This is a genomic window from Butyricicoccus sp. Marseille-Q5471 (assembly GCF_951230135.1).
Lineage (GTDB): Bacteria > Bacillota > Clostridia > Oscillospirales > Butyricicoccaceae > Agathobaculum.
The window spans coordinates 1-55,759 of the sequence record NZ_CATNVC010000005.1 but is presented as its reverse complement, the minus strand read 5'-3'; the positions used below and the strand labels follow the sequence as shown (position 1 = coordinate 55,759).

Annotated in this window: 58 protein-coding genes and 1 other annotated feature (1 of these 59 cut by a window edge); of the genes, 38 read left to right on the top strand and 20 right to left on the bottom strand. The window is 56.8% G+C overall.

Translation table 11 applies throughout. From position 1 onward, the window contains the following. Positions 1-197: the 5' end (the start) of a zinc dependent phospholipase C family protein gene (locus QOX26_RS07670; protein ID WP_283674388.1), read on the bottom strand. It extends 706 nt beyond the left edge of the window; only the first 197 of its 903 coding nucleotides appear in the window; its start codon is at positions 195-197; the stop codon falls past the left edge of the window. Between the two features lie 137 nt (positions 198-334). Between QOX26_RS07670 and ychF the strand changes: the two genes are divergently transcribed. From ychF to QOX26_RS07655, 3 genes are all read left to right on the top strand, one after another. Beyond that, positions 335-1,438: a redox-regulated ATPase YchF gene (ychF, locus tag QOX26_RS07665; protein WP_283674387.1), complete on the top strand. Its 1,104-nt coding sequence runs from the start codon at positions 335-337 to the stop codon at positions 1,436-1,438. 236 nt (positions 1,439-1,674) lie between these two features. Next, the gene (locus QOX26_RS07660; protein WP_283674386.1) at positions 1,675-3,375 is read left to right on the top strand and encodes a VanW family protein; all 1,701 of its coding nucleotides are present in this window, start codon (positions 1,675-1,677) and stop codon (positions 3,373-3,375) included. Between the two features lie 35 nt (positions 3,376-3,410). Continuing rightward, positions 3,411-4,469, top strand: coding sequence for a DUF975 family protein (locus tag QOX26_RS07655; protein WP_283674385.1), 1,059 nt, complete (start codon positions 3,411-3,413; stop codon positions 4,467-4,469). Between the two features lie 76 nt (positions 4,470-4,545). Here the strand turns inward: QOX26_RS07655 and QOX26_RS07650 are convergent, their stop codons facing one another. The 5 genes from QOX26_RS07650 to QOX26_RS07630 all read right to left on the bottom strand — a co-directional run bounded on the left by QOX26_RS07650 (position 4,546) and on the right by QOX26_RS07630 (position 10,603). Then, entirely contained in the window at positions 4,546-5,589 is a 1,044-nt protein-coding gene (locus tag QOX26_RS07650; protein ID WP_283674384.1) for an aldose epimerase family protein, read from the bottom strand. A 1-nt stretch (position 5,590) separates the two neighbouring features. Next, positions 5,591-7,084 carry a UDP-glucose--hexose-1-phosphate uridylyltransferase gene (gene galT / locus QOX26_RS07645; RefSeq protein ID WP_283674383.1) on the bottom strand — a complete coding sequence of 498 codons (1,494 nt, stop codon included), beginning with the start codon at positions 7,082-7,084 and terminating at the stop codon, positions 5,591-5,593. A gap of 13 nt (positions 7,085-7,097) precedes the next feature. After that, on the bottom strand, positions 7,098-8,087 hold the full coding sequence (gene galE / locus QOX26_RS07640; RefSeq protein ID WP_283674382.1) for a UDP-glucose 4-epimerase GalE: 990 nt from the start codon (positions 8,085-8,087) through the stop codon (positions 7,098-7,100). A gap of 32 nt (positions 8,088-8,119) precedes the next feature. Beyond that, positions 8,120-9,406 carry a galactokinase gene (locus QOX26_RS07635; protein ID WP_442870218.1) on the bottom strand — a complete coding sequence of 429 codons (1,287 nt, stop codon included), beginning with the start codon at positions 9,404-9,406 and terminating at the stop codon, positions 8,120-8,122. A 150-nt stretch (positions 9,407-9,556) separates the two neighbouring features. Beyond that, positions 9,557-10,603 carry a LacI family DNA-binding transcriptional regulator gene (locus QOX26_RS07630; protein WP_283674380.1) on the bottom strand — a complete coding sequence of 349 codons (1,047 nt, stop codon included), beginning with the start codon at positions 10,601-10,603 and terminating at the stop codon, positions 9,557-9,559. Between the two features lie 150 nt (positions 10,604-10,753). Between QOX26_RS07630 and QOX26_RS07625 the strand changes: the two genes are divergently transcribed. Next, on the top strand, positions 10,754-11,422 hold the full coding sequence (locus QOX26_RS07625) for a Crp/Fnr family transcriptional regulator (protein WP_283674379.1): 669 nt from the start codon (positions 10,754-10,756) through the stop codon (positions 11,420-11,422). Positions 11,423-11,504: 82 nt separating this feature from the next. Beyond that, entirely contained in the window at positions 11,505-11,813 is a 309-nt protein-coding gene (gene trxA / locus QOX26_RS07620) for a thioredoxin (protein ID WP_283674378.1), read from the top strand. Between the two features lie 88 nt (positions 11,814-11,901). Here trxA and QOX26_RS07615 read toward each other — a convergent pair whose 3' ends face one another. The 5 genes from QOX26_RS07615 to QOX26_RS07595 all read right to left on the bottom strand — a co-directional run bounded on the left by QOX26_RS07615 (position 11,902) and on the right by QOX26_RS07595 (position 15,925). Continuing rightward, positions 11,902-12,426, bottom strand: a complete 525-nt coding sequence (locus QOX26_RS07615; RefSeq protein ID WP_283674377.1) for an HD domain-containing protein — start codon at positions 12,424-12,426, stop codon at positions 11,902-11,904. 82 nt (positions 12,427-12,508) lie between these two features. Next, positions 12,509-13,861, bottom strand: coding sequence for an MATE family efflux transporter (locus QOX26_RS07610; protein ID WP_283674376.1), 1,353 nt, complete (start codon positions 13,859-13,861; stop codon positions 12,509-12,511). 13 nt (positions 13,862-13,874) lie between these two features. Continuing rightward, a complete protein-coding gene (locus QOX26_RS07605) occupies positions 13,875-14,144 on the bottom strand; it encodes a DUF1905 domain-containing protein (RefSeq protein WP_283674375.1) in 270 nt (89 codons plus the stop codon). After that, positions 14,141-14,596, bottom strand: coding sequence for a GNAT family N-acetyltransferase (locus tag QOX26_RS07600; RefSeq protein WP_283674374.1), 456 nt, complete (start codon positions 14,594-14,596; stop codon positions 14,141-14,143). Before QOX26_RS07600 ends, QOX26_RS07605 begins: the two co-directional genes overlap by 4 nt. 60 nt (positions 14,597-14,656) lie before the next feature. Next, positions 14,657-15,925 (bottom strand): O-acetylhomoserine aminocarboxypropyltransferase/cysteine synthase family protein, encoded by a 1,269-nt coding sequence (locus QOX26_RS07595; protein WP_283674373.1) that lies wholly within the window; start codon positions 15,923-15,925, stop codon positions 14,657-14,659. Positions 15,926-16,062: 137 nt separating this feature from the next. On the opposite strand from QOX26_RS07595, the gene QOX26_RS07590 reads away from it, so the two are divergent. From QOX26_RS07590 to cysK, 14 genes are all read left to right on the top strand, one after another. After that, complete coding sequence (locus QOX26_RS07590) at positions 16,063-16,275, top strand: DUF896 domain-containing protein (RefSeq protein WP_283674372.1); 213 nt, start codon at positions 16,063-16,065, stop codon at positions 16,273-16,275. Continuing rightward, the gene (locus tag QOX26_RS07585; protein WP_283674371.1) at positions 16,275-17,603 is read left to right on the top strand and encodes a CCA tRNA nucleotidyltransferase; all 1,329 of its coding nucleotides are present in this window, start codon (positions 16,275-16,277) and stop codon (positions 17,601-17,603) included. The genes QOX26_RS07590 and QOX26_RS07585 overlap by 1 nt, the downstream gene beginning before the upstream one ends. After that, complete coding sequence (locus tag QOX26_RS07580) at positions 17,600-18,181, top strand: HD domain-containing protein (RefSeq protein ID WP_283674370.1); 582 nt, start codon at positions 17,600-17,602, stop codon at positions 18,179-18,181. The genes QOX26_RS07585 and QOX26_RS07580 overlap by 4 nt, the downstream gene beginning before the upstream one ends. Then, on the top strand, positions 18,178-18,588 hold the full coding sequence (locus QOX26_RS07575; protein WP_283674369.1) for a secondary thiamine-phosphate synthase enzyme YjbQ: 411 nt from the start codon (positions 18,178-18,180) through the stop codon (positions 18,586-18,588). Before QOX26_RS07580 ends, QOX26_RS07575 begins: the two co-directional genes overlap by 4 nt. A gap of 22 nt (positions 18,589-18,610) precedes the next feature. Continuing rightward, on the top strand, positions 18,611-19,153 hold the full coding sequence (locus tag QOX26_RS07570; RefSeq protein ID WP_283674368.1) for a nitroreductase family protein: 543 nt from the start codon (positions 18,611-18,613) through the stop codon (positions 19,151-19,153). Between the two features lie 220 nt (positions 19,154-19,373). Further along, on the top strand, positions 19,374-19,937 hold the full coding sequence (locus QOX26_RS07565) for a DUF3793 family protein (RefSeq protein WP_283674367.1): 564 nt from the start codon (positions 19,374-19,376) through the stop codon (positions 19,935-19,937). 34 nt (positions 19,938-19,971) lie between these two features. After that, entirely contained in the window at positions 19,972-20,403 is a 432-nt protein-coding gene (locus QOX26_RS07560; protein WP_283674366.1) for a flavodoxin, read from the top strand. Positions 20,404-20,685: 282 nt separating this feature from the next. Further along, positions 20,686-20,952 (top strand): FeoA family protein, encoded by a 267-nt coding sequence (locus QOX26_RS07555; RefSeq protein ID WP_442870216.1) that lies wholly within the window; start codon positions 20,686-20,688, stop codon positions 20,950-20,952. A 14-nt stretch (positions 20,953-20,966) separates the two neighbouring features. Then, positions 20,967-21,188 (top strand): FeoA family protein, encoded by a 222-nt coding sequence (locus QOX26_RS07550; RefSeq protein ID WP_283674365.1) that lies wholly within the window; start codon positions 20,967-20,969, stop codon positions 21,186-21,188. A gap of 50 nt (positions 21,189-21,238) precedes the next feature. Beyond that, entirely contained in the window at positions 21,239-23,398 is a 2,160-nt protein-coding gene (gene feoB / locus QOX26_RS07545) for a ferrous iron transport protein B (protein ID WP_283674364.1), read from the top strand. Positions 23,399-23,416: 18 nt separating this feature from the next. Beyond that, the gene (locus QOX26_RS07540; protein WP_283674363.1) at positions 23,417-23,557 is read left to right on the top strand and encodes a FeoB-associated Cys-rich membrane protein; all 141 of its coding nucleotides are present in this window, start codon (positions 23,417-23,419) and stop codon (positions 23,555-23,557) included. A 134-nt stretch (positions 23,558-23,691) separates the two neighbouring features. Continuing rightward, positions 23,692-24,972, top strand: a complete 1,281-nt coding sequence (locus tag QOX26_RS07535) for a glycoside hydrolase family 18 protein (protein WP_283674362.1) — start codon at positions 23,692-23,694, stop codon at positions 24,970-24,972. A 172-nt stretch (positions 24,973-25,144) separates the two neighbouring features. Beyond that, positions 25,145-25,873, top strand: a complete 729-nt coding sequence (locus QOX26_RS07530) for a CAP domain-containing protein (protein ID WP_283674361.1) — start codon at positions 25,145-25,147, stop codon at positions 25,871-25,873. Positions 25,874-26,075: 202 nt separating this feature from the next. Further along, positions 26,076-27,008, top strand: a complete 933-nt coding sequence (gene cysK / locus QOX26_RS07525) for a cysteine synthase A (RefSeq protein ID WP_283674360.1) — start codon at positions 26,076-26,078, stop codon at positions 27,006-27,008. Between the two features lie 52 nt (positions 27,009-27,060). Here the strand turns inward: cysK and QOX26_RS07520 are convergent, their stop codons facing one another. Further along, complete coding sequence (locus QOX26_RS07520) at positions 27,061-27,708, bottom strand: peptidylprolyl isomerase (RefSeq protein ID WP_283674359.1); 648 nt, start codon at positions 27,706-27,708, stop codon at positions 27,061-27,063. 84 nt (positions 27,709-27,792) lie between these two features. After that, on the bottom strand, positions 27,793-28,929 hold the full coding sequence (locus QOX26_RS07515) for a glycoside hydrolase family 3 N-terminal domain-containing protein (protein WP_283674358.1): 1,137 nt from the start codon (positions 28,927-28,929) through the stop codon (positions 27,793-27,795). 116 nt (positions 28,930-29,045) lie between these two features. Between QOX26_RS07515 and gluQRS the strand changes: the two genes are divergently transcribed. From gluQRS to QOX26_RS07470, 9 genes are all read left to right on the top strand, one after another. Further along, the gene (gluQRS, locus tag QOX26_RS07510) at positions 29,046-29,972 is read left to right on the top strand and encodes a tRNA glutamyl-Q(34) synthetase GluQRS (protein WP_283674357.1); all 927 of its coding nucleotides are present in this window, start codon (positions 29,046-29,048) and stop codon (positions 29,970-29,972) included. Between the two features lie 155 nt (positions 29,973-30,127). After that, positions 30,128-30,381 (top strand) — a binding site (T-box leader). Between the two features lie 57 nt (positions 30,382-30,438). Then, positions 30,439-31,896, top strand: coding sequence for an anthranilate synthase component I family protein (locus QOX26_RS07505; RefSeq protein WP_283674356.1), 1,458 nt, complete (start codon positions 30,439-30,441; stop codon positions 31,894-31,896). Further along, positions 31,896-32,462 carry an anthranilate synthase component II gene (locus QOX26_RS07500; protein ID WP_283674355.1) on the top strand — a complete coding sequence of 189 codons (567 nt, stop codon included), beginning with the start codon at positions 31,896-31,898 and terminating at the stop codon, positions 32,460-32,462. The genes QOX26_RS07505 and QOX26_RS07500 overlap by 1 nt, the downstream gene beginning before the upstream one ends. Before the next feature lie 13 nt (positions 32,463-32,475). Beyond that, positions 32,476-33,492: an anthranilate phosphoribosyltransferase gene (gene trpD, locus QOX26_RS07495; protein ID WP_283674354.1), complete on the top strand. Its 1,017-nt coding sequence runs from the start codon at positions 32,476-32,478 to the stop codon at positions 33,490-33,492. Continuing rightward, positions 33,489-34,271 (top strand): indole-3-glycerol phosphate synthase TrpC, encoded by a 783-nt coding sequence (gene trpC / locus QOX26_RS07490; protein ID WP_283674353.1) that lies wholly within the window; start codon positions 33,489-33,491, stop codon positions 34,269-34,271. Before trpD ends, trpC begins: the two co-directional genes overlap by 4 nt. After that, a complete protein-coding gene (locus QOX26_RS07485) occupies positions 34,268-34,879 on the top strand; it encodes a phosphoribosylanthranilate isomerase (protein ID WP_283674352.1) in 612 nt (203 codons plus the stop codon). The genes trpC and QOX26_RS07485 overlap by 4 nt, the downstream gene beginning before the upstream one ends. Then, positions 34,876-36,060: a tryptophan synthase subunit beta gene (gene trpB / locus QOX26_RS07480; protein ID WP_283674351.1), complete on the top strand. Its 1,185-nt coding sequence runs from the start codon at positions 34,876-34,878 to the stop codon at positions 36,058-36,060. The genes QOX26_RS07485 and trpB overlap by 4 nt, the downstream gene beginning before the upstream one ends. After that, on the top strand, positions 36,053-36,826 hold the full coding sequence (trpA, locus tag QOX26_RS07475; protein ID WP_283674350.1) for a tryptophan synthase subunit alpha: 774 nt from the start codon (positions 36,053-36,055) through the stop codon (positions 36,824-36,826). Before trpB ends, trpA begins: the two co-directional genes overlap by 8 nt. Positions 36,827-36,895: 69 nt before the next feature. Next, positions 36,896-37,396 carry a GerMN domain-containing protein gene (locus QOX26_RS07470; RefSeq protein WP_283674349.1) on the top strand — a complete coding sequence of 167 codons (501 nt, stop codon included), beginning with the start codon at positions 36,896-36,898 and terminating at the stop codon, positions 37,394-37,396. A 36-nt stretch (positions 37,397-37,432) separates the two neighbouring features. On the opposite strand, the gene QOX26_RS07465 is transcribed toward QOX26_RS07470, so the two are convergent. Both QOX26_RS07465 and QOX26_RS07460 read right to left on the bottom strand, forming a co-directional pair. Next, positions 37,433-37,870 carry a NifB/NifX family molybdenum-iron cluster-binding protein gene (locus tag QOX26_RS07465; protein WP_283674348.1) on the bottom strand — a complete coding sequence of 146 codons (438 nt, stop codon included), beginning with the start codon at positions 37,868-37,870 and terminating at the stop codon, positions 37,433-37,435. Then, on the bottom strand, positions 37,867-38,685 hold the full coding sequence (locus QOX26_RS07460; RefSeq protein WP_283674347.1) for an Mrp/NBP35 family ATP-binding protein: 819 nt from the start codon (positions 38,683-38,685) through the stop codon (positions 37,867-37,869). The genes QOX26_RS07465 and QOX26_RS07460 overlap by 4 nt, the downstream gene beginning before the upstream one ends. 100 nt (positions 38,686-38,785) lie before the next feature. On the opposite strand from QOX26_RS07460, the gene QOX26_RS07455 reads away from it, so the two are divergent. After that, positions 38,786-39,286, top strand: coding sequence for a superoxide dismutase family protein (locus QOX26_RS07455; RefSeq protein WP_283674346.1), 501 nt, complete (start codon positions 38,786-38,788; stop codon positions 39,284-39,286). Between the two features lie 6 nt (positions 39,287-39,292). Here QOX26_RS07455 and QOX26_RS07450 read toward each other — a convergent pair whose 3' ends face one another. The 3 genes from QOX26_RS07450 to QOX26_RS07440 form a co-directional block, all read right to left on the bottom strand. Next, the gene (locus tag QOX26_RS07450; RefSeq protein WP_283674345.1) at positions 39,293-40,216 is read right to left on the bottom strand and encodes a DUF7916 family protein; all 924 of its coding nucleotides are present in this window, start codon (positions 40,214-40,216) and stop codon (positions 39,293-39,295) included. A 1,163-nt stretch (positions 40,217-41,379) separates the two neighbouring features. Then, positions 41,380-42,372 (bottom strand): ATP-binding protein, encoded by a 993-nt coding sequence (locus QOX26_RS07445; protein WP_283674344.1) that lies wholly within the window; start codon positions 42,370-42,372, stop codon positions 41,380-41,382. Between the two features lie 3 nt (positions 42,373-42,375). After that, positions 42,376-43,308: a DnaD domain-containing protein gene (locus QOX26_RS07440; RefSeq protein ID WP_283674343.1), complete on the bottom strand. Its 933-nt coding sequence runs from the start codon at positions 43,306-43,308 to the stop codon at positions 42,376-42,378. Between the two features lie 204 nt (positions 43,309-43,512). On the opposite strand from QOX26_RS07440, the gene QOX26_RS07435 reads away from it, so the two are divergent. The 6 genes from QOX26_RS07435 (at position 43,513) to QOX26_RS07410 (ending at position 49,772) form a co-directional block, all read left to right on the top strand. Further along, on the top strand, positions 43,513-44,757 hold the full coding sequence (locus QOX26_RS07435) for a DapH/DapD/GlmU-related protein (protein ID WP_283674342.1): 1,245 nt from the start codon (positions 43,513-43,515) through the stop codon (positions 44,755-44,757). A gap of 117 nt (positions 44,758-44,874) precedes the next feature. Then, positions 44,875-45,834 carry a ribose-phosphate pyrophosphokinase gene (locus tag QOX26_RS07430; RefSeq protein WP_283674341.1) on the top strand — a complete coding sequence of 320 codons (960 nt, stop codon included), beginning with the start codon at positions 44,875-44,877 and terminating at the stop codon, positions 45,832-45,834. Between the two features lie 69 nt (positions 45,835-45,903). Next, positions 45,904-46,686, top strand: a complete 783-nt coding sequence (locus QOX26_RS07425) for a TIGR00282 family metallophosphoesterase (RefSeq protein WP_283674340.1) — start codon at positions 45,904-45,906, stop codon at positions 46,684-46,686. Positions 46,687-46,761: 75 nt separating this feature from the next. Beyond that, positions 46,762-47,943: a metallophosphoesterase gene (locus tag QOX26_RS07420; protein ID WP_283674339.1), complete on the top strand. Its 1,182-nt coding sequence runs from the start codon at positions 46,762-46,764 to the stop codon at positions 47,941-47,943. A 96-nt stretch (positions 47,944-48,039) separates the two neighbouring features. Beyond that, positions 48,040-48,897, top strand: coding sequence for a hypothetical protein (locus tag QOX26_RS07415; RefSeq protein WP_283674338.1), 858 nt, complete (start codon positions 48,040-48,042; stop codon positions 48,895-48,897). Between the two features lie 2 nt (positions 48,898-48,899). Continuing rightward, positions 48,900-49,772 carry a PstS family phosphate ABC transporter substrate-binding protein gene (locus QOX26_RS07410; protein WP_283674337.1) on the top strand — a complete coding sequence of 291 codons (873 nt, stop codon included), beginning with the start codon at positions 48,900-48,902 and terminating at the stop codon, positions 49,770-49,772. 45 nt (positions 49,773-49,817) lie between these two features. Here QOX26_RS07410 and QOX26_RS07405 read toward each other — a convergent pair whose 3' ends face one another. Together QOX26_RS07405 and QOX26_RS07400 are read right to left on the bottom strand one after the other, a co-directional pair. Continuing rightward, positions 49,818-51,071 carry a DUF4317 domain-containing protein gene (locus tag QOX26_RS07405; protein ID WP_283674488.1) on the bottom strand — a complete coding sequence of 418 codons (1,254 nt, stop codon included), beginning with the start codon at positions 51,069-51,071 and terminating at the stop codon, positions 49,818-49,820. A gap of 119 nt (positions 51,072-51,190) precedes the next feature. Further along, positions 51,191-52,243 carry a LacI family DNA-binding transcriptional regulator gene (locus QOX26_RS07400; protein ID WP_283674336.1) on the bottom strand — a complete coding sequence of 351 codons (1,053 nt, stop codon included), beginning with the start codon at positions 52,241-52,243 and terminating at the stop codon, positions 51,191-51,193. 311 nt (positions 52,244-52,554) lie between these two features. On the opposite strand from QOX26_RS07400, the gene QOX26_RS07395 reads away from it, so the two are divergent. The 3 genes from QOX26_RS07395 to QOX26_RS07385 all read left to right on the top strand — a co-directional run bounded on the left by QOX26_RS07395 (position 52,555) and on the right by QOX26_RS07385 (position 55,602). Beyond that, positions 52,555-53,424: a sugar phosphate isomerase/epimerase family protein gene (locus tag QOX26_RS07395; protein ID WP_283674335.1), complete on the top strand. Its 870-nt coding sequence runs from the start codon at positions 52,555-52,557 to the stop codon at positions 53,422-53,424. A gap of 27 nt (positions 53,425-53,451) precedes the next feature. Continuing rightward, positions 53,452-54,483 (top strand): inositol 2-dehydrogenase, encoded by a 1,032-nt coding sequence (iolG, locus tag QOX26_RS07390; protein ID WP_283674334.1) that lies wholly within the window; start codon positions 53,452-53,454, stop codon positions 54,481-54,483. Between the two features lie 96 nt (positions 54,484-54,579). Further along, positions 54,580-55,602, top strand: coding sequence for a substrate-binding domain-containing protein (locus QOX26_RS07385; protein WP_283674333.1), 1,023 nt, complete (start codon positions 54,580-54,582; stop codon positions 55,600-55,602). Positions 55,603-55,759 lie beyond the last annotated feature (157 nt).

The window sequence follows — 55,759 nt, the reverse complement described above, 5'->3', positions numbered from 1 at the left end:
GGCGGCTCGGCGTGCATGCGCTGCGCCAGCCGTGTAATCGCACTGGGGAAGGGCATGTGATAATAGAACAGCGGGTCGGGTCCCTGCGCACCCCAGCGGTAGGCGGCGGGGTACAGGGCGGCGATGTGGGCAATCGCATCCCGGGTCACACGCTGAACGGTTGTTGCGAAAATATGGTGGGTCACATAGTTGGGCATACTGCGGCCACCTCCTTTGTATTAAGTATAAGGCAAAAGATTGCAAAAAGCCACAAAAAGCGTTATACTATTTTTATCATAAAATGCGGGACTGCGGGTATCTGCCAGTCTCATCTTACGCTGGAGGAATGTAAACTATGAAACTCGGCATCGTCGGTCTGCCTAACGTGGGCAAGTCCACGCTTTTTAACGCCATTACACAGGCGGGCGCGGAGAGCGCAAACTATCCGTTCTGCACCATTGACCCCAATGTCGGTATGGTAGCCGTGCCGGATGAACGCCTGCAGCCGCTGACCGAGCTGTATCACGCCAAAAAGACCACACCGGCCGTCGTGGAGTTCGTCGACATCGCAGGTCTGGTGCGCGGTGCATCCAAGGGCGAGGGCCTGGGCAATAAGTTCCTGTCCCACATTCGTGAAGTGGACGCGATTGTGCACGTGGTGCGCTGCTTTGAAAATGAAAACATCGTGCACGTAGAAGGCTCGGTCGATCCGTCGCGCGATATCGAGACGATTAACCTTGAGCTGATTCTTGCCGATATCGAGCATCTGGAGCGCCGACTCGACCGTACCCGCAAGGCGGCCAAGGCAGATAAGAAGCTCGGCCGTGATGTGGAGATTCTCGAAAAGCTGAAAGCTCATCTGGAAGAGGGCAAAACCGCCCGCACCTTCGAGGGCTTTGCAGAGGATGAGGACGTCATCCGTGTCATCGGAGAGAGTGACCTGCTTTCCTCTAAAAAGGTGATTTACGCCGCCAACATGGACGAGGCTGGTTTTACGGGCGATCAGCAGGAAAATGCACGTCTGGAAGCGGTCAAGACCATTGCGGCAGGGGAAGGCGCGATGGTGCTGCCTATCTGCGCGAAACTGGAAGAAGATATCTCCGGCATGGACGATGAGGAGAAGGACATGTTCCTGTCCGAGCTCGGCCTGCATGAGTCGGGACTTGATCGTCTGATTAAGGTGTGCTACGACCTGCTCGGGCTGATGAGCTACCTGACCGCGGGCGAGCAGGAAGTGCGCGCCTGGACAATTGACAAGGGCACCAAGGCGCCGCAGGCTGCAGGCAAAATCCATACCGACTTTGAACGCGGCTTTATCCGCGCCGAGGTCATCAACTATAAGGATTTGATTGCGCTGGGCTCGCTTTCCGCCGCGCGGGAAAAGGGACTGGTTCGTTCGGAAGGCAAGGAGTATGTCATGCAGGACGGAGACGTCGTGCTGTTCCGCTTTAACGTGTGATTTTTCCGAGGCAGCCGCCAACGCGGCTGCTTCACTTTTTTACGGTGATTCTATGGGAATTTTGGGGGTTAGATATAGGTATTCGTGATTTAACCAAATTGTTGTTGCTTCTCATACCAATGCACTCTATAATGGAAAGATAGGATTTCGTCGAAAACAGGCGAACGTAATTTTCGTCGTTTTTGTATGCAATGAGAGTAGAACGCATATATCAAGTATCAAAAAGGGGAGCATTCATGTTGGGTCGCAAAGCGAAGAAAGGCGCGCATTTGGTGAATAAAAACGCTAAGAATCCCGCGCCCAAACCCGAAAAACAAATACGCAAGGGTCGTTTTCCGGTCGTCTGCGGTATTGCGGGCGGCCTGTTTGCCGTGCTTCTGGTCGGCTTAATCGGATTTACTTATCTGTATCCGAACATTTTTCCGGGCGTGACGGTGGGGTCGATTCCGGTCGGCGGCATGAACGATGAGCAGGCCGTATCAGCAGTGGAAACCCAGAGCGCGCCGCTGTATCAGGATGCCGATGTTTCGGTCACAATTTATGAAAAGACGTACGACATTCCGGTCAAATCGGTGCTGGAAAACGTGGATGCGAAGCAGTCGGTTGAAAACGCACGCGCAGTCGGCCGCACAGGCAATCCGCTGCAGCGCGTCGGGCAGGTTGTGCTGGCGCTCGTCGGCAAGGGCGAAGCGCAGATTGCGGCAACGGTAGACGATGCAGGCCTACGCAAGGCATTGGGCGACATCGCGGCTGAGGCGCTGACCAAGCCGGTTGAACCCACATGGGAAATCGGGGAGGATACGATGACCCTGCACGCAGGCAAGCCGGGTGTCACCTTTGACAGCTTGCTCGTCGAGCAGACCATGACCGAAAAAATTCGATTGATGAACTTTGAACCCTATGCGGTCGATACCACGCTGACCGAAACCCCTGCGATTAATATGGATCAGATTGCCTCTGCCGTCATCGGTGATCCGGTCAGTGCAACCGTGAGCAAGGAGGATGGCAAGACCATCGTGCCCGAAAAGGCAGGCGTGCAGTTCGATTTGGAGGAAGCAAAGAAAATCGTCGGCGACGGCTCGGCAGAGAGCTACATCATTCCGATTGTGAAAACACCCGCCAAGGTGACCGCGGCAGATCTCAAGGAAAAGCTGTTCCGCGATACGCTCGCACGCACGACCACCAGTCTCAACGAAGGCAATGTGCCGCGTACCAACAACGTGCGGCTGGCGTCCAAGGCGATTAACGGAACCATCCTAAACCCGGGAGATGAGTTTTCGTACAACGGTGTGGTGGGTGAACGTTCTGAGGCGCGCGGCTACAAGCCCGCCGGCGCGTATGCCAACGGCAAAATCATTGAGGAATTCGGCGGCGGCGTGTGTCAGCCGTCCTCAACGCTGTATATGGCTGTGCTTCGCGCGGATTTGGAGGTCACTGAGCGGCATAACCATTCCTTCACCGTTTCCTATACGCCGCTTGGCGAGGACGCCACGGTCGACTACGGCACGCTCGACTTCCGGTTTAAGAACAACACCGATTATCCGGTCAAGGTACTGGCCGAGCAGGTCGGCGGACAGATGGTTATGACGATTATCGGCACAAAAACCACCGATAAATCGGTTAAAACACGCACTGAGGTGTTAAAAACCTATACACCCGAGACGGTAGAGAAAAAGGATACCTCAATGAAGGTAGGGCAGACACGCGTTGACCAGACCGGCATCACCGGCTATTCGACCCGCACCTATAAGCAAATTACCGTGAACGGTCAAATGAGCGAGGTGCTGGCGAATTCATCGAGCTATGTCAAACGCGACAAGATTGTCTATGTTGGCACGATTGAGCCGGAAAAACCCAAGGAAGACACGACTGCCAAACCGAATACCGACGCCCAGACGCAGCCTGATGCGGGCGCTGATCCGGAAAAGGCTGACTGAGGATAGAGAAAACGACAAATGTGGGAGGACAAAAAATGGAGTATTCCAAAGAAATTCGCAAGGGGATTAAGAAGGAGTGCAAGGCGCACGTGAAAGAGCGCTTGGGCAGCTGCATCGGACTGATGTTTCTGTACGGACTGCCGTTCTTTTTGCTGACAATCATGATGTACGGCGCAATTTTTGGCCGTGCATTCGCCATGATGGCCACTTCATCCAGCTTCGTCAGCGCGGAGCAGATGGAGATGATGGTGGCGCAGAGTTTGCTCAGCAGCATGAATTCCATTGGGTTGGTGCTGGTGCTGATGGTTGTAATTGCGGGACCGCTGCAGTTTGGTATGATGAAGTATTATATCGCACTGCGCCGCGGCGAACAGCCGACTGTGGGGTTGCTGTTCCATCCGTTTACTTCGCTGCACTCGGTTTGGACCGGCATCAAAATGGAACTTTGCCTGATGCTGCGTTCACTGATTTGGATGATCGGACCGATGCTGATTTATTTCCTGATTGTGACCGGCCTTTCGGTTGGCATGGCCATGGGCGGCGCGTCCGCCGGCTCGATGGCAGGGACGATGCTGGCACTTGAAATTGTGTTCATTCTGGCGATGATTCCGATTTCCGTTAAGCTGATGACCTACAACGCGGGATGGATTATTCTGGACGAGGATGAAAGCTACGGCGCTTGGGCGGCTTCGAGAGATGCCAGCCATGCCTTCAGCGGCCATTACGGGAAGCTGTTTGTCTTCGTGCTGAGCTTTCTGCCGTGGTATCTGCTGGTATTCGGCGTTGTGTATGGCTGCATCCTGCTCGGCGTATTCGGCATGTCGATGATGGGCGTGGCCGGCAGCGGCGTTGCCGTACTGGTGCTGTGCTGCATTGCGGCGATTATTCTGGATATTGTCGTCAGTGCGTTCCTATCGGCCTATATGAATACGTCGTTCATCGGCCTGTACGAGTATTTCGATGAGGCACGCAAACCGGTTTATCAGCCGCCGGTAAATCCGGTGTACAGCGCACCCGTACAGCCTGCTGAACCGCAGCAGACGGAGGACGCGTCCGACGAGCCGCAGAGCAGCGACGATTCCGAAGAACAATAAGAAATAGAAACACCCTCCGTTTTCACGGAGGGTGTTTCTATTTGGGAGAGAAGAAGTTGGTGTATAGAAAAACCGTTTACCGAGAGAAGAAGCGATATACGGTTTTCTGGCGATAAGTATGTCCCGCGCGCAGAATGGGCTGCGGGAAGTTCGGATGATGCACCGCATCGGGGAAGCACTGGGTTTCCAGACAGAACCCGTGCCTGCGTCCGTAGCGCACACCGCCCTTGCCGAGCGGCATTTCGTCATCAAGAAAGTTGCCGGTGTAGAACTGTACGCCCGGCTGGGTGCTTTGCACCTCCATATGAATGCCGGTCTGTGTACAATAGGCTTCGGCGGTCGGGCGCAGCACGCCGGACTTGCCGTCAATGACCCAGTTATGGTCGTAGCCGCCCGCGAAGGCGAGCTGTTCGAAGGCATCATCCCAGTGAGCACCGATTGGCTGCTCTTCGCGCAAATCCATCGGCGTGCCGTCAACCAGAGTAATTTTGCCCGTTGGAACGGCGTTTGCATCGGCGGGTGTATATTGTGAGGCGTGCAGCCGGATGGTCTGATCGCCAACCGGACCGCTGCCGTGTCCTGCAAGGTTAAAATAGCTATGGTTGGTCAGGTTGCAGAGGGTGTCCGCGTCGGTTTCCGCGCGGTATTCGATAGAGAGCGCGCCGTTTTCAAGTGCATAGGTGACGGTCGCTTGCAGGCGGCCGGGATAGCCTTCCTCGCCGTCCGCGCTCGAGTAGCGCAGCACCAGACCGGTCGGAGTTTCGAGCGCAGTCCAATGTCTGCGGTCAAAGCCCGACAAGCCGCCGTGCAGATGATTGGGCCCGCTGTTGCGGGCAAGCAGATAAACCGTGCCGTTGAGCGCGAAGCCATCGTCGGAAATGCGATTGGCGCAGCGGCCGATGAGTGCGCCGATGTATTTATCCTGCGCCTGATAGGCTTCGATGCTGTCGTAGCCAAGCAAGACATCGGTCAGTCTGCCGTTTCGGTCGGGTACGCGAAGCGATTGCAGCGCGCCGCCGTAGGTAATCACATCGGCCGTCATGCGGCCGTCGGACAGGGTGTAGCGGTCGACCGGCATGCCGTCAGCCGCGGTTCCAAAGAGCGTGCGGTTGATTTCCATGTTATCTCACCTGCTCTGCGAAACGGCGGAACGCCGCCTGCCCCTGTTCGTTGCGTGCGTAGACGCCGGCATGCTCCAGCACGGTGGCAAAGACGAGACCGACCTCTTTGTGCAGAATCTCGGTAATGTTCTCCGCAGTCAGCGTGTTGTTTTTGGCGATTTCCTCTGCCCAATCGGCGTGAGACGCAGTGCGGGAATCACCGCGCAGGTCGTCGCCCGCAAGCAGCTTTTCGCTCAATACGGCAAGCTCTTCCTTGAGGCGGGCAGGCAGCACAGCCAGACCCATGACCTCAATCAGGCCGATGTTTTCCTTTTTGATATGGTGCAGCTCGGCGTGGGGATGGTAAAGGCCGAGCGGATGCTCTTCGGTGGTCAGGTTGTTGCGCAGTACGAGATCAAGCTCAAAATCGTCGCCGCGGCGGCGGGCAATCGGCGTAATCGTGTTGTGTGGCACGCCATCGGTTTCGGCAAAAATCATGGCCGCTTCATCCGAATAGCCGCGCCACGACTGGAGAATTCGGTCGGCAAGCTCGACCAGACGGTCAGCATCCTTGCAGCAAAGGCGGATGACCGACATCGGCCATTTCACAATGCCGGCGGCAACGTCATCAAAGCCTTCGAAGGAGAGCGCGGTCTCAATCGGTGCGCGTTCCATCGCAAAGGTGTAGTGCCCGCCCTGAAAATGGTCGTGCGCCAGAATTGAGCCGCCTACAATGGGCAAATCGGCGTTCGAGCCGACAAAGTAGTGCGGGAACTGGCCGACAAAGTCAAGCAGCTTGCCAAAGCAGGCGCGGTCAATCTTCATCGGAGTATGCTCCCGATTGAAGCAGATGCAGTGCTCGTTATAGTAAACATAGGGCGAATATTGCAGGAACCATGGGCTGCCGTTGATCTCAATCGGCACAATGCGATGGTTCTGGCGCGCCGGATGGTTGATGCGGCCGGCATAGCCCTCGTTTTCGCTGCACAGCAGACATTTGGGGTAGGCCGCAGCGGGCAGATTGCGCGCGGCGGCGATGGCCTTGGGATCCTTTTCGGGCTTGGAAAGGTTGATGGTGATATCAAACGCGCCGTAGGGTGTTTCGCTCTTCCATTGCACATCCTTGGCGATGCGATCGCGACGGATATAGTTGGTGTCCTGACTGAACTTATAATACCAGTCGGTGGCCTGCTGCGGACTCTGCTCATACAGCGCACGGAACTTCGCAATAATTTCGCGCGGCGGAGGGGTCAGACGGCCCATCAGCGCGGTGTCGAACAGGTCACGATAGACAATTGAGTCCTCGGGCAGCACGCCGCGGGCATGCGCATCGTCCATCAGCGTGGTGAGAATCTCGGACAGGTCGATAGATGCATCCTGCTGTGCGGACGCATCGTAGCTGTCAAGCTGAAGCAGCTCGAGCACAGCGTTGGTCGCCCAGACTTCGTCCTCCGGCGCGATGAGCCCGGTTCGCAGGGCATAAGCAATCAGTTGTGAAACTGCGGTGTCGATCATGGGGCGAACTCCTTTACTGCTCGAAGCCGTGCGGATGCGCCTGATGCCATTTCCACGCGGTGTCGATGATGGTGTGCAGATCGTCGTACTTGGGCTTCCAGCCGAGCACGTCTTTGGCCTTCTGGCTGGAGGCAATCAGCTGTGCGGGGTCGCCGGCGCGGCGCGGCTCAACCTTGGCGGGAATCGGGTGGCCGGTCACGCGGCGGGTCTCTTCAATGACCTCCTTGACCGAAAAGCCCACGCCGTTGCCGAGGTTAAAGACGTTGTTGTCATTTCCGGCAAGCAGATAGTCGAGCGCCAGAATATGCGCCTGTGCCAGATCGGAAACATGAATGTAGTCACGGATGCAGGTGCCGTCCGGCGTGGGATAGTCCTCGCCGAAGATGGCGATTTTCTCACGCTGACCGTTCGGAACCTGCAGAATCAGCGGAATGAGGTGAGTTTCGGGATTGTGTGCCTCGCCGATTGCCCCCGAAGCGTGCGCACCGCAGGCGTTGAAATAGCGCAGCGCGACAAAGCGCAGGCCGTGCGCAATCGAGGTCCACTTCATCATATGCTCCATGGCAAGCTTGGTCTCGCCGTAGCAGTTGGTCGGACAGGTGCGATCATCCTCCATAATCGGCACACGCTCAGGCTCGCCGTAGGTCGCGGCAGTGGAGGAGAAGACGATTTTGTCCACACCGTGCGCCACCATGCTTTCCAGCAGTGTTTTGGTGCCGCAAAGATTGTTGTCATAGTATTTCAGGGGCTTTACCATGCTCTCGCCAACCTGACTGTTGGCGGCGAAGTGAATGACGCCCTCGATTTGTTCGCTGTCAAATACGCGGTCAATAAATGCGCGGTCACGGATATCGCCCTCATAAAAGCGTGCCTTGGGATGCACCGCTGCGCGGAAACCGGTTTCCAGATTATCTGCCACGACCACGTCGCGGCCTGCGTCGATGAGCTCATAAACGGTGTGCGAGCCGATGTAGCCCGCGCCGCCCAGTACCAGAATAGCCATTGTATAATCCTCCTGTCAGTCGTGATGGTATGTTACGCGAGAATCACCGCGCCGCCGACCGGGCGGATGCGCAGCACATGGCAGCGTCCTTCGCCGAGGACGGCCTCCATGCCTGTTTTGAACGCGGTGAGTTTGGAAAGCGGTACGTAAGCCTGAATGGTGCCTGCAAATCCGCCGCCGTGCACGCGGACGGCACCTTCGCCGTCGAGCAGCTGCTCGGCCAGTGCGATGGCAAGCGGAACGGCCTGATGCATTGGCTGTGCAGCGCTGTACAGGTTTTGTAGGTGACGCGCCGAGGACAGCCCGGAGCGATGCACCAGAGAGAGGAATAGGGAAAAATCATCTCGTTCAAGTGCCTGTGCCTGCTTTTTGGCAAGCAGATTGTCGCTGAAAAAGTGGATGGCACGCAGAAGAGCGCGGTCATTCACCTGATTGCGCAAATCAGGGAGGGACGCCCAAAAGTCATCGTAATCCACTTCGCGCAGCACAGATTTTCCAAAATAGGCGGCAACTGCGCCCATTTCCTCCGTGATTGCGGCGTAATCATTGGTCAAATCGGCATGATCTGCGCCCGAATCAATGATGCACAGCGCGTGACCGGAAGCGGAAAGGTCATAATCGACTTTACTGACAACGGGTTCAGCTGGATTCCTGAAGTCAATCGATACAATGCCGCCGACCGCGCTGGCCAGCTGATCCATCAGACCGCAGGGCTTGCCGAAGAAAACGTTTTCCGCGTACTGACCGATTTGCGCAATCTGAATTAGGCTGACCTCATCACTGCAGAACAGGTGATTGACAATCACGCCGATCAGTACCTCATAAGCTGCCGAGGAGGATAATCCGGAGCCGCCCAGCACGGTCGATGCGATGCAGGCGTTAAAGCCCCCAAGCGCATACCCCATTTCAGTAAAACGGGCGCACACGCCGCGCACCAACGCGGCCGAAGTGCCATACTCGGTTTCATTGGGAGAAAGGTCGCTGAGCCGGATACGGATTTCCGGATAACCGGCGGATTGAATGCGAATTTCTTCTGTGCCATTCGCGCCTGCGCAGGCGATGGCATCCAGATTGACCGCGCCGGCGAGCACGCGGCCGTGCTGATGATCGGTGTGGTTACCGCCCATTTCGGTGCGCCCCGGGCCGGTAAACAGGCCGACTTCCTCCTCGTATCCAAAGGCTTCGCCATAACAGGCCAGAAGCGCCAGCAGACGTGCGCGAGCGCTCTCTAATTCATTTGCCTGTCCGCCGTAGACACGCATCAGTTTATCATCTGCGGCGCTGTTTTCCAGCAGGCCGCGTAGTTGGGACTGTGTCATCATCGTTACTCATCTCCCGGTACATCTTTGTTATTCCTATCATAGCATTGATTTACTAAATGCGCAACAATATTTAGTAAAAAACTATGAGCATATTATAAAAAAAAAGCCCGGCTTTTGTGGAAAAAGCCAGACTTCAATATTGCATGGTCAGCGGCAGGGCGCAGCAACGCTCTGTCGTTCAATTAGGGTGGGAGGAACAACGATTTTAAACGGCAGCATGGCCGGCCGATTGGGCGAGCGGCGCATATATTCGGCGCGGCGCGCAAGCATCTCGATAGCGGCGGCGCTCATATCCTCCGCATGTGTGCTGACACTGGTCAGCGGGGGATCGGTCAGCTCGCTGCGCGCGGTATCGTTGAAGCTGATGACGGAAATATCCTGCGGCACCTGAAGACCCGCGGCACGCAGTGCACCCACGGCGCCGATGGCGGTTTCCTCATTGGCGGCAAGCAGGGCGGTGGGCAGGGTGTGTCCAGCCTGGATTTCATGCAACAGTGTCGCGCGCGCAATGCCTGCGTCCATCGGTGTTTCAAACACAAATTCAGGGTGAAACAGATGATGCTCTTCCATGTACTTGATGAAGTGCTGTCGCCGCACCTCGGGCGCGGGGCGCTTCTTGTAGTCAAGCTTGCGGTCAGGGCCGATGAAACCAATCTCACTGTGGCCGAGTGCACGCAGATGGTCGAGCGCAAGCTCCACGCCGATGCGGAAGTTGAGCACGACCGAATCAAAGCGTGTTTCATCGGGGGCAGAGTCAAGAAAAACAAGATTGCGGCTGAAGTAAGACAGCCGTTCGACCTGCTCCTCGGAAAAAATGCCGATGGCGAGCACACCGTCAACCTGCAGCGGTGTGTCCAGGCGGTAGCCGTTGCCCTCGGCGCGGAGATGGCAGACCTCTGCGCCGCGATCAATACATTGCTGCTCGGCAAAATTTTTAAGAAACAGAAAATACGGATCACCCAGCTGCTCGGCCGGGGTCAGCATTTCGGCAACCGCAAAGCGGAGCGGGTTTTTATGTGCGCCGCGCGGCTTGCGTGTGCGGTTGGAGGTTTTATAATGTAACTCACCAGCTGCCTCGAAAATCGCGGCACGGGTCGTGTCGCTCACCGACATGGTGGGGTCGTTGTTCAACACGCGGGAGATGGTGGCCTGCGAAAAACCGGTTAGGGTGGCCAACTCCTTTAAGGTTGCCATACACGGGCCCTCCTCTTTACTAAATATAACTAAAATGATTATAACCGTTTCAGAGGGATTGTGCAAGAAAAATCGGCGAAATCTTACATAATATTGACCAAAAACCTTGCGTACCCTATAATATAGAAAGAGTGGAAAGGAGAGGGTGCAATGGAGCTGAGTGATTTTCTGCCGTTTTGGAGTCGGCTGACCGAGGAGCAGCGCATGATTTTGTGCGATGCGGCACAGGTGCGGCGGTTTGAAAAGGGTAGGGTCGTGCACCGCGGTTCAGAGGACTGCGTGGGTCTGCTGCTGATTCTGCACGGCCGCCTGCGTGCCTATGTGCTGTCCGATGAGGGCAAGGAATTGACGCTGTATCGCTTGCTTGAGCGCGATATCTGCCTGTTTTCGGCCTCCTGCATGATGCGGAGCATTGAATTTGAAGTGATGGTCGAGGCAGAGGCCGATACCGAAGTCATCCATCTGCCTGCCGAGGTGTTCCGTCGGGTGACCGAGCAGTCGGCGCCGGCGGCAAATTACGTAAACGAATTGATGGCGACGCGGTTTTCCGATGTCATGTGGCTGATGGACCAGGTGCTGAGCAAAAAGATGGACGGCCGTCTGGCAGCGCTGCTGCTGGAAGAGTGTGAGCTTGCCGGAAGCGACACGCTTTCCGTGACGCATGAGCAGCTGGCACGGCATCTGGGCAGTGCGCGCGAGGTGGTCACGCGCATGCTCAAGTATTTTCAAAATGAAGGATTGGTGCACCTGACACGCGGCAGTATTGCGCTGCTCGATCGGGAGCGGCTGTCCGCGCTCGCGGCTGACAGCCTGCGGTAAAGCCAGTGTAACTTCGTCACAGAAGCGGGGTTTGAGACGCGGTATACTTAGTACAGAAATTGAACGAAGGGAGACATTCACAATGTCTGTTATTACTGTTACCAAAGAAAACTTCAGCCGCGAGGTTTTATCGTCCGACCGTCCGGTGCTGCTGGATTTCTGGGCGCCGTGGTGCGGACCGTGCCGCATGCTGTCCCCTGTGATTGATCGTGTGGCCGAGGAGAATCCCGACGTACTCGTGGGCAAGGTCAACGTTGACGAGCAGCCGGAGCTTGCCGGTCAGTTCCAGGTCATGGGCATTCCGATGCTTGCCATGATTCGTGACGGCCGCGTGGTTTCCACCACCGCAGGTCTGCAGCCGAAGGAAGCCGTAGAGCAAATGATTCGATGAGTACACAGCCGCAAGGTGAACATAAAACAGCCGCTCAGCCTCGAAAGGGCTGAACGGCTGTTTGTGTTTCTGCGGGAGCACGCTTTCTTTATGCGAGTGCTCCAAAAATTTTCTGATAGAAGGAAGTCATATAACCGCCAAGCGCGAGCGTCATTTCCTTGGAGGCAACGACCTTGTCTGCCCAAGTGACAATCCATGCAATGCGCGTGCGCGGCATGGCAGCCAAAGGGAACATATGGCGGGCAATCGCTTCGCACTCCCGGTCGGTCAGACCGAAGGTGCGCCTTGCGCGTCCGGCCGCAATGTGGCCGTGCACAAAGGCGTGCATGCGTGCAAGCCGCTGTATGCCGGAAAAAGATCCGCGGTAGCGGCGAAAACGATCGCTGTGCCAGTCATAGCCAAAGAAATCATGAAGCAGGGCGGCGCGGACGACCGACTGCGTTTCGCCCTCCGACAGACGCATCTTGCGGGCGATTGCATAGGCCGATTCCGCTACGGCAACAGAATGATCATATACCGAATTGTCGGCGCCGTGGTGGATAAAACCGCGCAGCTGCTGAAATCGCGGGTGCTCCATGATGTCCCGCGCCATCCGGTGAAATTCGCTGTCCAATGGAATCGCCCTCCTTTCCTTTACGTGCTTTCATTATAGTCCCGTTGCGAAACAAAAACAATGAACGAAATGTGAATTTATTTTAAGTAATTTTTGCCATGATGTGCCCAGCCTCCACCCGGTACAGCACGATGGCGGCGGCAAAACCAACCGCCTCGGCAAGGGGAAACGCGAACCAGACCGCGTGCAGGTCAACGCGTGCAAGCAAAACGGCGGCAGGCAGGATAACAACCAGTTGACGTAGCAGCGCAACGATAAGAGAGGGCATACTGCGTCCCAGTCCCTGCAAACAGCTGCACAAGACGAGCGAAACGGCGGAAAAGCAGAAGGAGAGCGCGATGATACGCATCGCGGGCACGCCGATCGAGAGCATTGCGTCGGAGGCATCGAACAGGCGCAGCAGCGGTACGGGCAGAGCCTCAAACAGCAGCGTGCCGCAGACCATGATGCCCAAACCGAGCAGCAGCGCGTATCGGGTGATTTTTTGAATCCGATCTTTGCGTTTTGCACCGAAATTGTAGCCAATCATCGGGATGAGCGCATTGTTCATGCCGAAAATCGGCATATAGAGGAAATTCTGCAGCTTGTAGTATGCGCCGTAAAACCCCACCGCCGTCATTGAAAAGGACATCAGAATGCGGTTCATGCCGGTGGCGAGCACACTCATCAGCGACTGCGTAACCATAACGGGCAGGCCAATGCGCAAAATGCCGCCAAGGATGGCGGGGTTGGGACGAAAACCGCGCAGACGAAGGTTGACCTCGCGGTTGAAGCGCACGTTGATAAAAAAACCAAGCAGCATCGCGAGAATCTGCGCAATGACCGTTGCGAGCGCCGCGCCTGTCGTGCCGAGCTTGGGAAACGGGCCGATGCCGAAGATAAGCAGCGGGTCGAGCACAAGGTTGATGCCCGCGCCAATCAGCTGGGTGATCATGTGGAACACGGTGTTGCCGGTCGCCTGCATGATGCGCTCGGCAGCGAAGAGCAGAAACACACCGCACGATAGAGTGGTGCACACCGTGACATAGCTCGCACCCATCTCAACCACGGCGGGATCATCGGTAAAGCAGGCAATGAACGGTCGGCCGAAGAGCAGACCGAGTACGGCGAACACCACCCAGCACAGAACCGCGAGAAAGACGCCGTTCATGGCAACTGCGTCGGCCTCGTCCTGCTTTTTTTGACCGAGGCGGCGCGAAAGCAGGGCGTTGACACCCACACCCGCACCGGTGGCGACGGCAATCATCAGCAGCTGCACGGGAAAGGCAAGCGAAACGGCGACGAACGCACTCTCACTCACCCGCGCGACAAAGGCGCTGTCAATAATGTTGTACAGCGCCTGAATGAGCATGGAAACCATGATGGGCAGCGACATTGTAATCAGAAGCCGCCCCTCAGGCATCACGCCCATTTTGTTTTCTGTGGTTTCGTTCATCTGTTTCCCCCTCTCAGACACGTTCGCGGAGGGTGACATGCACGGTATCGCCCGGCTGCTTGCCGATGGCCGCGCGAATATCCTTGCGCAAGCCGAGAATGTGGCCGGGCGTTTTCATGCGCACCAGACTGCCGTCGTAAGGCACTCCGTCAAACGTTGCACGCACCTTGACGCGGCCGCGGCCGAATTCGGCGCGCACGTCATACGGGAATTCAATATATGCGCCGTCCAGCTCAGGCACCTTGCAAATCACCGCATCAAATTCATATACCCTGTCATTCATAGGCCGATCGGGGTATCGATAATCATCTGGTTGTACGGCAGCTCCTCAAAGCCGAGCATGCGGTACAGCGCGGCGGCGCGTGGGTTTTCCTCGGTCACTTCCAGACGGAAACGTGCGGCCGAGTTGTACTTTTCATGCACAGCGGCAATCATTTTGCTGCCGATCCCCTTGCCCCGCATACGCTCCTCGACCATCAGCTCTTCCATCCAGATGCACAGGCCGCCCGCTTCGTTCGACCATGTCAGCGAGAGCAGAAAATAGGCGCAGGGCGCACCGGTGTCGTCCTCGGCAATCAGGCAGTCGGCATAGGGACTGCCGTGCATGAGCAGCTCAAAGGTGCGCTCAGCGTTCTGGTCGGGAATTTCATGGCACACGGCAGGCGAGCGATAAAATTCGTGCACCATGTTGATAAAATAGTCGCGGTCACCCGCTTCGATCGGACGGATATTCATTTCATACAACTCCTTTAGCAAAACGGGGACGGCAAAACCGTCCCCGCTGTTTTCGATTGGTTAAACCTGCTCGAGTGCCTGCTTAACATCCGCAATGATGTCTTCAGCGTTCTCTAAGCCGCACGACAGGCGAATCAGACCCGGTGTGATGCCGGCGGCGGCAAGCTGCTCGTCGGAAAGCTGACGGTGGGTCGAGCTTGCCGGATGCAGTGCGCACGAATGAATGTCTGCCACGTGCACCTCGAGCGAAATCAGACGGAATGCGTCAATCACCTTTTCGGCAGCCGCGCGGCCGCCCTTCAGACTGAACGAGATAACGCCGGAGGCCGCGCCGTTTTCCAGATATTTTTCGGCGCGGGCATGGTGCTTGTCGGCTGCAAGGCCGGGATAGGTGACAAATTCAATTTTATCGCTGCCCGTCAGGAATTCGGCAACGGCAAGAGCGTTTGCGGAATGCTGGCGAATGCGAAGCGGCAGAGTCTGCAGGCCGAGGTCGAGCAGGAATGCGCCCATCGGGGTCTGGCATGCGCCCATATCGCGCATCAGCTGCACGCGCGCCTTGGTAATGTAGGCCGCGCTGCCGCAGGCTTCGGTATAGACAAGACCGTGGTAGCTGTCATCCGGCTCGGTCAGGCCGGGGAAGTTGCCGCTCGTCCAGTCGAACTTGCCGCCGTCGACAATCACGCCGCCCATCTGCACCGCATGACCTTCCATATATTTTGTCGTGGAATGCACCACGATATCCGCACCGTGCTCAAAGGGACGGCAGAGTACGGGTGTTGCAAAGGTGTTGTCGACAATCAGGGGAACGTTGTGCGCATGGGCGAGTGCCGAGAATTTCTCAAAATCCAGCACGGTCAGCGCGGGGTTTGCAATCGTCTCACCGAAAACCGCGCGGGTGTTCGGGCGAAATGCCTTTTCAATCTCTTCGGCAGGTGCGTCACCGTCAACGAAGGTTACCTCGATGCCAAGCTTCTTGAACGTGACCGCAAGCAGGTTCAGGCTGCCGCCGTAGATGGTCGAGGTGGCGACAAGGTGATCGCCCGCGCCTGCGATGTTGAGAATGGCAAGCATGGTCGCGGCCTGGCCGGACGAGGTGCACAGTGCGCCCACGCCGCCCTCAAGGGCTGCAATCTTGTCCTCAACCGCCGCAACGGTCGGGTTGGACAGACGGGTGTAGAAATGCCCTGCGGCGGTCAGGTCGAACAGGTCGCCGACATGGGCGGTGGAATCGAATTTGAAGGTGGTGGACTGGTAAATCGGCAAAGCGCGTGCGCCGCCGTTGCCGGGCTGATAGCCCTCATGCAGACACTGGGTTTCGATTTTCATACTATTTTCGCTCCTTCGGAGATTTTTAACAATAAAGCCATTGTATCATGCGGTCGAAGTGCGGTCAAGAATGGCTCTCGACTTTGCGGGCATGCTTTGATATAATATGTGTACCATTTTCCGAAGGAGGAATACAAATGGAACAGAAAAAAATCGCACGCATCAACGCGCTTTCCAAGAAGGCAAAGGCTGAGGGGCTGACCACAGAGGAGCAGGCCGAGCAGAAGGCGTTGCGCGACGAATATATTGCAGGTTTCCGCGCAAACCTCAAGTCGCAGCTGGAGAACACGGTCGTCATCAATCCGGACGGCACTTCCTATAAGCTGCGCCAGAAAAAGGACAGCGAGTGATGCAGCTGCCCGCAGGCGCCGCACGGGCGATTGCTTTGCTCGAAGCGGCGGGCTATGAAACGTGGGCAGTCGGTGGCTGTGTGCGCGACCGGCTACGCGGTGTCGAGCCGCATGATTATGATTTGTGCACCGCCGCCACACCTGCGGAGATGCAGACGGTGTTTGCCGGCGAGCGGGTGCTCGAAACCGGCTTGCAGCACGGCACGCTGACGCTGCTGACCGCGGACGGACCGCTGGAAATCACCACCTTCCGCGCGGATGGCGCGTACTCGGACGGACGGCATCCGGACGCGGTACGCTTTGTTCGCAGCATTCGGGACGATTTGGCGCGCCGCGACTTCACGGTCGGCGCGATGGCGTGGCATCCCGAACGCGGGCTGTTTGACCCCTTCGGCGGGCGGGATGACCTTGCAAAGGGTCTGCTGCGTGCGGTCGGCAATCCGGATACGCGCTTTGAGGAGGACGCGCTGCGCATTTTGCGTGCCGCGCGTTTTTCGGCGCAGTTCGGCTTTGCCATTGAGGAAAAAACCGCGGCGGCCATGCGGCGGCAGCGAAAGCGCTTGTCGCTCGTCGCGCGCGAGCGGGTGCAGGACGAACTGACGCGCCTGCTCTGCGGACCGTTTGCAGGGCGTGCGCTGCGCACCTGCCGCGATGTGCTTATGCAGCCGCTGCCCGAGCTTGCACCGATGTTCGATCTCGATCAGCAGAACGGCCATCACCGCTACGACGTGTGGGAGCATACGGTTCGCGCGGTCGAGCAGGTGCCGAACGATCCACTGCTGCGCTGGGCGATGCTGCTGCACGACTGCGGCAAGCCTGCCTGCAAAACGGTGGACGAAAACGGTGTCGGTCATTTTTATGGGCATCCCAAGGTCAGCGTGCGCATCGCGGCAGGAATTTCGTGCCGCCTGCGTTTTTCATCGGAGTTCGAGAAAAAGCTGCTGGTGCTCGTTGCGCAGCATGACCGGCCGCTCGGTGATGAGGAAAAAATCGTGCGCCGACGATTAGCGCAAATCGGGGAAGAACGGTTTCGGCAGCTGCTTGCAATCAAAAAGGGCGACATCGTCGGACAGGGCACACAGCCGCAGGACATGGAAAGGCTGTGTGCGCTCGAGCGTATGCTGAACGGTGTCATCGAGGCACAGCAGTGTATTTCGCTGCGTCAGCTGGCGGTCGACGGAAACGACATGCGCGCGCTTGGCCTGACGGGCGAGCGCATCGGTGATATGCTGCACCGTCTGCTTGAAATCGTGCTTGACGATCCCACACAAAACACCGCGGAGGTGCTGCGCCGCCGTGCGCGCGCCATTATGGAGGAAGACATATGAACGAACAGCTCAAAACGCAATTTTTAGATATTTATCAGAAAAACATTCACCGTCCGGGCGCGGATAAGCTGCTGGCGTGGATGGAAAGCACAGACTTTTTCACTGCGCCGGCTTCAACTCGTTTTCACGCGGCCTATGAGGGCGGCCTGCTTGAGCACTCACTCAATGTCTATCAGGTGCTGATTTCCAAGCACTACGACCCGTCGACAGACGATTTGGAGAGCTTCACCCTCGCGTCGCTGCTGCACGATTTGTGCAAGGCAGGCTTTTACGCAATCGAGATGCGCAACCGCAAAAACGACCGCGGCGAGTGGGAAAAGGTGCCGGTTTACACGGTGGACGATAAATTCCCCTACGGTCACGGGGAAAAATCGGTGTTTCTGATTGAGCGCTTCCTCCGTCTGAAAAACGAGGAGGCCGTCGCCATCCGCTGGCACATGGGCGGCTTTGACGATGCGGCCAAGGCCGGTTCATTCGCCATTGCCCATGCGTATGAACGCTATCCGCTCGCAGTCAAGCTGCATCTGGCCGACCTTGAGGCTACATATTTGTGCGAGCAGAGGAGGGAGGAGCCGTGAAAACACGGGAATTCACCCTGCATACGGCACGAGAAGGCATGTACGATGTGACACAGCACATGTGCTCGGTCATCGCGGAAAGCGGTGTAAAAAGCGGTATGGCCATCGTCTACTGCCCGCACACAACGGCAGGCATCACCATTAACGAAAACGCCGATCCCGATGTGCAGCACGATTTGCTGCTCGGTCTGGGAGAAGCCTTTCCCGATCGTCCGGCCTTTCGCCACTGCGAGGGGAATGCCGCTGCGCATCTGAAAAGCAGCTATGTCGGCGCAAGTCAGACGGTGCTGATTGAGGACGGCCGTCCGCTGCTCGGAACGTGGCAGGGCGTGTTTTTCTGCGAGTTTGACGGTCCGCGCACCCGGCGGTTTCAGGTCAAAGTAATCGAAGACATCATTGATAATTGACAAAAAAGAAGGAGCAATCCATATGGAAGCCTTGGACTGTATTAAAACGCGCCGCAGCGTGCGGAAATTCACCGATACACCGGTGACAAAGGAAGAAATCGAGCAAATCGTTGCTGCCGCGGCCTATGCGCCGAGCTGGAAAAACACGCAGATTGCGCGATATATCGTCGTAACTGATGAGAAAAAGAAGCGCAATCTTGCCGAAACGTGCATGCTGGACTTTGCCTACAATCAAAAAACCGCCCTGCACGCGCCTGCACTGGTTGTCGTGACCATGCTCACTGCCCGGTCAGGTTACGAGCGCGACGGCTCGTTTTCCACCTCGCAGGGCACGCACTGGCAGTCGTTTGACGCGGGCATCGCGTCGCAGACCTTCTGCCTTGCCGCACATGCACAGGGACTGGGTACGGTCATCATGGGCATCTTTGATGAAAACAAGGTCGCCGAGGTGCTGGACGTGCCTGCGGGGCAGCAGGTCGCGGCGATTCTGGCCATCGGGCACCCGGCCGAGGAGCCGGTTTGTCCCAAGCGCAAGGATGTGGATGCACTGGTCAGCTATCAATAAAACAGCGCAAAAGATACCCGCCGAAAAAGCGGGTATCTTTTTTTAGCAAAATGCTTGACAACGAAGTTAGCTTATGCTAACATATAAACAAGTTAGCAATGACTAACTAAGAAAAAACATTTGGCGGCACGGTCCGCGCGGAACCGGACCGTGCCGCAACCTCTCGATGCATACCTGATACAGGAATGCAAATGCTAAATAGGCAGGAGGTGCATCTTCTATGAAAGAACAACTAGACAGGCTGCTTGCAGCCTATTGCTCGCCGACACTTGCCGGCATCAAATCCGCCAGTCTCGTGGCGTGCGACCGTGCGCTGTATCCTGCGCTTTCGCAGCATATGCGGGAGTATCGGGCGGCATTTCAGCCGCGCGGCTACTGCTTTGAAGTTGTGTGCGCCTGTGAAAAGCGCTGTCTGCTGCTCGTCTATCACCGGCAGCGGCTTGAAACGCAGCTGACCGACGCACGGGCAGAGCGATTGCTTCGGCAGTTCGGTTATCCGGTCGGACAGAGCCTGCGCGAACTGCTTGCACATCTTCGTCGCCGCATAGCGGCGTGCGACAGCTTTCCGCATGAAATCGGCCTGTTTCTCGGCTATCCGGTCGAGGATGTGGAGGGTTTCATTGAGCACCGGGGCCGCGGCTGCAAGTTGACTGGCTACTGGAAAGTATATGGCGACGCGGAAGCCGCGTCCAAACGATTTGACCGCATTGCGCGGGTATGCCGTGCGGTGACGACGCGTGTAGAGCGGGGCGAGAGCCTGCTGCACGTATTCGCCGCGGCATAGTACGCTTTTTTATGACAACAGGAGGTAACAACCAATGAATAAAATTGCAATCATCTACTGGAGCCAAACGGGCAACACCGAGCAGATGGCGAATGCCATCGCGGAAGGCATCCGTTCGGCAGGCGAGGAATGCGACCTCAAGCATGTATCCGAAATTACCGCGGCGGACGCGGCACAGTATGTCAAGTTGGCGCTGGGCTGTCCTGCCATGGGCGCGGAGGTGCTGGAAGAGGCTGAATTCGAGCCGTTCTTCACCGAGCTGGAAGGGCGTCTGACCGGCCATAAGGCTGCGCTGTTCGGCTCCTACGGCTGGGGCGACGGCCAGTGGATGCGTGACTGGTATAAGCGTGCCGATGATTCCGGCGCGAACGTCTTTGGTGACGAGGGCTTCATGCTGCATGAAACGCCCGACGAAAGCGGGCTTGAGGCCTGCCGTGACTTCGGCAAGCGCTTCGCCGCTTACTAACCCCATTCAATCATTCCAGCTGCTATGGCGGCTGTTATGATACAACTATCCTTTCTTGTCCGGGGAGAAATCCCCAAAACGGTATACGTTCCCTCGTATGCCATCGTAACATGAGCCCGCGGCTGAATTGGAACAGCAGCCGCGGGCTTCCTCCTGCCCAAAAATATTCGGGCGGCAGAACAGACAGTTAGCAATAAGTAACAAATTTGAAAAACCCCGCTTGACAACAGAAGTTAGCCGTGGTAAACTACATACGGAATAAAGGTTAGTGAAGACTAACCCATGATTGCTGAGTCTGTTGTCATCCGTGCTGACGCATGGAACGAGAGGAGAATGAATATGCCGCTGACCATGCTGGATACCGGTGTTGAAACGACGATTAAAACCATTCGCGGAAAGGATCAAACCCGCCAGTTTTTGCAGAACCTTGGCTTTGTCGAGGGCGGAACGGTGCGCGTCGTGTCCTCGATGGCGGGCAACCTGATCGTATCGGTAAAGGACGTGCGCGTGGCCATTTCCAATTCAATGGCTTCCCGCATTATGGTATAAAGGAGTAAGACGATATGGAAAATCTGAGAGAGGTTCCGTGCGGCACCAGCGTGACCGTGCGCCGGATTGAGGGCGAGGGCGCAGTGCGCCGCCGCATCATGGATATGGGACTGACGCGCGGGGCAGAGGTGTTCGTGCGCAAGGTAGCGCCGCTGGGCGATCCGATTGAGGTCACTGTGCGGGGTTATGAGTTGAGCCTGCGCAAGGCGGACGCAGAAAAAATTCTGGTTGAGTAAAAAATTTGCATATGGGTTAGATAACGCTAACCACAGGAAAGGGGACAGCTATGTCAATTCGATTGGCGCTTGCCGGCAATCCGAACTGCGGCAAGACCACGATGTTCAATGATTTGACCGGTTCGACGCAGTATGTCGGCAACTGGCCGGGCGTGACCGTGGAGAAAAAGGAAGGCCGTTATAAAAGTGATAAGGAAATCACCATCACTGACCTTCCGGGTATTTATTCGCTTTCGCCGTACACACTGGAGGAGGTCGTTACGCGCGACTATCTGGTGGGCGAACGGCCGGACGCAATCATGAATCTGGTCGACGCGTCGAACATCGAGCGCAACCTCTACCTGACCACACAGCTGACCGAAATGGGCATTCCGGTCGTCCTTGCGCTGAACATGATGGACATCGTCAAAAAGCGCGGCGACATCATCGACACCGCCGCACTGTCCAAGGAATTGGGCGTGCCGGTGGTGGAAACCGCCGCAATCAAGGGACAGGGCACCGCAGAGCTGATTCAGGCCGCCAGACAGGCTGCGTCGAACAAGTCGATGCAGCACAGCCATGCATTTGCCCCAGTCATTGAGGACGCGCTCGCCCGCATCGGCGATCAGATTGCCGATGCGGTCGAGCCTGCGCTGCGACGTTGGTTCTCGGTCAAGCTGTTTGAACGTGACGAGAAGGTGCTCGCCCGCTTCCGGTTCGGTCAGGACAAGGCCGACAAGATTAACGCAATAATCTCAGCCGTTGAGGACGAACTGGACGATGACGCGGAATCCATCATCACCGATGCTCGTTATACTTACATTGCCGCAGTGGTCAAGAAATGCGTGAAAAAGAAGCGTGTGGGCGAAACTGCGTCCGACAAGATTGATCGGATTGTAACCAATCGCATTTTGGCGCTGCCCATCTTTGCAATCATCATGGGTTTGGTGTATTATGTATCTATCTCGACCGTTGGCACATTCGTAACCGACTGGACGAACGATGTGCTCTTCGGCGAAATCATTCCCCCGGCGGTCGAAGGCATTCTGATGTCGCTGGGCGTTGCGGGATGGCTGCAAAGCCTGATTTTGGACGGCATCATTGCCGGCGTGGGCGCGGTGCTTGGTTTTGTGCCGCAGATGCTCGTACTGTTCTTCTTTCTTGCGGTGCTGGAGGACTGCGGCTATATGGCGCGCGTGGCCTTCATCATGGATCGCATTTTCCGAAAATTCGGTCTGTCGGGCAAGTCGTTTATCCCGATGCTCATTGGCTCGGGCTGCGGTGTGCCGGCTGTTATGGCCTCGCGTACCATTGAGCAGGAGCGCGACCGCCGCATGACCATCATGACCACCTGCTTTGTACCCTGCGGCGCAAAAATGCCGATTATCGCCCTCTTTGCGGGCGCGATTTTCAACAATTCGGGATGGGTTGCACTGTCGGCCTACTTCGTCGGCATTGCCGCGATTATCGTCTCCGGCGTTATGCTCAAAAAGAGCAAGATGTTTGCCGGCGACCCCGCGCCCTTTGTCATGGAGCTGCCCGCCTACCATGTGCCCACCGGCGGCAATGTGCTGCGTTCGATGTGGGAGCGCGGCTGGTCGTTTATCAAGAAGGCCGGAACGGTCATTCTGCTCTCGACCATTGTGATTTGGTTTATGCAGACGTTCGGCATGGAGAACGGCGCGTTCGGCATGGTCGAGGATGTAAACAACTCGGTGCTTGCTGCCTTTGGCGGCATTCTCGCGCCGCTGTTTGCGCCGCTCGGCTGGGGCAACTGGCAGTCGTCCGTTGCCGCGGTCACAGGACTTGTGGCCAAGGAAAATGTCGTTGCGACCTTCGGCCAGCTGTTCCACTTCGCGGGCGAGCTGTCTGAGGACGGTGCCGAAATTTGGGGCACGTTGTCTGCGTCTTTCACGATGATTTCGGCCTACTCGTTCATGGTGTTCAACCTGCTGTGTGCTCCGTGCTTCGCAGCGATGGGCGCAATTAAGCGCGAGATGAACAGCGCCAAGTGGACGTGGTTCGCCATCGGCTACATGACCATCTTTGCTTACACCGTGTCGCTGATGATTTATCAGTTCGGCGGCCTGCTGACCGGAGCGCTTTCCTTCGGGGTGGGCACGGTTGCGGCAATCGTGGTGCTTATCGGTTATCTATATCTACTGTTTCGCCGCCCGGCAAAGCCGGACAGCACTGCGCATCTGAACCAGATGAGCGTGCAGGCAAACTAACTACAAGGAGGAATTGTAATGCTTGCAACCATTATTATTTGCGCGCTGCTGGCCGCTGCGGTGGTATTCGCTGCGCGGAAGGTACATCGTCAGGTCAAAAACGGAGAGTGTCCGGGCGGCTGCGCGGGATGCAGCTGCAATTGTTCACACAAGAAATAAGGAAAAGTGCCGTCGGTCCAAGACCGGCGGCACTTTTTGCATACCAATCAATCACCAATATTGGAATACCATTTCCGGCACGCCGCACCCCATCGGTCTTTGCGGCATAAACTGCAGAGAAAGGTGGTATTTCTATGGTCATTCACGTCGTACAGCCGGGTGAATCGCTATATCGCATCTCACAGCGATATAACGTACCCCTGCAGTACATCATCCAGCAGAATGAGCTGCAAAACCCCAATAAACTCACACCGGGGCAGACAATCGTCGTGCCGCAGCCCACCGAGACCTACACCGTCAAGCGTGGGGATACCCTGGGTAACATTGCCGCAGACAACGGAACGACCGTCATGAAGCTCTGGCAGGACAATCCACAGCTTGGCGGCACCGACCGCATCTTTCCCGGGCAGCAGCTTGTGCTTCAGTTTAAGCAGCCGAAGCTGGGCACGTTCGCGGTAAACGGCTATGCGTATCCGAATGTTGATTTGCGCGTGCTGCGTAAAACCCTGCCGTATCTGACCTACTTATCGATTTTCTCGTTCGGCTTTGATGCATCGGGCCGTATTATTCCGCAGAATGTCGATCTGCTGACGCGGATGGCGCGGCAGTATCAGGTCAAGCCGTTGCTCGTGTTGACAACACTGGGCGAGGATGGACAGTTCTCAAGCGAGCGGGCGCATGTCCTGCTGCTCAATCCTGCACTTCGTTCCACACTCATTGAAAGCCTGACCCAGTTTCTAAAGGGACACGGCTTTGCAGGCGTGGATGTAGATTTCGAGTACATTCCGCCGGAGGATGCGGAGGCCTATGCCACGCTGATCCGCGAGCTGCGCACACGCCTGAATGCCGAAGGCTTGACCGTCATGACCGCGCTTGCTCCCAAAACCTCGGCCGATCAGCCGGGACTGCTGTATGAGGCGCACGATTACAAAGCGCTCGGGGAAGCGTCAAATAACGTGCTGTTGATGACGTATGAGTGGGGCTATGCGCTGTCTGCGCCGATGGCGGTCGCGCCGGTCAACAAGGTAGCCAAGGTGCTCGACTTTGCGGTTTCCGTTGTGTCGCCCGACAACATCTTTATGGGCATTCCCAATTACGGCTATGATTGGACTCTGCCGTACATTCAGGGGCAGTCACGCGCGCGCAGTATTGGCAATGTGCAGGCGGTCGATCAGGCAATTCAGGTTGGTGCGCCGATTCAGTATGACGCGCTCGCACAGGCGCCGCACTACAATTATTGGCGGGAACGTGCCGAGCACGAGGTTTGGTTCGAGGATGCCCGCAGCATCCGCGCCAAGCTGGCGCTTGCCGGAGAATACCGGCTGCACGGCGTCAGCATTTGGAACATCATGCGGTATTTTCCGCAGCTATGGCTGGTACTGAACCAGCTGTACAACATCGAAAAGCTCGATTAATATTTTCCTGAGTCGACCGGAAAGTGGTAAAACCGGTCGACTTTTTCTTGTTTGTGGGCAAAGTGGGCGGGATTTACATTGCAAAACGGTTACAAAACGTGCTATGATTCGGTACGTAGTGCAAAACAATCCAGTTTTGCCGAAGACACAAATCCAAGGAGGTTTTTAAGTAATGAAGAAAATCGTTCCGATTGCACTGATGTTGACGGTAGCAACAACCGCAGGTGCTGGCGCAGCAAACCTACAGGGTGCTGTGATAAAAGTTGAAAGCAGCCTGACCTCGCAGGCGCAGTATGAGTATATGCAGCAGATCTGCGAAAAATTTGATTTTTCGCTGTGCGGCCGCCCGCAGAACTGCCCTGTTGTAAAGCCGGACACGACTCCGGATACGACCCCGGACACAACCCCGGACACAACCCCGGACACAACGCCGGATACGACTCCGGATACGACTCCGGATACGACTCCGGATACGACTCCGGACACCACCCCGGAAGAGAAGCCTGAAACGGATACGGATGCTTCCATCGGCAACTTTGCAAGTGAAGTTGTCCGCTTGGTTAATGTTGAGCGTGCCAAGAACGGTCTGTCCGCACTGAGTGTATCGACCGGCGTACAGCAGGCGGCACAGGTTCGTGCGGCAGAGCAGGTCAAGTCCTTCTCGCACACCCGCCCGAACGGTACGTCCTGCTTCACCGCGCTGACCGAGGCCGGCGTTTCCTACCGCGGCGCAGGTGAGAACATTGCGTACGGTCAGCAGACTCCGGCGGCAGTTATGAATTCGTGGATGAATTCCTCCGGCCACCGTGCCAACATTCTCAATGCGAACTTCACCACAATCGGCGTAGGCTACACGGTCATTAACGGTACCCCGTACTGGGCGCAGATGTTTACGTACTAAGAATAAGTTTGGCTGTCCCCCTGGCTGAATGGATGCTTTCGCACCCAATTGCACATAGAAAACCCGACGCACCGCTCAAAAACGGTGCGTCGGGTTTTTATTTTAGAATAATGCTTGACAAAGGAAGCGCATGGGTGTATTCTTAATTCATAGAAATCACCTATGTTTTATATGGTATTTAATTTGGAAGGCGGAACAAACCATGTCTGATATTAAAAGAAGCTTTGCCGAGCTGATCGGCAATACCCCCCTGTACGCAGCGGATAAGCTGGCCGCCAAGCGCGGTGCGAAGGCGCAGATTCTGGCAAAGCTGGAGTATTTCAATCCGGCGGGATCGGTGAAGGATCGCGTGGCCAACGCGATGATTGCCGACGCAGAAGCTAAGGGTGCGCTCAAGGCGGGCGCGACCATCATCGAGCCGACCAGCGGCAACACGGGCATCGGCCTCGCGGCTGTTGCGGCGAGCAAGGGATACCGCATTATCCTGACCATGCCGGAGACGATGAGTGTTGAGCGCCGCAATATGCTCAAGGCTTACGGCGCTGAGCTGGTGCTGACCGAGGGCTCGAAGGGCATGTCGGGCGCCATTGCAAGAGCGGATGAGCTGGCCAAGGAAATCCCCAACAGCTTTGTGCCCGGACAGTTTGTAAACAAAGCAAACCCGGCAGCGCATTATGCGACCACCGGTCCGGAGATTTGGAGCCAGACCGGCGGCAAGGTGGACATTTTCGTCTCCGGTATCGGCACGGGCGGCACAATTACAGGTGTCGGCTCGTACCTGAAGGAGCAGAATCCGGCGGTTAAGCTGGTCGCAGTTGAACCTGAGGATTCGCCGGTTCTGTCGGGCGGCAAGCCCGGCCCGCATAAGATTCAGGGCATTGGCGCGGGCTTCGTGCCCGAGGTGCTCGACACCAAGCTGTATGACGAGATTATTCGCGTTACGAACGACGATTCGTTTGCCACCGCGCGTGACTTTACCCACAGCGAAGGCCTGTTCGTCGGCATTTCGTCCGGCGCGGCACTGTGGGCGGCGATTGAGCTGTCCAAGCGCCCCGAAAACGAGGGCAAGAACATCGTGGTACTGCTGCCCGATACGGGCGACCGGTACCTGTCCACACCTCTGGTCAGCGATTAATGCAAAACAAAAACCGCCTGCACGCCGATTTGGCCGCGCAGGCGGTTTTTTGTCAGTCAATTACCTTAATTGATGTGATAACCGGCTGGTTTTCTGCAATGACAGTCCCGTTGTTGTCCTCGACAGGCGTATCCTTGCAGATTTTATCAACAATTTCCATTCCCTCGGTCACGTGACCAAAGGCGGCGTAATCGCCGTCGAGAAAAGTGCTGTCCTCATGGACGATGAAGAACTGCGAAGAGCCGCTGTCCGGATCGTTCGCACGCGCCATCGAGAGCGTGCCGCGGGTGTGTGTGAGCGGATTCTCCACGCCGTTGGAAGAAAATTCGCCCTTGACGGTCTCATCCGAGCCGCCCGTGCCATTGCCCTTGGGATCGCCGCCCTGTATCATAAAGCCGTCGATGATGCGGTGGAAGGTCAGGCCGTCGTAAAAGCCGTCGCCCGCAAGCTTTAGGAAGTTTGCGACCGTTTCGGGCGCTGCGCCCGCGTCAAGCTCGGCCTTGATGGTGCCGTAATCCTTGACCTCAATCTCAATGTGGTGCAGGTTGGCTTCGTCGGGGGTGTAGGCGGTGTCCGTCTGGGACGCATCGGGTTTACTGCTGTCGTCCGCAGAGGAAGCGGCCTGACCGCTGTTGCCGCAGCCGGAAAGCAGAAGTGCACCGGCCAGCAGGCCGGATAGAAGCAGATTGCGTGTTTTCATGAAAAATCTCCTTTGTTCAACAATATTGACTGTCTGCTATCATACCAAACAATTGTGAACAAAAAAAGAACAGAGGACAATTTTTTATTCAATCAGTCCGAGCGCCATTTTCCATCGCACGATGCGTACGGCGGATTCGGCAATGCGTTCGGCAGAAATTTCACCGGCGTCGACCGCCGCCTTGACCGCGGTGTACTGGGTGACAAAGTCGCTTGAAATCAGCAGATCGTTGCCCGCTTTGACGGCGAGTACGGCTGCGTCTGCGCCGTCGGTGTACTTCGTAATCGCGTCCATGATAAGATCGTCCGTCATCACAACGCCCGAGAAGTTCAGATCGTCCCGCAGCACCTCATGCACGGGATGCGAGAGCGATGCGGGCAGCTTGGGGTCAATTGCGGTGACGATGTTATGGCAGACGAGCACCGCGTCCGCGCCTGCGTCGATACCCGACTGGAACGGGATAAAATCCGCGCTATAAAAACGGTCGAGCGGACGTTCGTCGATTGCAATGCCGGTGTGCGTGTCAATATTGTTGCCGTAGCCGGGGAAGTGCTTGAGCACGCTGCCCATGCCGTCCGTCTGCATCTGCGTGACGACAGTTTTGACGTATTCTCCCGTCGCTGCCGCGTCCTGCCCGAACGAGCGGGCATTGATGAAATCCTTAGGGTCGGTGGACACATCGCACACGGGCGCAAGATTTACATTGATGCCGAGCGAGGCAAGCAGCGCGTCCTTTTCCTTGGTGTCGCTCGTGATGAGGTCTAAGCCGCCTTCCTTGTAAAGCGCCTGCGGCGACCAGAATTTCACGGCGCGAAAGCTCGGATTTGAACTGACGCGCACGACCGTTCCGCCCTCCTCGTCTACGCCAATCAGCATCGGGGTTTGGACGGCGGACTGGTAGGAGTCAATGGTCTGGCGTACGGATGTGGGCGTTTGCCCCTCAAAGTCACGGCCAAAGAGGATGTAGCCGCCAATATTGTACTGTCCGGCGAGTGCGGCCGCGTCCACATCGGGACAACGGGAAAAAAACATCTGCGCAATCTGCTGATTGAGCGTTAACGTCTTGACATATTCCTCGGCAGGATCAACTGCCGGCTGAACGGTTTGCGGCGGCGCATCAGGCGAAGGCTGATCCGCAGCAGGGACATCCGAGATGGGGGTCTTGCCGCAGGCCGTGATGCAAAGCGCGGTGAGCAGTAGGCAAAGCAGTCGTTTTTTCATCTCAGTTCCTCCATTTTCTGCTTTCATCATATCAGAGTGCGGTTGGGTTTGCAAGAAGGGGGGTGGGTATGGTACACTGTTGTCAACGATCAAAATAGTCGGAAGGGAAGAAGCTTATGGATTCTCCGGTCATCGGCCGGTTTGCGCCCAGCCCGAGCGGGCGTATGCATTTGGGCAATGTGCTGTGCGCACTGCTGGCATGGCTGTCCGCGCGGCAGCAGGGCGGGCAATACCTGCTGCGTATCGAGGATTTGGATACGATGCGCTGTCCGCGTGCCTTTGCAGAGCAGATTCTGGACGATTTGGACTGGCTGGGACTCAACTGGGACGGGGAAGTGCCGTATCAGTCGGAGCGAACCGAAATTTATGAGCATTATGAGAAGATTTTACGCGAAAAGCAGCTGCTTTATCCCTGCTTTTGCTCGCGTGCGGCGTTGCATGCGGCGAGTGCGCCCCATCTGTCGGACGGACGCGTGCTGTACGCGGGCACCTGCCGCGATTTGACTGCCGCACAGGCAGCCGAAATGCGCAGAACCCGTGCGCCCGCCACCCGTCTGCGCGTGCCGGATGAGGAAATTGCCTTTGTTGACGGCGTATTTGGTGCGTACCGCGAGAATTTGGCGAAGGAATGCGGCGATTTTATTATCCGTCGGTCGGACGGCGTGTTTGCGTATCAGCTTGCCGTCGTGGTGGATGACGCGCTCGGCGGTGTGACCGAGGTGGTCCGCGGCAGCGATCTCATTTCGTCCACCCCGCGTCAAATCTGGCTGCATCGGCTGTTCGGTTTTGCGCCGCCGAAATTCATCCACATTCCGCTTTTGTGCGACCATGACGGCAGACGGCTGTCCAAACGGGACGACGATCTCGACCTCGGTCTGCTGCGCACACGGTTCACGCCCGAGCAGGTAGTCGGCGCACTGGCCTGCGCCGCCGGACTGACCGACCGGGCAGAGCCGGTCGCGGCACGCGAACTGGTGCCGGATTTCTCATGGAGCAAAATATCAACCGAGGATTTATATCTGCCCGATGTGTTTCGGATGTAGAAAGATTTTGCTCTGCCGTAACCCGAAACCGGAGCAATTGAGTTTCATCAGGGTGAGAAAAAACTGCGAATTGCAGTATGTTTTTTCTCACCCTGAAAAATTTTACAGAAACAGGGGTTGACAAACCGCGCCCGTAGGGCATATACTTGCAACAGAACAAACCGCTGAGCAAGGGTAAGTAAGAACGATTACCGCATTTTCAGAGAGCCGCCCGCTGGTGCGAGGGCGACAGTGCAGGACGTTCCGAATGGACTTGTGAGGGCAGCTTGAACGCCGCAACGGCTAGTAGATGCTGACGGGACTCCCGCCGTTACCAAGGGAAGGCGCATGCTGGTGCGCTGATGAGAGGACGTTTTTTCATAACGTCAATATGGGTGGTACCGCAGAAGTTTTGGCTTTTGTCCCATGGTGAATGATTCACCGTGTGGATAAAGGCTTTTTTAATTGCCATTTTGGAGGGATTTACATGATAACGCCAAGCTGTGACGCGATTTTATCGCTGGCTAAGGAGTATACGACCATTCCGGTCAGCCGCGAGGTTTACGCGGATGTGACCACGCCCATCTCGCTGCTCCGGCGGCTGCACACACGGTCAAACCGCTTTTTCCTGCTCGAAAGCGTCGAAGGCGGCGAAAAATGGGCGCGGTATTCCTTCCTTGGCTACGATCCTGTGCTGCGCGCCCGCTGCAAAAACGGCGTGGTTCGGCTTGAGGGCAGCGAAACCCGCATAATTGAGACTGACAAACCGCTCGATGTGCTGCGCGAGGTGCTCGCCGAATACCGCTCACCGCGGCTGGAGGGCTTTCCGCCGTTCACGGGAGGCTTCGTCGGCTACTTCGCCTACGCGATGATTGGCTATGCCGAGCCGACTCTTCACATCAAGCGCAACGGCTGGGACGATTACGACCTGATGCTGTTTGACAAGGTGATTGCCTATGACCATCTCAAGCAGAAAATCGTGCTGATTGTCAACATGAAAACTGACAACGTGATGGAGAACTACGGCAGAGCCTGTGCCGAACTGGAAACGATGGCCGCGCTCGTTGCCGACCAGAGTCCGCTGCCGCAGAGCAGAGCGGACGGCAAGCCGCAGTTTACCTGCAACGTCAGCGAGGAGCAGTATGCCGAGATTGTGCAGAAAACGCGGGACTACATCTATGATGGTGACATTTTTCAGGCCGTGCAGTCCCGTCAGTTTCAAAGCCCCTACGCGGGCAGCCTGATGAACGCCTACCGCGTGCTGCGCACAACCAACCCCTCGCCGTACATGGTTTATCTTTCGGCGGACGGCGACGAAATCATGTGTTCCTCGCCCGAAACGCTCGTGCGGCTGCAAAACGGGCGGCTGACGACCTTTCCGGTCGCGGGTTCCCGTCCGCGCGGCGCGACGGCCGAGCAGGACAGGGCGCTCGAAGCCGAGCTGCTTGCCGACGAAAAGGAGCTGTCCGAGCACAATATGCTGGTCGACCTCGGCCGCAACGATCTGGGACGCATCTCCAAAATTGGCTCGGTCGATGTGACCGAATACATGATGATTCACCGCTATTCCAAGATTATGCACATTTGCTCCCAGGTTGAAAGCGACATTGCCGCAGGGTGCGACGCGTGCTCGGCCATCGAAGCCGTGCTGCCAGCTGGCACACTGTCGGGCGCACCTAAGATTCGCGCGTGCGAGATTATCGAGGAACTTGAGCCTGATGCACGCGGCGTATACGGCGGCGCGCTCGGCTATCTGGACTTTACCGGCAACATGGATACCTGTATCGCCATCCGCATGGCGGCCAAGAAGAACGGCACGGTGACCGTGCAGGCGGGCGGCGGCATTGTGGCCGATTCGGTGCCCGCAAATGAGTACATGGAAAGCGCAAACAAGGCGCGCGCTGTCATTGACGCGATTGAGCGCGCTTCGGAGGTGGATGACTGATGATACTGCTGATTGACAACTACGATTCCTTTTCCTATAACCTGTATCAGCAGGCGGCGGCGATTGCGCCCGACATCTGCGTTGTGCGGAACGATGCGCTGACCGTTCGCGAGATTGAGGAGCTGGCGCCCACTCACATTCTGCTTTCGCCCGGTCCGGGTTATCCGAAGGATGCGGGCGTGTGCGAGGAAGTCGTGCGCGTGCTCGGTGGGAAAATCCCGATTTTGGGCGTGTGCCTTGGCCATCAGGGCATTTGCGAGGTGTACGGCGCGACCATTGCGCATGCAAAGCAGCTGATGCACGGCAAAACGAGCGTCATCCGCGTCAACAACACCGACCCGCTCTTTGCCGGCCTGCCGCCGCAGATGCAGGCGGCGCGGTATCATTCACTCGTCGCGCAGCAGGGCACGCTGCCCGACTGTCTGCAAATCCTCGCTGAGGATGCAAACGGCGAAATCATGGCGGTGCGCCATCGGGAAAAGCCGGTGTTCGGCGTGCAGTTTCATCCGGAATCCATCCTGACGCCGCAGGGAGCTATCATCTTACAGAATTTTTTGAGCCTTTGAGGAGGAAAACGATATGATGCATCAAGCGATTCACGAGGCCATCAACGGCCGAAATCTGGACTATCACGTCGCCCGCGCGGCGATGGAGCAGATGATGGAGGGCACGGCGAGCGAGGTCGAAATGGCGACGCTGCTGACCGCCCTGCGCATGAAGGGCGAGACCATTACCGAAATCACGGCCTGCGCCGAGGTCATGCGCGAAAAGGGCGCGCACATCGAGCCGAAGGGCGCGGTGATGGACATTGTCGGCACGGGCGGGGACGAGGTTGGCTCGTTCAATATTTCGACCACGGCAGCCTTTGTCGCGGCGGCGGGCGGCGTGCCGATTGCAAAGCACGGCAATCGTTCGGTCTCTTCAAAATCGGGCGCAGCTGATGTGCTCGAGCAGCTGGGCGTGGTGCTCAACCTTTCACCCGCGCAGAACGAGCGTGTGCTTGCCGAGACAGGCATCTGCTTCCTCTTTGCGCAGGGGTATCACAAGTCGATGAAGAACGTGGCTCCCGTGCGCAAGGGCATGGGTGAGCGCACGCTGTTCAACGTGCTCGGGCCTCTGTCCAACCCTGCGCGGGCGACGATGCAGCTGCTGGGCGTTTACGACCCCAAACTTGTCGAGCCGATGGCGAAGGTGCTGTCCAACCTCGGCGTGACGCGTGGTATGGTCGTCTGCGGCAACGGCATGGACGAGGCGAGCCTGCTCGGTGAAAACAAGGCGTGCGAAATCCGCTTCGGGGAGCTCAAAGAGTATTCGTTTACGCCCGAGGATTTGGGCCTTGCACGCTGCACGGTGGATGAGCTGCGCGGCGGCAGTCCGGCGGACAACGCGCAGATTACGCGCGATGTACTTTCGGGCAGGGAACAGGGCGCAAAGCGGGACATTATCCTGCTCAACGCGGGTATTGCGCTGTATTTGGGAATTGATGGCCTGCAGCTGACCGACGGCATCGCCCGCGCGGCGGAGCTGATAGACAGTGGCGCGGCCTACCGAAAGCTTGAGCAGTTTATCGCGGCAACACAGGAGGCGGCACAATGATTTTAGAGCAGCTGGCCGATTATGCCCGCATTCGTGCAAAGCAGGCGAAATTCGTCATGCCGGAGGCGCGGCTTCGCGCGCGTGCCGAAAGCCTGCCGCGCGGCAATTTCCGCTTTGAAAAGGCGCTTGCCGGCAAGGAAATGGCGTTCATCTGCGAGGTCAAGAAAGCGTCACCCTCCAAGGGCATCATCGACCCGACGTTTGACTATCTGTCCATCGCCCTGCAATATGAGGAGGCGGGTGCAGACTGCCTTTCGGTGCTGACCGAGCCAAAGTGGTTTCTCGGCTCGGACGATATTTTTCGCGCCATTCGCACCGTGACCGATCTGCCGATGATCCGCAAGGATTTTACCGTAGATCCATATCAGATTTATGAGGCCAAGGTGATGGGCGCGGACGCAGTGCTGCTGATTTGCGCGCTGCTGGATACCGATACCCTGCGCGAGTACCTCACGCTCTGCGATGAACTGGGGCTGTCCGCACTGGTCGAAGCGCATGACGAAAGCGAACTCGCGTCCGCAGTCGAGGCGGGAGCGCGGCTGATTGGCGTGAACAACCGCAATTTGAAGGATTTCACGGTGGATTTGCAAAATGCGGCGCGGCTGCGGGAAAAAGCGCCTGAAAATATTGTATTTGTCGCGGAAAGCGGCATCGCATCGCCGCAGGATGCGAAAAAACTGCGTCAGGCGGGTGCAGACGCAGCGCTCGTGGGCGAATACCTGATGCGAGCATCGGACAAGGAACTGGCGCTCGCCGGACTGCGGGAGGCGACGAAATGAAGCTGAAATTCTGCGGCCTGACCCGCCCCGCCGATATTGATGCGGCAAATCAGGCGCATCCCGATTACATCGGCTTTGTATTCGCGCCGAGCCGCCGTCGCGTCAGCGATGTGCAGGCCGACCAGCTCCGCGCCCGTCTGCATCCGTCCATCCGCGCGGTTGGTGTGTTTGTTAACGACCGCATTGAGCATATTGCGTCGCTCGTGGAAAACGGGGTAATCGACGCGGTGCAGCTGCACGGCGGCGAGGATGCCGAATACATCCGCGAGCTGCGGCGGCAGACATCGGCGGCCGTCATCCGTGCGGTGCGCGTCAGCAGTCGGGAGGATGTTGAGCATGCTCAGCACCTGCCGGTACAGTATCTGCTGTTTGACACGTTCTCTGAGCAGGCTCAGGGCGGAACGGGGCAGGTGTTTGACTGGTCGATGCTAGAGGGTGCGGAAAAACCTTTTTTCCTCGCAGGAGGAATTGATGAGAGCAATATTCCCCGTGCACTGGAAACGGGCGCGTTTGCACTCGATCTTTCGAGCGGTATCGAAACAAACGGCGTGAAGGACGCCGAAAAAATGCGCCGAATCGCGCAGATGGTAAGGAGTTATGCGAAATGAGCAAGGGACGCTTTGGAATCCATGGCGGTCAGTACATGCCCGAAACGCTGATGAATGCGGTTATCGAGCTGGAACAGGCCTATGAGCATTATAAAAACGACCCGGAATTCAACCGAGAACTGGACGCACTGCTGAATGACTACGCAAACCGTCCGTCGCGCCTGTATTACGCCGCGCGTATGACGCGCGATTTGGGCGGCGCAAAAATCTACCTCAAGCGTGAGGATTTGAACCATACGGGCGCGCACAAAATCAATAACGTGCTCGGTCAGGTGCTGCTTGCCAAGAAAATGGGCAAAACGCGCGTCATCGCCGAAACCGGCGCGGGACAGCACGGCGTGGCGACCGCGACAGCGGCAGCGCTGATGGATTTGGAGTGCGAGGTGTTCATGGGGCGTGAGGACACCGAGCGGCAGGCGCTCAACGTCTACCGTATGCGCCTGCTGGGTGCGAAGGTGCACCCGGTCGACAGCGGCACGGCGACCCTCAAGGACGCGGTGAGCGAAACGATGCGCGAGTGGACCTCCCGCATCGAGGACACGCATTATGTGCTCGGCTCGTGCATGGGGCCGCACCCGTTTCCGACCATTGTGCGCGATTTTCAGGCGGTCATCTCGAAGGAAATCCGGCAGCAGTGTCTGGAAAAGGAAGGCAGGCTGCCCGATGTGGTCATGGCCTGCGTGGGTGGCGGCTCGAACGCCATTGGTGCATTTTATCACTTCATTGAGGACGAGGGCGTGCGTCTGATTGGCTGTGAGGCGGCAGGGCGCGGCGTGCATACCGCGGAAACCGCCGCGACCATTGCAACCGGCAGGCTCGGCATATTCCACGGTATGAAGAGCTATTTCTGCCAGGATGAATACGGGCAGATTGCGCCCGTTTACTCCATCTCAGCCGGACTGGACTACCCCGGCATCGGCCCTGAGCATGCTCATCTGCACGACATCGGCCGTGCCGAATACGTGCCTGTGACCGATGACGAGGCGGTCGAGGCGTTCGAATACCTCAGCCGGATGGAGGGCATCATTCCGGCAATTGAGTCGGCGCACGCGGTCGCGCACGCAATGAAAATCGCGCCGCAGATGGGCAAGGATCAAATCATCGTTATCAACATTTCGGGACGAGGCGACAAGGACTGCGCCGCCATCGCGCGTTACCGCGGGGAGGATCTCCATGAGTAAAATTGCAGCGGCCTTTGCCCACGGCAAGGCCTTCATTCCGTTTGTCACCTGTGGCGATCCGTCGCTCGATGTGACCGAGCAGCTTGTGTATGCCATGGCCGACGCGGGTGCGGATTTAATTGAGCTGGGCATTCCGTTTTCCGATCCGACCGCTGAGGGGCCGGTCATTCAGGCCGCCAATGTGCGCGCGCTTGCGGGCGGCGTGACGACTGACAAAATTTTCGACATGGTGCGCCGCATTCGCCAAAAGACGCAGATTCCGATGGTTTTCATGACCTATGCCAACGTTGTGTTCTCCTACGGCTCGGAAAAGTTCATTTCCACCGCGGCTGAAATCGGTATGGACGGCTTGATTCTGCCCGATTTGCCGTTTGAAGAGAAGGATGAATTTAATCCGCTGTGCAGGCAGTACAGCCTTGACCTGATTTCGCTCATCGCACCAACCTCGCACGAGCGGATTGCGATGATTGCAAAGGAGGCGGCGGGCTTTGTATACTGCGTGTCCTCGCTTGGTGTGACCGGCATGCGGTCGAACATTGCGACCGACATCGGCGGGATGGTTGACCTCGTGCGCCGCTCGACCGATGTGCCGTGCGCGGTCGGCTTTGGCATTTCGACCCCGGAGCAGGCGGCAAAGATGGCCGCCGTTTCGGACGGTGCAATCGTCGGCTCGGCGATTGTAAAGCTTTGTGAAGCCTATGGCGCGGATTGTGTGCCGCAGGTGAAAGAATATGTCCAAAGCATGAAGAATGCTGTAAATGGTTAAAATAACGGAACAACCGTTGTGTCATGTTCGTATATATGGTAAGATAAGGATAGAGAGGAGGCGTTTTTTATGAAGAAACGTACTTGGAGTATTGTGTTGATTGTCATTGTGGCCGTCGCAGCCTGTGTCGGTATTTACTTTACCAGCCGTCCCACCACACCTGTGGAGCCGACTCCGCCGGTGGTGGAACCCGGAACGAGTACCTCGGTTGTACTGTATGTACCGGATGAGACGGTGGAAACGCTGACCCCGGTCGGCGCGGAGGTCGCGGATGATTCCGATCAGGCGCTGGTTGACGCGCTTGTCGAGGCGAACGCTCTGCCTGCAGGCTGTGAAATACAGTCTTCGAAGGAAGCGGAAGGCGTGCTGACGCTTGACATGAATGTGGTGTACGGAAATGCTGTCCGTTCAAGCGGCACGGCGGGGGAAACCATGTTGGTTTACTCGCTGGTCAACACCTTTATCCAGGCGCGCGGCGTGGACAAGGTGATGATTACGATTGACGGCGGTCTGCTGGAAACCGGCCACGCGGTGTATGACACGCCGCTCGAAATGGATTACACGAGTTAACACAAAAAAGCCCTGCCGTAAGGCAGGGCTTTTTTATTATGCTTTTTCTTCGGGAATCTGCTTGAGGACTTCAATGGGTCCGCAGCCGGCGCATTTGCCGCAGTCGTGCATGCAGGCCATCGGATCATCGGGATCTTCCTCACGGGCAAGCTCGAGAATCGAGGGGTCGCCCTGACTCTCGCCGACGATGAACTTGGCAACGGCTTCCTCCGCCGAGCCTTCACAACCGGGCACGAGCAGCACGCCAATCATCTCAAGCGCGTTGCGTGCGGCGAAGCCGAGCGATCCGCAGATGAGCACATCGACCTTCTCCGCGCTCATCAGCTTGAGCACGGCGGCGTGTCCGTCTCCGGTGCAGGAAACAAGGCGCTTGCCTGTCGGCACACCTTCCTCGACCGTTACAATCAGAAAGGAAGTGCACTTGCCAAGATGGTCGCAGACGCTGCCATCCTGATAGGATACTGCAATGTTCATAATAAACCCTCCAGTACATGCATCACGTTTGAAAGCGCGTCAGGCAGCTTGGCGTCCTCCAGTTTGCCTGCGTCGACCGCGGCGGCAAGGCTGGGATCAAGCGGCAGCTGCGCGAGCACGTCAATCTCATACTGTGCGGCAACTTCATGGATTTTGCTGTGGCCGAAGACCTCGATCTTCTTGCCGCAGTCCGGGCAGGCGAGATAGCTGTAGTTTTCGACTACGCCGATGAGCGGAATGTCCATCATCTTAGCCATCTTAACCGCCTTGCCGACGATCATCGAGACCAAATCCTGCGGCGAGGTGACGACAAGAATGCCGTCCACCGGGAGTGACTGGAACACGGTCAGCGGCACGTCGCCCGTACCGGGAGGCATGTCCACAAACAGGAAGTCGACCTCGTCCCAGACGACGTCCGACCAGAACTGCTTGACGGTTTCGGCGATAATCGGCCCGCGGTAGATGACCGGGTCATCCTCGTTCGGCAGCACAAGGTTGATGGAAACCATCTGCACGCCGCCCTCCGAGCGAGAGGGCAGGATGCCGTCCTCGCAGGCGTCGAGGTGGCCGTGCACCCCGAAGGTTTTGGGAATCGAGGGGCCGGTGATGTCGGCATCGAGCACGCCGCAGGAATAGCCGCGCCGCGTCAGACCGACCGCAAGTGACGAGGTCAGCAGGCTTTTGCCGACGCCGCCCTTGCCGGAGACAATGCCGATGACTTTTTTCACGTTCGATTTTGGGTTTGCAGCGACTTTCAGGCTTTTCTCGCCGCCGCAGTTCGACGAACAGGATTCGCAGTTGTGCGAGCATCCCATGGAAAACAACTCCTTACTTTGGTAACACTATTTGTTAGTATACCGCATCTGTGGCGCATTATCAAGCGTTCGCATAAGCTGTTTTACGGAGGGAATTGCAATGAAACAGTTAGGTTCACAGTATTTTGCGAGCGTGATTCAGACCGGCCTGCCCGATGCGGCGGCGGTGATGACCGGCTCGCCCAAATATCCGCGCCTACAGGGCACGGTATCTTTTTATCAAACGCCGTTCGGGGTGCTGGTAACGGCAGCGGTGCGGCATTTGCCCATTTCGTTTGGCAAATGCGTACATCCCGTCTTCGCCCTGCACATTCATGAAGGCGCGAACTGCACGGGCACGCCGGCATTTCAGGACGCGGGCGGACACTTTAATCCCAACGGCTGCGAGCATCCGGCTCACGCGGGCGATTTGCCGCCGCTGTTTGCCGACCGCACCGGCTTTGCATGGATGGGCGTGCTGACCGACCGCTTCCGCGTGGAGGATGTGATGGGCCGCACGGTGATTATCCACAGCGGTGTGGATGATTTCACCAGCCAGCCTGCGGGCAACGCGGGTGAGCGCATCGCCTGCGGCATGATTACACCGACCAAGCGGATGTGACCGCTATCAGCGGTTAATCGACTGCGCCATACGGTGATAGGTGTGCCGCACGCCGCGAACGGCGACGGAGTAGGCGAAAATGTTTTCGGGCAGCGCCATGCCGCCGTACCCCGCGTCACCGAGGTGATGCACGTCCGCCCCTGCCATTTTGCATTGTAGGGCAATCTGCCGGATGGTCGCGGTGTCCGCGCCCTCCTGCGAGGTGCCGATGGCGGTCATGGCGAGCGCGTTTCTGGTGTGCGCCGCACGGATGAGCGTACGCGCGTATTCGGTTGTGATGCCGGGCACAGTGCCTGGTGCGGGCAGCAGAATGATGTCCGCACCCGCGTCGAGAAAGGCGTTTACGTCGGACACGGTGAGGATGTTCTCGCCGCCCTCGCTCGGCACACCTGCCGCGTGCATTTTACCTGCCGCAAGAATCACACGGTCGCCGACACAGGCTTTGAACACGCGCAGCGTGTCCAGAATCGCGTCGTTTGACACGCCGATGCCGGGATTTCCGGTCAGCAGGATGAAATCAACACCCATATCGGCGGCGCGCACAGCGTTTTCGGCGGTCGCCCGGCGTCCCTCGGTCAGCGCCCACATGGGGTCGGTGTCGACTTCGCTTGTGCGATTGACCGGTTCAAGGTTGATGCCGATTGGCCGTCCGGTCAGGCGCTTGAGCGTGCGCACCGTGTCCTCGGGCGCACAGGGCGGCAGTGCGTGAATAACGGGGTGCTGCACGTCGAACATATTAAGCAGCAGCAGGTCGGCGCCCTGCGAGGCCGCAAACTCGGCGTTGGTCACGTCGCCCAGCATGGGCTGTAGCGTGCCGATGGTTTCGCAGGCGATGACGCGGCCCTCGCTGTTGGCGATTGCGTGCAGCAGGTCATCCCGTCCGAGCGCAGTTATGTCACTTGCCGCGCAGGAGAGTAATCGTTTTGCCATTTGTGTCTTCTCCTTTTTTTCAGCTTTCGGTTATAGTATACACGCTTTTTCATAAAACAGAAAGGATTCCTGCACCGTTGGGGGAAACGGGCAGGAATCCTTTCAGGTTGTCGAGTAAAAAGGGGAAATACAAAAGAGAAATTTTCGGCTGTATCAACCGGGATGAGCGATTCCCTTGTTGATGGTCTTATTATACCGCGGCGGCGCGGGCAATGTGTGAACAGATTTTAAAGCGCTTGTGAAAGAATTGTATCATCAAAACAGAAGGCCATCAAACGAGAGCCGCCCGATCCGTTGGGGGAAACGGATCGGGCGGCTTTCAGTTCATTTCACAAAAAAGGGGGAAAAGAGAAATAGAAAAAGATCGGTAGGCTGTGTCAGTATTGGGTTTGCGGTTCCCTTGCTGACATACTCAGTATAACCGCATTTTACGCATAATGTGTGAACAGTTTTTGAAGGACTTGTGAAAGAATTGTATCGACTGTTTTCATGTGTCAAAACGGAATCATCCCCCGGCTCGTGGGGGAAACGAACCGGGGGATGATTCATGCATTCATTTCACAAAAAAGGGGGGGTAAAAGAGAAATAAAAGATCGATAGACTGTACCAGCTTGGGCTTGCGGCTTCCCTTGCTGATGTATTTAGTATACCGTGGTTTGCTGCATAATGTGTGAACAGTTTTTGAAGGACTTGTGAAAGAATTGTATCAACTGTTTTTATGCGCAAAAACGGAATAAGCCCCCGATTCGTGGGGGAAACGAACCGGGGACTTACTCATTCATTTCACAAAAAAGGGGGTAAAAGAGAAATAAAAGATCGGTAGGCTGCGCCAGTTCGGGTTTGCGGCTTCCCTTGCTGACATACTCAGTATACCGCCGTTTTCCGCACAATGTGTGAACGCATTTTGAACAACCTGTGAAGGTTTTGTATCAGATCAAATGCGTCAAAAATCGACAGGAAAAACCCCGGAAACCGTGGGGGAACGGCTCCGGGGGTTTTCTGTTTCACAAAATAAAAGGGGGGTAAAAAGAGAAATAAAAGATCGGTAGGCTGTGCCGATTCGGGCTTGCGGCTTCCCTTGTCGACATCCTCAGTATACTCCGGACAAGCCCCTGATGTGTGAATAAAATTTGAACAGCTTGTGAAGCTTTTGTATCGGGCGGTCAGAGGCGTTTTTTCATCAGCCGGATGTCCTCACCGAAGAAGCGCAGCGGCAGAAATTCACCGAGCAGGCGGGAGGCGACGGCGGGCGAATATTTTTCCGAAAAGCTCTCCGGCAGCAGGTTTGTGTTGACAATCATCGGCCGGCGCGCCATCAGGCGGTTGTTGATGAGGTTGTAAAGCGCTGACACTGTGAAGGCGGTGCCCATTTCGGTGCCCATATCGTCGATGATGAGCAGCTCGGCGCGTTCATATCGCGCGGCGCGTTCGGCGGCCGCGGCGCCATCACCGTTGCCGAATTTGAGTGTCTCATAGGTTGCGACGATATTGATTGCCGTGTCATAGGCGACCGAAAAACCGCGCGCCGAGACCGCCTCGGCCACGCAGGTGGACAAAAATGTTTTGCCAAGACCGGTGGAACCGTACAGCAGCAGGTTGGGCGCGTGCGCGGTGAAGCTTTTGGCATATGCCCTGCATTCATCCAAATTGTATTCCATATTCTCACGCGGAGACACGCCGAGCCGCCCATCCGGACGGGTGGAATAAAGGTCGAGCCGGAAAGAATCGAAATTCTGGTCATGAATGGGCAGCACGCTCGAAAGCTGTTCGGATAGCAGCCGCGCGTAACGCTCCTTGATGCAGGCGCACACCGCGCTGCCGACGTAGCCCGAATCACCGCAAAGCGGGCAGAAGGGTTTATCTGTTAAATAATCCGCGGGCAGTCCGGCGTCACGCAGTAGGGCGGCACGTTCCTTTTGCAGGCCGAGGTTTTCCTCACGCAGGCGCTCGATTGCGGCGGTCGGATCGTCGCCCGACTCCAGTGCGGCCTTGAGCACGCCTGCCGCCGTCATCGACAGCCGGCGGTCAATGGCACGTATGCGCGGCAGCTCGGCATAGACCGAACGGCGGCGCTCTTCCAGCGCTTCGGCGCGGGCGGTGCGCTCACGCTCCAGCTCACGCCGAGCGGCGGACAGAATTTTTTTATCGTATGCCATGCGTTACTCCTCTTTGCGTCGATGGCCTTTGACACGCGCGGCCCAATCCTGCTCCCACTGGGACAGGGTGGCCGGATCGGTCGGCGCGGACTGCGTCTGGCCGACGGCGGTGCGGGTCTCGGGTTCGAGTGCTGTGATTTCGCTGACCGTATGTACACCCTTTTCATCCCAGCGCCGCAGGATGCCAAGCGTATAATCCAAGCTGTGACGGCCTTGCTTTTTATCGGTTCGGCCGACCGCGAGTTCAACGGCCTCGGATGGGAAGCCGTGCGACAGGGCGAAGGCACACACGCGCTGTTCCTTGGGCGCGGGCGACTCGGGATCGGCGCCGAGCGCACGGTAAATTGCGGCAGAAAGCGGTTTTTCATTGGTTTTGCGGGCAAGATAGGCTTGCGCGTCCTTTGCGGAATAAATGCCCATATCCGCCCAGGCGTAAGTTTCGCGCCGAATGTCGCTGAGCCGCACCATGCCTTTTTCGTTTTTCAGCCACGCAAGCAGCTCGATGATGGCCTCAGCCGACAGTCCCAGATGATCATAGGCGGTCAGCAGACAGCGAAGCTGTCCCTCGGTCAGTGTGCGGCCGAGCGTTTCCTCCGCCATTTGGCAGACGGCGGAAAACTTGTGGTCATCGATGCGGGCGCGGCGCAGCTCGTCAGGCGTGTAGGCGGGCGCATCGGGCTTGTCCGCAGAAGGCTCGGCGGAGGCCGCGGGCGCGGTCAGGCTGTTTAGGGTGAAAACAGCACGCTCGTAGCGGTCGTGGGACAGGTGCAGCGTGCGCTGGACGGTTTTTTCGTCCGCACTGTCGCCGTGGCGCAGGATATAAAGATAAAGAAGGGCAGCGTCACCGTCGGAAACGGCAATGAGCTTGTCCAGCGTGTCGCAGCGCGCCACGCGCAGCTCGCCCTCGGGCAGCAGCACGGAGGTAAGAGACATCATATGTTCCTTTCTGGAAATTAATACACAATATAAAGCAAATCACATTCAGTTTGTATCTATGATTATACCTTGCGCTTTAAAAAGACGCAAGGGGTGGTAGAATTTTATCAAAAATGCTAATGCAATTTGGCGTATAATCCTGTATAATGATTTTATTACTGATAATGCGGGCGCATGCGCCCAAAGCGAACGGAAGGGAACCGAATGAAAAACGTGATTGCTGCCATTGTCGGCGGCCTGTTTGACGAGGGCGGCGTATCCGCCTTTGCCCGCCCCGTGCTGTTCGGCACGGCGGGCGATGTTGTGGTAAGCGCCTTGCCCGATGCGGTGGAGGCGTGCTATTTTGCCCATGACGACCGTGAGTCCGGTCTTGCCGGTGCCGAAAGCCTGAAGCTTTGCGAAGGCCGCTTTGCCGCGCTCGCCGCACTGCCCGCATGCGCGCAGGTGCTGGTACTGGCCGCGCCCTTTGCTCTTGCGGAGGAGGATGCGCTCAATCATCTGCTCGAAAGCCATGCCGCAGCCGGCTACGGTGTGAGCGTGCTGGTTGCAGAGCAGCAGGGCTACGACGCAGAAGGGCAGCCCATTCCGGCGGATAAGACCTGCCTTGCTGCAGTTTTCACCGGTGAAATGCTGCGTGCAGCAGTTGAGGCGAATGCAGATACGCTCGATGCACTGGTCGCCGCAGCCGTTGCGGCAGGTGCACAGAAGGGCGTTGCCGTCACCAACGAAATCGTGGAAATCTGCGACGGTGCTTCGGCTTACGTCGCACAGCTTGCCGTGCGCAGCCGTATTAACTTCGGTCTGATTGCACAGGGCGTGCAGATTTTTGATCCCGACCATACCTATATCGCGCCCGACGCGAAAATCGCGCCCGGTGCGACCATCCTGCCCGGCTGCCATATCCGTCCCGGCTGTGAGGTCGGTGCGGGCGCAGTCATCGGCCCGAACTCCATTTTGGAAAAGGCTGTAATCGGCGCGGGTACAACGGTCAACAACTCGCAGGTCTATGAATCGACCGTGGGCAAAAACGTTACGGTCGGTCCGTTTGCTTATATCCGTCCGCAGTGCGTTGTGGGCGACGGCTGCCGCATCGGCGATTTCGTCGAGCTGAAGAAGTCGACCATCGGCAACGGCACCAAGGTTTCGCACCTGACCTACATCGGCGACGCAACGGTTGGCGAGCGCGTCAATTTCGGCTGCGGCACGGTTGTGGTCAACTATGATGGGTATCATAAGTATCAGACCGTCATCGGCGACGACTGCTTCATCGGCTGCAACACCAATCTGGTGTCTCCGGTCAGCCTCGGCGACCGCGCCTTTACCGCCGCCGGCACGACGGTGACCAAGGACGTGCCCGACGGTGCGCTTGCAGTTGCCCGTGCTCGTCAGACCACGCTGGACGGCTGGAATGACAAGCGCCGCGCCGCACATGAGCAGGAAAAGAAGTAAATCACCTGCCGGTGCAGCTTATTTTGTAGCTCTGATTGGAACAGCGGTTTCAATCAAATTATGTAATAGATACAGACTATCGAACACATACTGAAACATACGGAGGGGAAAACCTAAATGATTTCTCACGGTAAAAACATCAAGATCTTTTCCGGCAACTCGCATCCGGCGCTTGCGATGCAAATCGCTTCTGCCCTCGGTCTGCCGATTGGCAAGTCAACCATCTCGACTTTTGCAGACGGTGAGATCTCGGTTTCAATCATGGAGTCGGTGCGCGGATCTGACGTGTTCCTCGTGCAGTCGACCAGTGAACCGGTCAACAACAACCTGATGGAGCTGCTGATTATGATCGACTCCTGCAAGCGTGCTTCGGCGGGCCGTATCACTGCGGTTATGCCGTATTTCGGCTACGCGCGTCAGGATCGCAAGAGCAAGGCGCGTGACCCGATTTCGGCAAAGCTCGTCGCGGATTTGATCACTGCCGCCGGCGCGGACCGCGTGCTGACCATGGATTTGCACGCCGCGCAGATTCAGGGCTTCTTCAACATCCCTGTGGATATGATGATGGGCTCTTCGGTGCTCATCCCCTACGTTGCCGGCAAGTTCGGCGTGGGTGCGGACGATTTGATCGTCGTTTCACCCGATTTGGGTTCGGTTGCCCGTGCGCGTAAATTCACAGAAAAGCTTGATCTTAAGCTTGCTATTGTGGACAAGCGTCGCCCCAAGGCCAACGTGTCCGAGGTTATGAACATCATCGGCGACGTGCGCGGCAAGAAGTGCATTCTGGTCGACGACCTGATTGACACCGCAGGCACGCTCTGCCACGCGGCTGAGGCGCTGATTGAAAAGGGCGGCGCGACCGAGGTGTACGCCTGCGCGACCCACGGCGTGCTCTCCGGCCCTGCAATCGAGCGCATCGAGAAGAGCCCGATTCGTGAATTGGCGCTGCTCGATACCATCCCGCTGCCGAGCGAGAAAAAGCTGGACAAGATTAAGGTTCTGTCTACCGCGCCTGTCTTTACCGAGGCAATCGCGCGCATTTACGAGGAAGTTTCGGTTTCCACGCTGTTCGATTAAAAGAGTCTGTTGCAAAGGGCTGCTGCAAAGGATGCAGCAGCCCTTTTTGTTTGTTAGAAAGAGGTTTATATGAAGATTTTAGCAGTTGGCGATATTGTGGGAGAGGCCGGACTGGACACCTTGCACGCGCTGCTTCGTCGTTTAAAGCGGACGCATGAGGTCGATTTCACGGTCGTCAACGGCGAGAACGCTGCGGGGCGCGGACTGACGCCGCAGCAGGCGGAGGAAATGTTCGATGCAGGTGCGGATGTGGTGACGCTCGGCAACCACACGTTCCAAAAACGGCAGATCGTTCCCTATTTGGAGGAAACGCCCTACATTCTCCGCCCGGCAAACCTTGCACCGCAGACGCCAGGGCACGGCTTCGGCATATTTGACGGGCCGCAGGGCGCGCGCATTCTGGTAATGAACCTCATTGGCCGCTGTGATATGCAGTATGGGCCGGATAATCCGTTTCTGTGCGCCGATCGGATTCTGAAGGAGGCACAGGGAAAGTACGATATTGCACTGTGCGATTTTCATGCCAATGCCACAAGCGAAAAGCTGGCCATGGGGTATTATCTGGACGGCCGCTTCGCCGCTGTCTGGGGCACGCACACCCATGTACAAACGGCGGACGAGCGCGTCAATCCCAAGGGAACCGGGTATATCACCGACATCGGCATGACAGGGCCGACCGTGTCAGTGCTGGGCGTGTGCCCGGAGCAGTCGATTGCCATGTTCCGGGGGGATTTGACCGAGTATTTTAAAACCGCGCCCGGCGAATGCGCACTGTCCGGTGCGGTGTTTGAGGTGGAGCGAAACGGCATTTGCCGGTCGGTCACACGGATTTTTGAACGGTTCGCGCGCTGATGAACGGCGAAGTGCCTGCCTGCGCCCGCAGTATGGGTGCAGGCAGCTTCGCAGACGGAAGGGACGATAAATTCTATGCTTGCCATTATTTTAGCGCCTCTGTACATATTGCTCAATGTTTATTTGGCGCGGTGGGTGCTGCGATGGACGGGCGCGTGCCATCACCTGTTCGGCACGCGGGTGTTCCGCATCCTCTTTGTCGCGGTGTATGCCTTCGCATCGACAACGCCGCTGACCTCATTCCTCGTCCGCTCTCCCGCATGGCTGCGCCGCCTGCTCGGGCAAATCAGCAATTACTGGTTTGGATGGATGCTCTATCTTATTTTGACGGTTTTGCTGACCGAGGGGATGCTGTACCTGATTCGCCGTGCACGGCATAAGGATTTTGTGCAAATGCAGCGTGTGCGGCAGGTGCAGGGCGGCATCGTGCTGGCGGTGATGTGCGCGGTCTGCCTGTATGGCATGGGGCATGCCAAAACGCTGTATCAGACCGAATACAATGTGGCGATTGACAAGCAGGGTGAGGACATGACCATTGCGCTGCTCGCGGATTTACATATGGGTTACAGCACCGATCCGGCGTACATGGAAAAGACCGTACAGGCGGTAAACGCGATGCAGCCGGATTTGATTGTCTTTGCGGGTGATATTTTTGACAACCAATATGAGGCGATTCCCGAGCCGGAACGACTGATTCAGGCTTTTTCTGCGATGAAAAGCACCTATGGCGCATATGCCTGCTGGGGCAACCACGATGTGTCCGAGCCGATTCTGGCAGGCTTTACATGGAATATCGAGAACGAAAATAAGGACGATGTGCGTATGCACGACTTTTTGACCCGGGCAGGCATCACTCTGCTGACAGACGAGCGGCTGACGCTTTCGAATGGGATGCAGATTGTCGGGCGCAAGGATCCGTCGTGGGCGCAGAAAACCGGCGGCGGCCGTATGTCGCCGGATGAAATTCTGGAAGGACTGGACGAGAACGCGCCGATTCTCGTGATAGACCATCAGCCGCGGCAGCTGCAGGAGTTGGCCGCGGCGGGCGCAGACCTTGATTTGTCCGGGCATACGCATGATGGGCAGATGTTCCCGGGCAATCTTGCGATTCGGCTCCTGTGGGAGAATGCCTGTGGGCATATTGAGGTCGGGAAGATGCATTCGGTCGTCACGTCAGGCGTAGGCATCTGGGGGCCTGACATGCGTGTGGGCACAAAAAGCGAGATCGTTCGAATCAATCTGCGCTGTACAGGATAATGGGGAGCACCCGCCGGGCATTCGGCGGGTGTTTTGCTTTGCTCGGTTGTATTTGCAGGAAAAATATGATATAAGAGAGGCAGAGGAGGGGATTACATGCGAAGGTTCGGAATAGGAATTTTGCTGACGGTGCTGCTGTTAGCGGGCTGCTCCGGCACGCTGCCGGCGCAGACACAGGAGCCGTCCGCGGCTGCGGACACAACGCGGTATGCGGTTTATTATCAGCCGGGCACCAACGCGTCAAGTGTCGTGTCTGCGGATGGATATATCGTTTTGCCGCTGGATACCAGAGAAAAGGATGTTGTGACCGATGAAAACGGGAATTTGCAGTACATTATGGCACAAAAGCTTGAAACGCAGGGAGCAGAACAGAACATTTCCTTCAGCTGCTATAACGGGCAGGGAGAACTGCTGAGCGAGGTCGGCCTGCCTGCCTGTCAGGGAACAACCGTCCGTGCAGGGCTGATTAACCGTGGCGCACCGATCGAGCAGCTGCGGTATTTCTGTGCGACGGACAGTGGATTTGCCGTTTATAACGGTCAGGCGGAATCTCTGCTCACCCTGCCAACCGGCGACTGCTGGACGCAGGCGGTAGGAGAAGGCTTGATGTTCCTTACCTATTCGGTAGAAGACGAGCAGACAAACGAATACACACAGTACGGAGAACTGTACACACTGGATGGAGTGCGGGTTGCAACCGAGCGAGCGTACACCTGGAGTTACAGCAGCGAGGAGAGCAAATCAGGCTGCTTTGCGCTGGCCTATTGGCAGGGCGATCAGCAGTGGTACGACCTGTTTTCACCCGACGGTAAGCTGCTTATTCGCGACCTGCGCAATGTTTCGGCGATTTACAGCGATCGAATTGTATGCGAGCGCGGGTTTTCGTATGGCGTAATGGATTTGAAGGGTAACTGGATTGTCAGCGAAAGCACCTTTGGAGGATGGGAGGACTAACGATGAAACGATTGCTTGCAGTACTGATGCTGCTTTGCCTGACGGCATGTGCACCAGCGGGCGGGGAAGCCGCAAAGCCGATTCTTACTGCGGACGAATACCCCCGCGTGGACGGCTCAACGGCAAATTTGCCCATGATGGCGGCCATTCGCGCGAAGACAACCGGGGTTTCACAGGAGGAGGCCGAGGCGGTCACGACCTGCCGCAAGACATCCGAGGCTTGGCTGGGGTTGGCCAACGGCGTGTCCGATTTACTGCTTGTTTACGAGGCAAGCGAAGGGACGAAGGAGGAGCTTGCGCAGATTGGTACAGAACTCGTCACAACTCCAATCGGGCGGGATGCGCTGGTGTTCATCGTCAATGCGGATAACCCGGTGCAGAGTCTGACGCAGGCACAGCTGACTGATATTTATACCGGAAAGCTGACAAACTGGAAGCAGGTAGGCGGCAGCGATTTGCCGATTATCGCTTTTCAGCGGCCGGAAGCAAGCGGCAGCCAGAGCCTGTTTATCAAGCTGCTGATGGGCGATACAAAGCCGATGGACGCGCCGACAGAGCTGCGGCCAACCGAAATGGGCGGTCTGATTGACGAGCTGGCATCCTATGATAATTCACAGAACGCACTGGGGTACTCGGTGTTCTATTACGCATCTTATATGTATGAGCAGCCCGGCCTGCGTTTTGTCGCGGTGGACGGTGTGCTGCCATCAGACGAAACCATCGCGGACGGCAGCTATCCGCTGCTGAACGAATACTATTTGGTCACCCGTGCGGACACGCCGGAGGACAGTCCGACGGCAAAGCTGCGCGACTGGATTTTGTCCGACGAGGGCAGGGAGACAATCCGACAGGCTGGCTATATTCCGCTGGACTAAGGCATAATACAAAAAATCCGCTCATTTGAGCGGATTTTCCTTTGCTTATAATTCGGCACTGACCCCATTGATGCTCGCGGATTCTCCGTTTGCAAGCGGGATTACCAAGCATTTCTGGCCGTCAATCATCTGCGTTTTGATCTGTTCTGCCTTTTCGTCCGGCACTTTGAGCACAATTGCGGCGTCGTCACCGGCAGTCTCGTCTGCCCACGGCGCATCGCCGTCCTGTTCGGCATCGACCTTCTCGGCAAGCTGCTGCTTGAGAGTCGAGACCTGCTGCTCAAGCTCAATCGTGCGCATGCGCTGCGCGCTCGCCGCAATCAGCTTGCTGTCCAGAAGATTCTGCGCGGTAGGGGGTACTTCACCGAACTCGCGTGTGTAGGAACGCTCGATTTCCTGCTTGATTTCGTCGGGCATCTCGACCTCTGCAATCACGCCGGATACCGCGGCGGCGGTCAGCTCAACGGGCGGCAGGTTCTCATCCTCCTCCGATTCGGCAACCATGTCGTTCAGGCTGCGCTGAATGCGGATGAACGCGGCGTCGGCCTGCTCGTCCTCTTCGCCGAACGCGTCCTTGACGATGGATTCAAACGCGGCCTTTTCCTCGGTCGCGGTGCGCTGCACCTCGCAGCCGAGCACACTGCGGATGAATTCGGGGTGAGATTCCTTCGCGTTTTTCACGTAGTACATCACGGCGTGCGTGTCGCTGCCGCGGTCGGAAAACGCGGGATAGACAAAGCCGAGGTCGGGCGCGCCGACAATCCAGTCGCGCTCGCGCACGCCGATGCGGTTTTCGTCTTCGCGATAGCCGAGTCCGGGCTTGGACAACTCAACCGGGCAGACCGCACAAATCATATATTCGTAGATTTCCTCGGATTCGTCCAGCTTGGAACGGTCGGTCGTGCGGGTCATGACATCGTAAACGTCATGGAAGGTCAAAATTAAGTAGTTGCCGGGGTAGATGTAGTTTTCGATAATCTGCTCATACAGACGGTCGAGCAGATCGGGATTTTGCAGCTTGCTGCCCTTGAGTGTCAGCAGAAACTGCTGGCGTTCCGCCGCATCGTCGGTGCGTTCAAATTCCAACTCAAGCAGGTTGTTGCCGAGCGTGCCGGAGAGCGCCTTTTTGGCAATTTCGAGGTACTTGTAAAACTCATCCTCCTCCAAATCGAGAAAGGGCTCGCCGAATTTGAGCACGACCTGCTTGCCGCTGTTAACATAGCAGCCGCACATCCGGCTGAAGGTGCATTCCGTTTTTTTGAGACGGCGTCTCAGCTCAAGGACGTCGCGCTTTGTGATGTTCATTTTCATTTTCCTTTCGCCATACGCAGTTGTGGTACAGAGATAAGTATAATATATTCGCCTTGCCCTGTGCAAGCGAAAATGTCGCACGAGGGCGAGAAAAAGTGTGCGTCCGTTTATTCGATGATGGTATCGAGATTGCAGCGGAACTTGATTTGGATTTCGGTAAAATAATCGCGCCGCTTGGGTGAGCGGTGCTTCACCAAATACTGATACAGCAGCCGCAGCGGCAGAGAACCCTGCGTTTTTACATCTTGACCGATTGCAAAATCCACCACGCCTGCGCGAATCATCTGCAAATTATCGTGCGTCAGGTCGTGCACTACGACGTGCACTTTTTGATGCAGGCAAGCCTTTTGCAGCGCACGGTATACGCCGCTGCGTCCGACGGTAGAAATGTAAATGCCGGAGATATCGGGCATGGATTCCAGCATACGCGCGGTGATGCGCTCGGCCAGCAGGTGATCGAGAAAGCAGTATTCGGGCGGCATGACCTCAATCTGCGGGAAATTTTGCTCCATTTCGCCGAGAAAGCCGGTAAAGCGCTGGCTGTCTGCATAGTGACCGTTGCGCTGACCGATGATGGGAAGAATGCGTCCGCTGCCGCCGAGTGCCATGCCCATCAGTGCGCCGGCTGCGCGTCCGCAGGCCAAATTGTTCGGCCCGACATAGGCAAGGCGTGCGCTGTCGGGGATGTCGGTGTTGAGTGTCACGACCGGAATGCCGCTGTGCATGGAAAGGCTGTTGATGCGGTCGCGCACCAAGTCGCTTGCCAGCGGCATCAGGGCCAGTCCGTCGATGCGTTCAAGCTGAACGAGCTCTTCAATCAGCGTCAACTGATGATGTACGTCCATGTCATCCATCGGCCGTATGAGGACTTCGACCCCGAGCGGGGCCATATCGGCGGCGGTGCGGTGGAGCAGTCCAATCAGCATTTGGACAAACTCGGTGGTTGCCGAGTGCAGCACCACGCCCAGACGCAGCGGGCGCGCGGGGGCATCGTCGGACTTGTCGGCGGCGTGGCGCGATACGTAGCCCATCAGCTGCGCGGTTTTCTGGATTTGTTCGGCAACATCGGGACGAATTCCTTTTTTGCCATGCAGCGCACGATCGACCGTGCCGCGGGATACGCCGCAGGCGTCTGCAATCTGCTGCAGCGTTACTGCCATGTCGTTCAGCTCCTTGCTTTGTAATGTTGTTCATTATAGCACACTGCACGCAAAAATAGTAGGCTTGCACGTGCAGAAACGAAAAAATGCACGTGCAAAATCAAAAATATAGTCAAAATAAACAAAAAAAGCGAGAGCAAATATGCACTGAATTACAATAGTGTGCACGTGAAAATGATTATTGAGCGATTTCCTTGCGCACGGATACTGCACGTGGTATGGTTGTTGCAGATAAAGAACGAACGCGTTCGAAGACACAGCACAGCAGGACGCGCAGCATATGGTTTGACAGTTTAAAAGGAGCGTTATGTATGAAAATCGGATTTAATGAAGCAAACGACCGATTCTGCAAGGGACATTCGGTCATGAAGGATTTGGAACTGTGCGAGGCCAACGGCTTTGACTGCATTGACATCCAGTCCGAGTGCCTTGACCGCGATTTGGAAGCCGGTCGGGTGACATTGGAGGAGCTGGGCGCATGGTTTTGCACACATCGCCTGAAAATGCTCAGCTACAATGCGCTGTGCTTCTTTAATATGAAGCAGACGCAGGCGGAGAAGGAGGAAGTCATGGCGAAGCTGGACGAAATCATCCGCCGCTGCAACATCCTTGACTGCAAAATGATTGTCGTTGTCCCCTCCAAGGACATGGCCGAGCGCGGCCTGCAGCCGACCCGTGCCGAGATTCGTGCAGACGCGGTTGCTGTGCTGCGTGAGATGCTCAAGAAGGTTGAGCCGTATGGCATTCGACTTTCGCTTGAGTTCTGCGGCGAGCCGGCAATGACCATCAATCGCTTTGAAGACGCTTACGCGATTGTGGAGGAAGTCAATTCTCCACTGGTTGGCGTGACGCTCGATCAGTACCACTTCTATGCAATGGGCAGCAGCTGGGAAGCGCTCGAAAAGGCGGACGGCAAGAAAATCTTCGTCTGGCACTTAAACGGCGCGGAAGACATGCCTTGCGGTGCACCGTATAACAACGACGAGAAGCGGCTGTGGCCGGGTGCGGAGGGCGACTGCCTGGAGCATAAGCGTTACGCCGAAACGCTGCGTAAGATTGGTTTCGACGGCGACTGCTGCACGATTGAAATTTTCCGTCCCGCGTATTATGAAATGACGCAGGAGGAAAACGTGAAAAAATCGGCTGAGGTCACCCGCGCGCATGTTGAAAAGTACTGCTGAACAAGGAATCGAAAAGGAGAATATATCATGGCAAACCTAAAAATCGGCGTTGTCGGCTGCGGCCGCATCGGCAAATTACATATTAACAATCTGATCAATGCCGTTCCGGGCGTTGAGGTTATCGCAGCGGCTGACCCGATGCTTGACAAGTCGGGCGCACGTGAGTGGCTGGCCGAGCGCGGCATTGAGAACGTTTCGACCGACTTCATGGACGTGGTAAACAACCCCGAGGTCGATGTGGTGTTCGTCTGCTCGTCGACCGATACGCACTCGATGGTGTCGCTCGCCGCAGCAAACGCGGGCAAGCATGTGTTCTGCGAAAAGCCGGTCGACTACGATGTCGCGAAGATTCAAGAGGTCATCGCCGCAGTCGAGAAGAACGGCGTGAAGTTTCAGGTCGGCTTCAACCGCCGGTTTGACCACAACCACAAGGCGGTGGCCGACGCGGTCAAGGATGGCACGGTTGGCGAGCCGCACATAGTGATTGTTTCTTCGCGCGACCCCGAGCCGCCCCCGGCATCCTATGTTGCGGTTTCCGGCGGTATTTTCTACGATATGATGATTCACGACTTTGACATGGTGCGCTATGTAACGGGCTCGGAAGCGGTGGAGATTTCCGCTGTGGGCTCGTGTCTGGTCAACCCGAACCTGCAGGCAGAGTCGGGCATTCCGGATGTGGACACCGCGGTTGTTACAATGAAGATGGCAAACGGCTGCATCGCGGTCATCAATAATTCGCGTCAAGCGGTTTACGGCTATGACCAGCGCGTTGAGGTGTTCGGCTCGAAGGGCATGGCGTCCGACGGCAACGATTTGCTCAACACCACGACGGTTATGACCCGAGACGGGGCAAAGGGCGAGAAACCGCTGTGGTTCTTCCTCGAGCGCTACAACACCGCGTTTGTCGAGCAGGTTAAAAGCTTTGTTGACGCAATCGTCAGCGACAAGCCGGTTGCTGTCGGCGCGATCGACGGGCTGCGTCCGGTGCTGATGGCTGCCGCCGCAACCGAGTCTTGCCGTAGCGGCGGCGCGTGGGTCGAAGTGCCTGCAAACCTTTAAAACAGTATCCCCGCACGGTCAGGCATTTGCAGCATTTCAAATACCTGACCGTTTTCATTCAGGAGAAGATGAGAAAGAAGAAGGAGAGGACCCAAAATGAAAAAGAGACTGTTTGCAATGTTACTGGCGGGAACGATGATGGCAGGTATGCTGACCGGCTGCGGCGGCGGTGCGACCAATGGAGGTTCTGCGGATGGCACGACCGACGGCGGTGCCGCATCGGGCGAGAGCAAGAAGGTTACCCTCATCATGTCGCAGCGCGACGAGTGGCTCAGCGAAATGGAGGCAGGTGCGAAAAACAACTGCCCGAGCAATGTGAAACTGGAAACACAGGATGCGCAATCTGACGCGGCCAAGCAGCTGCAGTACATTGAAGCTGCCCGCAACGCAGGTGCGGACGCAATCATCATTAACCTCGTTGATCCGGAAACCGCGGTCGAGATGAAAGAAGCAGCAGGCGACTGCAAGGTTGTATTTGTCAACCGTTACCCGGCAGACACTTCGGTGTTTGATGAAAACTGCGTCTATGTTGGTTCGGATGAGGCAACTGCAGGACAGTTCCAAGGCGAATGGCTGGCCAAGTATTTTGCGGACAAGGGTCAGACGGATGTCAAGTATGTCCTGCTCAACGGTATTATGGGTCAGGTATCCACAACCAATCGTACCGCAGGCGTGCTGAAGGCACTCAAGGACGCCGGAATCAATGCAACCGAAGCAACCGCGCCGCTGGCTTGTGATTTTGACCGCGCCAAGGCGATGGATAAGTTTACTCCCCTCATCGGTTCGACCGAGTATGACTGCATCATCTCCAACAACGATTCAATGGCACTGGGTGTTATCGAAGCACTCGAGCAGAAGGGAATCGACCCTGCGGAGAAGGCGATTGTCGGTATCGACGCATCTAAGGACGGACGCCAGAGCGTCAAGGACGGCAAGTTGTCCATGACGGTGTTCCAGAATGCAATCGGACAGGGCAAGGGCTCGCTGATGGCAGCGATTAATCTGATCGACGGCAAGGACATTTCCGAAGGCACTGGCTATGAGAAGGACGACACCGGTTTTGTGCTGTGGGTACCGTTTGAGCCTGTCACCGCCGAGAATGTTGCGGATTACGACTGATTTTTCACGAATACAGGAGAAGGGAGCCGCACATGAGCTGCGGCTCCCTCCTGATAAGGCGTTCAATGAAGAAGGGGTGAGGGACAATGAGTGAAGAATACATCCTGGAAATGCATGATATTGTCAAGGAATTTCCGGGCGTGCGCGCACTCAAGGG

What these genes read in the sequence shown, in the direction of transcription:
- QOX26_RS07500 (WP_283674355.1), top strand. Translation starts at nt 31,896, where the DNA reads ATGATACTGCTGATTGACAACTACGATTCCTTTTCCTATAACCTGTAT.
- QOX26_RS07655 (WP_283674385.1), top strand. Translation starts at nt 3,411, where the DNA reads ATGGAGTATTCCAAAGAAATTCGCAAGGGGATTAAGAAGGAGTGCAAG.
- QOX26_RS07585 (WP_283674371.1), top strand. Translation starts at nt 16,275, where the DNA reads ATGCAGCTGCCCGCAGGCGCCGCACGGGCGATTGCTTTGCTCGAAGCG.
- trxA (WP_283674378.1), top strand. Translation starts at nt 11,505, where the DNA reads ATGTCTGTTATTACTGTTACCAAAGAAAACTTCAGCCGCGAGGTTTTA.
- QOX26_RS07445 (WP_283674344.1), bottom strand. Translation starts at nt 42,372, where the DNA reads ATGGCATACGATAAAAAAATTCTGTCCGCCGCTCGGCGTGAGCTGGAG.
- feoB (WP_283674364.1), top strand. Translation starts at nt 21,239, where the DNA reads ATGTCAATTCGATTGGCGCTTGCCGGCAATCCGAACTGCGGCAAGACC.
- QOX26_RS07430 (WP_283674341.1), top strand. Translation starts at nt 44,875, where the DNA reads ATGATTTCTCACGGTAAAAACATCAAGATCTTTTCCGGCAACTCGCAT.
- QOX26_RS07605 (WP_283674375.1), bottom strand. Translation starts at nt 14,144, where the DNA reads ATGAATGACAGGGTATATGAATTTGATGCGGTGATTTGCAAGGTGCCT.
- QOX26_RS07515 (WP_283674358.1), bottom strand. Translation starts at nt 28,929, where the DNA reads ATGAAAAAACGACTGCTTTGCCTACTGCTCACCGCGCTTTGCATCACG.
- QOX26_RS07650 (WP_283674384.1), bottom strand. Translation starts at nt 5,589, where the DNA reads ATGGAAATCAACCGCACGCTCTTTGGAACCGCGGCTGACGGCATGCCG.
- QOX26_RS07580 (WP_283674370.1), top strand. Translation starts at nt 17,600, where the DNA reads ATGAACGAACAGCTCAAAACGCAATTTTTAGATATTTATCAGAAAAAC.
- QOX26_RS07535 (WP_283674362.1), top strand. Translation starts at nt 23,692, where the DNA reads ATGGTCATTCACGTCGTACAGCCGGGTGAATCGCTATATCGCATCTCA.
- QOX26_RS07590 (WP_283674372.1), top strand. Translation starts at nt 16,063, where the DNA reads ATGGAACAGAAAAAAATCGCACGCATCAACGCGCTTTCCAAGAAGGCA.
- cysK (WP_283674360.1), top strand. Translation starts at nt 26,076, where the DNA reads ATGTCTGATATTAAAAGAAGCTTTGCCGAGCTGATCGGCAATACCCCC.
- QOX26_RS07520 (WP_283674359.1), bottom strand. Translation starts at nt 27,708, where the DNA reads ATGAAAACACGCAATCTGCTTCTATCCGGCCTGCTGGCCGGTGCACTT.
- QOX26_RS07610 (WP_283674376.1), bottom strand. Translation starts at nt 13,861, where the DNA reads ATGAACGAAACCACAGAAAACAAAATGGGCGTGATGCCTGAGGGGCGG.
- trpB (WP_283674351.1), top strand. Translation starts at nt 34,876, where the DNA reads ATGAGCAAGGGACGCTTTGGAATCCATGGCGGTCAGTACATGCCCGAA.
- galT (WP_283674383.1), bottom strand. Translation starts at nt 7,084, where the DNA reads ATGATCGACACCGCAGTTTCACAACTGATTGCTTATGCCCTGCGAACC.
- QOX26_RS07565 (WP_283674367.1), top strand. Translation starts at nt 19,374, where the DNA reads ATGAAAGAACAACTAGACAGGCTGCTTGCAGCCTATTGCTCGCCGACA.
- ychF (WP_283674387.1), top strand. Translation starts at nt 335, where the DNA reads ATGAAACTCGGCATCGTCGGTCTGCCTAACGTGGGCAAGTCCACGCTT.
- QOX26_RS07400 (WP_283674336.1), bottom strand. Translation starts at nt 52,243, where the DNA reads ATGGCAGTAACGCTGCAGCAGATTGCAGACGCCTGCGGCGTATCCCGC.
- trpC (WP_283674353.1), top strand. Translation starts at nt 33,489, where the DNA reads ATGATTTTAGAGCAGCTGGCCGATTATGCCCGCATTCGTGCAAAGCAG.
- QOX26_RS07440 (WP_283674343.1), bottom strand. Translation starts at nt 43,308, where the DNA reads ATGATGTCTCTTACCTCCGTGCTGCTGCCCGAGGGCGAGCTGCGCGTG.
- QOX26_RS07415 (WP_283674338.1), top strand. Translation starts at nt 48,040, where the DNA reads ATGCGAAGGTTCGGAATAGGAATTTTGCTGACGGTGCTGCTGTTAGCG.
- QOX26_RS07420 (WP_283674339.1), top strand. Translation starts at nt 46,762, where the DNA reads ATGCTTGCCATTATTTTAGCGCCTCTGTACATATTGCTCAATGTTTAT.
- QOX26_RS07465 (WP_283674348.1), bottom strand. Translation starts at nt 37,870, where the DNA reads ATGAACATTGCAGTATCCTATCAGGATGGCAGCGTCTGCGACCATCTT.
- trpA (WP_283674350.1), top strand. Translation starts at nt 36,053, where the DNA reads ATGAGTAAAATTGCAGCGGCCTTTGCCCACGGCAAGGCCTTCATTCCG.
- QOX26_RS07450 (WP_283674345.1), bottom strand. Translation starts at nt 40,216, where the DNA reads ATGGCAAAACGATTACTCTCCTGCGCGGCAAGTGACATAACTGCGCTC.
- QOX26_RS07435 (WP_283674342.1), top strand. Translation starts at nt 43,513, where the DNA reads ATGAAAAACGTGATTGCTGCCATTGTCGGCGGCCTGTTTGACGAGGGC.
- QOX26_RS07635 (WP_442870218.1), bottom strand. Translation starts at nt 9,406, where the DNA reads ATGACACAGTCCCAACTACGCGGCCTGCTGGAAAACAGCGCCGCAGAT.
- QOX26_RS07485 (WP_283674352.1), top strand. Translation starts at nt 34,268, where the DNA reads ATGAAGCTGAAATTCTGCGGCCTGACCCGCCCCGCCGATATTGATGCG.
- QOX26_RS07385 (WP_283674333.1), top strand. Translation starts at nt 54,580, where the DNA reads ATGAAAAAGAGACTGTTTGCAATGTTACTGGCGGGAACGATGATGGCA.
- trpD (WP_283674354.1), top strand. Translation starts at nt 32,476, where the DNA reads ATGATGCATCAAGCGATTCACGAGGCCATCAACGGCCGAAATCTGGAC.
- iolG (WP_283674334.1), top strand. Translation starts at nt 53,452, where the DNA reads ATGGCAAACCTAAAAATCGGCGTTGTCGGCTGCGGCCGCATCGGCAAA.
- QOX26_RS07570 (WP_283674368.1), top strand. Translation starts at nt 18,611, where the DNA reads ATGGAAGCCTTGGACTGTATTAAAACGCGCCGCAGCGTGCGGAAATTC.
- QOX26_RS07600 (WP_283674374.1), bottom strand. Translation starts at nt 14,596, where the DNA reads ATGAATATCCGTCCGATCGAAGCGGGTGACCGCGACTATTTTATCAAC.
- QOX26_RS07550 (WP_283674365.1), top strand. Translation starts at nt 20,967, where the DNA reads ATGGAAAATCTGAGAGAGGTTCCGTGCGGCACCAGCGTGACCGTGCGC.
- QOX26_RS07625 (WP_283674379.1), top strand. Translation starts at nt 10,754, where the DNA reads ATGGAGCTGAGTGATTTTCTGCCGTTTTGGAGTCGGCTGACCGAGGAG.
- QOX26_RS07660 (WP_283674386.1), top strand. Translation starts at nt 1,675, where the DNA reads ATGTTGGGTCGCAAAGCGAAGAAAGGCGCGCATTTGGTGAATAAAAAC.
- galE (WP_283674382.1), bottom strand. Translation starts at nt 8,087, where the DNA reads ATGGCTATTCTGGTACTGGGCGGCGCGGGCTACATCGGCTCGCACACC.
- QOX26_RS07470 (WP_283674349.1), top strand. Translation starts at nt 36,896, where the DNA reads ATGAAGAAACGTACTTGGAGTATTGTGTTGATTGTCATTGTGGCCGTC.
- gluQRS (WP_283674357.1), top strand. Translation starts at nt 29,046, where the DNA reads ATGGATTCTCCGGTCATCGGCCGGTTTGCGCCCAGCCCGAGCGGGCGT.
- QOX26_RS07410 (WP_283674337.1), top strand. Translation starts at nt 48,900, where the DNA reads ATGAAACGATTGCTTGCAGTACTGATGCTGCTTTGCCTGACGGCATGT.
- QOX26_RS07530 (WP_283674361.1), top strand. Translation starts at nt 25,145, where the DNA reads ATGAAGAAAATCGTTCCGATTGCACTGATGTTGACGGTAGCAACAACC.
- QOX26_RS07460 (WP_283674347.1), bottom strand. Translation starts at nt 38,685, where the DNA reads ATGGGATGCTCGCACAACTGCGAATCCTGTTCGTCGAACTGCGGCGGC.
- QOX26_RS07395 (WP_283674335.1), top strand. Translation starts at nt 52,555, where the DNA reads ATGAAAATCGGATTTAATGAAGCAAACGACCGATTCTGCAAGGGACAT.
- QOX26_RS07560 (WP_283674366.1), top strand. Translation starts at nt 19,972, where the DNA reads ATGAATAAAATTGCAATCATCTACTGGAGCCAAACGGGCAACACCGAG.
- QOX26_RS07505 (WP_283674356.1), top strand. Translation starts at nt 30,439, where the DNA reads ATGATAACGCCAAGCTGTGACGCGATTTTATCGCTGGCTAAGGAGTAT.
- QOX26_RS07555 (WP_442870216.1), top strand. Translation starts at nt 20,686, where the DNA reads ATGATTGCTGAGTCTGTTGTCATCCGTGCTGACGCATGGAACGAGAGG.
- QOX26_RS07455 (WP_283674346.1), top strand. Translation starts at nt 38,786, where the DNA reads ATGAAACAGTTAGGTTCACAGTATTTTGCGAGCGTGATTCAGACCGGC.
- QOX26_RS07630 (WP_283674380.1), bottom strand. Translation starts at nt 10,603, where the DNA reads ATGGCAACCTTAAAGGAGTTGGCCACCCTAACCGGTTTTTCGCAGGCC.
- QOX26_RS07540 (WP_283674363.1), top strand. Translation starts at nt 23,417, where the DNA reads ATGCTTGCAACCATTATTATTTGCGCGCTGCTGGCCGCTGCGGTGGTA.
- QOX26_RS07595 (WP_283674373.1), bottom strand. Translation starts at nt 15,925, where the DNA reads ATGAAAATCGAAACCCAGTGTCTGCATGAGGGCTATCAGCCCGGCAAC.
- QOX26_RS07425 (WP_283674340.1), top strand. Translation starts at nt 45,904, where the DNA reads ATGAAGATTTTAGCAGTTGGCGATATTGTGGGAGAGGCCGGACTGGAC.